Below are 56,105 nucleotides of genomic sequence, written 5' to 3' on the forward strand. Positions count from 1 at the left end.
CGGATGGCAAATGTCGGGAATCTATTTTTCCATAAGCTATGTGCTATTAGCTCATATCATCCTTCACCAGACTTAAAACAATATCCGTTATCATGTCCTCGACAACATTGTTTTCCACAGCCAAAGATCGCGCTGTCACGGAATATCCCTCGAAATAAGGAACTAAGAGGGCCTTCACTTTTTCACGATCAGCCGTGTCTAATTCGTCGCTAAGTGCATATTCCGCCATGAGATCTGCAAAGCGGCGATAGTAATCCATTAGGGAGTTATCAACGATTTCATTTCTGCTTGATATTGCCCAAATCTCGCGGAATGCGCGGCACATGTCGCTAATCTGCTGACCGTGCGATAGACCTGCGGTCACGAGAAACCGGACGCGTTCGCGTTCGCTCTCCGCTATGCTTTCTTCAGTCATTTTTTGCAGGCTTTTCGCACATTCGTCGAAGTATTGCGCGACCATTGCGATGAGAACATCGTCGCGAGACTTGAAGTAGTACTGCACGTTGCTCAATCGCATACCGGCGCAATCGGCGATCCGGCGCATCGTAAGACCTGCGTCCCCTATCTCGATCAAGAGTTTGAGCGCGCATTCCAGAATCTGCGCTTCTTTTGCTGATCTGTTTCTGGCTGTAATTATTTGATCCACCTTAGATTTTTAAGTCCCTCTTACGTATTTCTACAGTTCTTTTTCTCGCTCCACAAATTAAGGGATTGATCTAATTGGTCAAGTGACCTAGTACTTTTGGTCACTTGACCAAATTGAGAGAATCCCCATGATCGAAGCTTTGCGCACACCGGAAATCCATTTTGAAGGACTGTCGGAGTTTCCTTTCCGACCGCACTACGTTGATGACCTGCCAGGGTATGAAGGACTGCGCGGTCACTACATCGACGAAGGGAGCACTGATGCGCAGGAGGTGTTTCTTTGCCTGCATGGCGAGCCAAGCTGGAGCTACATCTATCGAAAGATGATCCCGGTCTTCGTCAGTGCTGGGGCACGTGTCATCGCGCCGGATTGGCTGGGATTTGGCAAGTCCGACAAGCCCGTTGATGATGAGATCTACTCCTTCCACTTCCATCGCGACTACATGCTGGCACTGATCGAGCGTCTCGATCTGCGCAACATTACACTCGTAGTGCAGGACTGGGGTGGTGTGCTTGGCCTTACGCTGCCTATGGAAATGCCAGAGCGGTTCAAGCGGCTTTTGATCATGAACACGGGGCTCATGGCAGGCCCTGTCGATATGCCGGCCTTCGACGCGTGGCAGGCGGACATCGACTCTGATCCGGACGTTCCTATAGAGTTCATCATGCAAAAGAATGAACCCAGCATCTCGGTGGCCGGAGCGGCTGCCTATGCCGCACCCTTCCCGGATGCAACCTACAAAGCCGGTGTTCGTCAGTTCCCCCATTTGATCGCACGCACCATGGATTCGCCCGGCGTGGATACTTCCCAGAAAGCGGCTCAATTCTGGTCGTCTGAATGGGACGGCGAGAGCTTCATGGCTATTGGCATGAAGGATGAAATGCTCGGCCCAAACGTGATGAACCACCTGCGCACGTTCATCAAGGGCTGTCCGGACCCTCTGGAAATTCCTGAAGGTGGGCACTTCGTGCAGGAAGCGGCAGGGCCTTTGATCGCTGAACGCGCCTTGACCCATTTTGGTCTAAACAAGACCTGACTTCGCACGTTGAACAAAAACCAAATTAAAAATGCTGGAGAGATCCATGAGCAATGAAATCCTCGTCATCGGTGCCACCGGCAAAACAGGGAAAAGGGTCGCGGAGCGGCTGGAGGCGCGAGGTTTGGCCGTAAGATACGGAACACGGCGAAGCGCTATTCCGTTTGATTGGGAAAACCCTGAAACATGGCAGGCATCTTTAGCGGGAATAAAGTCGGCTTACGTCGCCTATTCTCCAGACCTCGCTGTGCCCTCCGCCCACGGCGTAATTGCTGCCTTTGTCAAAGCCGCGGAAGAGGCCGGGCTTCACCGTGTCGTCATGCTGTCAGAGCGCAACGAGGCGCGCGCTCAGGCGTGCGAGCAATTGATCAAGGACTCTTCTCTTGAATGGACAATCCTTCAACCCAGTTGGTTCATGCAAAACTTCAGCGAAGGCGGGTTCCTTGAAAGCGTTCTTACTGGCGAGGTCTCGGCTCCCGACTCCGGCGAAAAGGAGCCGTGGGTTGATCTGGAAGATGTAGCGGACGTAGCTGTTGCAGCCCTATTGGAGGAGGGCCACGCCGGAAAAGTGTATGAAATCACCGGAGCTGACTTGCTCACTTGGGACGAAGCGGTGGCGGAAATTGCGGCCGTGACAGGGCGAGACATTACGTACAAAACAATCACACCCAAGGAGTTTGAAGCAACGCTGATCGCCGCTGGGTTTCCGAATGCGGATGCTGAATTTGTTGCCAAGCTTGTTGCGCAAATACTCGATGGGAAAAACGCTAGCACTTCAGATGGCCTTCAGCGCTCTTTGGGCCGTGAACCCAGAAGCTTCCGACAATTTGCGGAAGCCGCAAATGCGGTCGGGTGTTGGCCTTGATCACTATGACAGCGCTCAGACCTCTTGCGGCACAAGACGAATGTCCGCTCCGTCCCGCAGAGCGGACATTCATGCAAGCTGTAGCGAATGGCTGTTTTGAGCCCATTTTGACCGATGCTGCGCGATGCCCAAATGACAGCACCATGCAGCAAAGCCGACTTTGCAAAGTTGAGTGGACTGCTCACTGCTACATTTCGGTGCGATAGTAAAAATTGGGCTGGTCGAGCTCCCTTAGGAACACATTATCTCAGGATTGGTGGGCATTTAACCTGAGCTGTCTGATCAAAAACCCAACTGCAAAACTTCTCTGCGTCCGCTCGTTCTGTCGTCGCGTTGATCAAATAGAAGTAGTCTCGCTCAATCTCCAAAAAGCCATCCAACTTTAGTAAAGTCCCATCGGCAAGGTACGGATCGACCAATGGGTTTCCGGCCAACGCAATCCCTTGTCCGGCAATCGCGGCTTGCAACATGTTTATATAGGTATTCAACGCTACTCCACTGGACTCAGCTGGTAGCACCAAACCGTTGGCCTTGAACCAATGCGGCCAGCGGGCTCCGGGCCGATAGATCCCAGATAGATGAAGCAAGTTTTCGTTCATCAGATCAACGGGTTCTGACAGTGAGGTATTGGGAGAGTATTTTGGGCTCATCACTGGAAAAATGCGCTCGCGCAATAGCGGAGTTACGTTGTCTCCAGTTGGCTTGTCTTTGGAATACCGGATCGCGACATCGACGTTTTCGGCGGCAAGGTCGAGCTTACGATCAGTGACCACAAGGTTCAGTTCAACCTCCGGGAACTGATTGCTGAAATCCACCATCCGCGGCATGAGCCAGTAGGTAGCAAAGGCAGTCGTTGTGGTCACTGTAAGTGGGGTATCACCTGACGTCTTTGAGACATTCAGAACGGCGTTTGCAATCTGATGCAAAGCCGGAGCCACCTCAGCCTCCAGCATCCTGCCCGCTAGAGTCAAAGATACTTTTCTGTGGTCCCTGACAAACAGCGTCGTACCAAGCGCTTGTTCAAGCTCGGCAATCTGGCGACTAACCGACACGCGAGTGACGCCCAGCTCTTCCGCCGTACGTGTAAAGTTGGAATTTCTGCATGCCGCTTCAAAGGTAATCAAATGGGGAAGCTTTGTAAGAGTTTTGCGGAGGTTTGCCATAACGCAATGGTTAACATTGTGGAAGGTATTTTGGAACTTCACAACTGCATTCAGATGACAAAAATTAGCCCAAGAGAAGAAACCGGCCGAACAGGCCTTTGTAAATTTCAGGGAGGAAAACATGACAAACTTCTCCAATCTTGCGCGTACCGCCGCGATGACAACCGTGCTTGGACTTCCGGCGTTTGCGGCCGAACAACCTGGCGCAGGTGTTGATGTCTCGCCTATCAAAGGATCGCCCGCCAACGCATGGTTTCAGCACATGGTCGTGCAGCAGGGTTTGGAGGCTTTGGGGTACAACGTCGAAGAAACCTTGGAAGCAGATTTCCCGGCCGTTCATCTGGCGGTGGCGTCTGGCGACGCTGATTACACTTTCAATCACTGGAAGCCCTTGCATAACGACTTTTTCGACAAATCCGGCGGCGAAAGCACCATGACGCGCGTCAAGGCCGGAATAACCGGCGCTGGCCAAGGGTTCTTTATTGACAAGAAGACTGCCGAAGCGAACGGCATTACCAGCGTGCAGCAGTTTTCCGACCCTGCAGTTGCTGCCCTGTTTGATGCAGATGGTGATGGCCGCGCCAACCTGTCGGGTTGCAATCCGGGTTGGGGCTGCGAGATCGCGATCGAGGATCACCTGGACAATTTGAACCTGCGCGACACCGTTCAACACGATCAAGGTAGCTATTTTGCGATCATGGCGGACACCATTACACGGTACAACGAAGGCGGCGCCATTCTGTATTACACCTGGACGCCAAACTGGATCAGTGACGTTCTGGTGCCCGGAGAAGATGTGGTGCAGATCGGTGTTCAGCAGGACGGTGAAATGGATGCGGGTTTTGCTGTGAACGACGTCTATATCGTCGCGAACAACGAATTCCTTGAAGACAACCCTGCCGCCGCAAAGTTCTTTGAACTGGTCGACATCCCGATCAGCGCCGTCAACGCGGCGCAGGTGAAACTGCGAGACGGGGAAAACACGTTGGAAGACTTCCAGCGCCACGCTGCCGATTGGATAGCCGAAAACCAAGCGCAATTCGACGGTTGGGTGGCCGAGGCCGCAGCCGCCGCAAACTAACTCTCCCCGAAGACTTTGGGGCGGCTTTTCCGGCCGCTCCGGTTTTTTTTAAGGAACAAGACAATGGCTGATGCACAGATCGAATGTCGTGACCTCTGGAAAATCTACGGTAATCGCTCGGACGAAGCCATGAAGGCGGTTCTGGCCGAGGGTTTGTCCAAAGAGGACGTGCGCGACAGGTTTGACTGTGTTCTTGGCGTGCGGGATGCGAGTTTCAGCGTCAAGAAAGGCGAAATTTTCTGCATCATGGGATTGTCCGGGTCGGGTAAGTCCACCCTTGTGCGCCATGTCAACAGGTTGATCGAACCAACGTCGGGCCAAATTCATGTGGCCGAAAAACGTGTGGACACGATGGGCGAAGAAGAATTGCGCCAATTGCGGGCCGAAACGATTGGCATGGTTTTTCAGCATATGGCGCTGTGGCCTCATCGAACCTTGGGCGAAAATGTCGGTTTCGGGCTCGAAGTCCGCGGCATCGATCTGCAAACGCGCCGAGAAGCGGCGATCAAGGCGCTCGAAGCCATGGATCTTGGCGGATGGATTGACCACTACCCCGATCAGCTGTCGGGCGGCATGCAACAACGTGTTGGTCTCGCCCGCGCCTTGGCAGCCGACCCAGAAATCCTGTTGATGGACGAGCCATTCTCAGCGCTTGATCCTCTGATCCGCCGCCAATTGCAGGACCAGTTTCTGAACTTGTCAGCGCATATGCACAAAACCACGCTGTTCATCACCCATGATCTGGATGAAGCCATCCGGATGGGAGATCACATCGCCATCATGAACGACGGTGAGATCGTTCAAATCGGTACACCCGAAGAAATCGTGACCAGCCCGAAAGACGACTATGTCGCCGAATTCGTTAAAGGCATCAGCCGTGTAGCGCTGGTCAGGGCTGAAACCATCATGGAACCGCTGAACGGGAGGGAGGGTACCGAAAAAACTATACGCGTCGACGCTGAGCTGGGAGAGATCATTGATCTGTTCATGGAGGACCAGTCTCCGGTCACCGTCGTTAGTCCGGATCATGCCTCGGTTGGGCAGATCACCATCAAAGACGCGTTGACCGCGTTGCGCGGGTAAGGGGCGAAATCATGGATATCTGGAACATTTTTGACACTGAATGGGTTCCCGTCGGCACATGGGTTGAAACCTTTCTCCAATGGGTGGTGACCAATTTCCGCTTCATCTTTCAAGCGATCAAGGTGCCGTTTGAGATTGTTCTGACCGGATTGGAGGACGCTCTGACCCAGGCCCCTGATCTGCTGGTTCTGGCATTGATCATTTTGGTGGCCTGGCAGGCGGGCGGTCGCCGCCTGGGCCTGATCTCGGCGGTATGCATGCTTGCCATTGGTCTGATGGGTGCATGGGAAGAAAGCATGACCACCCTGTCCATCGTACTGACATGCGTTGTGTTCTGTTCACTGATCGGCATTCCGCTGGGTGTGTATTCAGCCAAGAACGATCGGTTCTGGACGGTTCTGCAGCCCATGCTCGATCTGATGCAGACGATCCCGTCCTTTGTCTACCTGGTGCCAATCGTGATGTTGTTCTCGATCGGCAATGTCTCAGGCGTAATCGTAACTTTCATCTATGCGCTGCCGCCAGTGGTGCGTCTGACCAATCTGGGCATCCGGCAAGTTCGTGGTGATATGGTCGAGGCTGCGCGCGCATTTGGTGCCTCGAACCGGCAAACGCTTTACAAGGTCGAATTGCCCTTGGCGATGCCGACGATCATGGCCGGCGTGAACCAGACCATCATGATGGCGCTGAGCATGGTTGTGGTGTCTTCGATGATTTCCGTGACCGGGTTGGGCCAGATGGTTCTGCGCGGCATCGGGCGTCTCGATATGGGTCTTGCGACTGTTGGCGGGTTGGGCATCGTGTTTCTGGCTATCGTCATTGACCGTGTATCGCAAAGCTTTGGCATTTCGTCGCGTGAGCGTGGTCATAAGAAATGGTACGAAACCGGCCCGGTGGGCTATGTCCGCAACCTGATGGGACGGGGGTGACATGACCGACTCTCGCCCGAATATCCTTTTCTTTCAGGTCGATCAGCTGACGGCCTCTGCCCTGCGCGCCTACGGAGACATAATCTGCCACTCCCCGACCATCGATGATCTGGCCGCGCGTGGCGTCGTGTTCGAGACCGCCTATTGTAACTATCCGCTTTGTGCACCATCCCGCTTTTCGATGGCAACAGGGCAGCTGGCGTCGAAAGTTGGCGCTTATGACAATGCAGCAGAGTTTTCGGCCGAAATCCCGACCTATGCGCATTACCTGCGCGCAGCGGGCTATCAAACGGCCCTGTCCGGCAAGATGCATTTCATCGGCCCTGATCAGTTCCACGGGTTTGAAAAGCGCCTGACAGCAGACCTGTATCCGGGTGATTTCGCCTGGGTTCCCAATTGGGAAAACGAGGGCAAGCGCGACACCAACGATCCCCGGGCCGTGCGCATCGCCGGGATCTGCGAGCGGTCGGTCCAGATCGACTATGATGAAGAGGTTACGTTCAAGGCGATACAACATATTTTCGACATTGCGCGCGGTGACGACAAACGTCCATTCTTTCTGCAGGTGTCTTACACCCATCCGCATGAACCCTATCTGTGCCGAAAGGAATTCTGGGACCTGTACGAAGGAAAAGACATTCCGATGCCCGCTGTCGGGGCTTTGTCAGAAAATGAGCACGATCCTCACTCTGTCCGTCTGCTTAAGGATTTTGGCATGTTGGGCATTCAGTTCAGTGACGAGGACGTGGCCCGCGCCATCCGCGCCTACTATGGATCGATCAGCTATATCGACAGCCTGATGACCCGGATCATGGATGCCTTGCGTGCAACCGGTGCGGATCAGAACACCGTGATCATTTTCACTTCGGATCATGGTGAGATGCTTGGTGAACGTGGCATGTGGTTTAAAAAGCATTTCTTTGAAAAGTCCTTGCGCATTCCTCTGATCATCGCCGGCCCCGGCATCGCGCCACAACGGGTTCAGGAGTTGACGTCTCTTGTCGATATCGTCCCGACCCTGAACACAATTGCCGAGGTTGAGAACGCTGTAGAACCGTTGGAAGGCGTGGATCTGTTGGCACTCGCAGACAGGGGCAATCCGCCGTCTGAACGCGCGGTCTATGCCGAGTATTTGGCCGAGGCGACTAAGGTTCCGATGTTCATGATCCGCCGAGGATACTTCAAGTTTATCTCCTCGTCCCATGACGGTATCATGCTTTTTGATCTTCTGAATGACCCGAACGAGAGGGCAAATCTCGTGGGCTCAGAAAGCCATCGCGAATTGGTCAATGTCTTCATCCGAGAAGTCGCTGAGAAATGGAATGAAGCCGAACTAATTCAAGACATTGTCCTTAGCCAAAAGCGGCGTGCTCTTGTCCGTAAGGCAATGGGCCAAGGCGTCAAACAGCGATGGAACCACGGAGAGTCTGAGGCTGACAAAGTACTTTGGTACAGGGGAGAGCAGGGCTACAACGAATGGGCGTTTGACCATATTTGACTTCAATTTGTTAAGTGACCTGCTCGCTGAGCCGTGCAAGGCGTTTTTGCAAAAGCGACCCAACAGCTGCTCACCCGAAAGGCGTCAAATGTCTATGCTGATCTCCTCAGGTACATTCTGGTAACAAACGGGTCGCAAAAAGCGACGAATCGATAGTGTTCCTACGCTGGTCGCTCCAAAATTTGTCGATGCCGGATAGGGGCCGCCATGCACCATGCTGTCTGCAACTTCGACCCCGGTGGGAAAACCATTGAACAAAACGCGCCCGGCCTTACGCTCGAGTATAGGCAGCAAGATCGACGCATGTGGGACGTCTGCGGAATCCATGTGCACGGTCGCGGTCAACTGACCCTCCAACGTCCGTGCGATAGTAGTGAAGGCGTCGGCATCCCTGGCGACGACGACAAGTCCCAGCGGCCCGAAAACCTCGTGCGATAAGTCCGGGTTGGCCTCAAAGGCTTCAGCCGAGACCTGATAGAGAAAGGCACTCGCGTCCCGGTTTTCGGCTGTTCCGGACACCAATGTCGTGACTTCGGGCGCTGACGCGATGCGATCACGACCATCGCGGAACGCTTGGGCAATACCGTCTGTCAGCATGGTCTGAGAGGCGGCAGCCTGTATCGCCTCGGCGGCCTCGGTGATAAAGGTTTGGGCGTCTGGGCCATCTGGCACTATGGCCAAGCCCGGATTGGTACAGAACTGGCCTGCGCCCATCGTCAGCGAGGCCGCCCAGCCTTGGGCAATTTCTGCCCCACGGGATTTTAGGGCAGCAGGCAGTAGAAACATAGGATTGACCGAGCCCAGCTCGCCGAAGAACGGGATTGGTTCTTCGCGGGCGGCGCAGAGGTCGAACAAAGCGCGTCCTCCGCGCAAGGACCCGGTGAAGCCGACAGCTTTGATGAAAGGGTTCTGTACCAGCGCGCCACCGACAGCAACGCCGCCATCTTGAACAAAACTGAACACTCCCGGATGTAAGCTAAGAGCCTCTCTGGCCGCGTCAATGGCTTCAGCCACGATCTCGCCCGTGCCGGGATGCGCCGGGTGACCTTTGACCACCACGGGGCATCCTGCCGCCAGCGCGGCTGCGGTGTCCCCGCCCGCAGTCGAAAAGGCCAACGGAAAATTTGACGCGCCGAAAACCGCCACCGGGCCAATAGGGCGCTGCACCATTTTCAGATCCGGGCGCGGCAATGGCTGGCGATCGGGCAAGGCCGCGTCGCGGCGATAATCCAGATACGCACCATCGCGGATATGGCTTGCAAACAGGCGCAACTGCCCAGTGGTCCGCCCCCGCTCACCTTCCATCCGAGGCGCTGGCAGACCGGTTTCCGCGCAGCCGATTTCGGTAATATCTGCTCCACGCTTTTCGATCTCGTCAGCGACCCGCTCCAGAAAAACAGCACGGTCTTCACGGGTTGAATACCCGTAGGACGAGAAGGCATCCTCGGCTGCAGCGCAGGCCCGCGCAACCAGTTCCGGCGTACCGGCTGAATAGGTCCTGGGCGTTCCGGTTGCGGGGGCAGACTGAAAGCTGCTGTTGCCTGCCATCCATTCTCCGGCAATCAGGCTGTGTCCGTTCATCTCAAATTCCTCAGATCAGGTTGCGTGCGGCAAGGTTATTCATCAGCGCGCTGGTGCCAAAGGTCCAGGGCGGGCATTCAGTGGACAGGCGCACCGTGTTGACCAACCTTCCGAGCGCCGGGTTCGATATTTCAACCAGATCACCCATCTTGTGGGTAAAGCCCCCGCCGGGCGTATCGCGGTCTTGTGTCGGTGCAAACAATGTACCCAACATAAGAAAGAAACCATCCGGGTATTGATGATGCGCGCCACGCGCCTGACCAACCAGATTTTCCGGGTCACGGCTGATTTCGGCCATCGAGCTGGTTCCGTGCATTTCGAACCCTTCTTCGCCGGTTACTTTCAGCGTCAGTTCGGCCTGTCGGACGTCATCCATCCCGAAGCTGTCGTCAAACAGCCGCAACATCGGACCTATGGCACAAGACGCGTTGTTGTCCTTGGCCTTTCCCAACAACAGCGCCGAGCGCCCCTCGACATCCCGCAGATTCACATCGTTGCCAAGTGTCGCGCCCTTGATACGAGCAGCACTATCGACGGCAAGAACGACCTCGGGTTCGGGGTTGTTCCATGTCGAGATCGGGTGCAACCCGACGCTCGCGCCGAAGCCTACCGCTGACATGGCTTGCGATTTGGTAAATACCTCAGCATCCGGGCCGATACCAACTTCAAGGTATTGCGACCAAACATCCTCGGCGATCAGTGCCTCTTTCAACGCCATTGCCTTGTCCGAGCCCGGCACCACATCCCGCAGGCTGTCGCCCAGAATCTCGGTACAGCGGGCGCGAATGGCGTCCGCCTTGGCCGGGTCACCCTTGGCTTTTTCCTCGATCACACGTTCCAACATCGATGATACGAAAGTCACGCCGCAGGCCTTGATCGGTTGCAGGTCGGATGGTGCAAGGAAATATGGTCTGGATGGATCGGGCGCTTCTGTTGAGTTGGCCGAGACTTCGTTGATACCGCCGATGTCCGTACCGTCCACTGCATTGGCCGCAGCAGCGGGATCGTCCAGTTCCAGAAGCGCCTGCATCGTTGGGGTCTGTGACGAGGTGATGTCGACCAGACGATCACCCCGCCGCGCCACCACTGCGGGGCCTCGAGCCTGCGGCAGCCAGATACGGCCGACGAACGTTCCGGTGTCAGGTAAGTTCAGTGTCATTTGGTGTTTCCCAAAGAATAAAGTTTGGACAAAAGCTGATCGGCCTGATCGCAGGCGGCCCAGGTCAGAGACATGTGGTCTGCGTCGGTGATCATGTGCCAATCCGCGTTTTCGGATTGCGACATCAGCGCGCCGCCCCGCAGATATTCGGAGGTTTCGGCGCTGCCATTGATGTAGAGGACAGGTGGTCGGTTTGCATGCGCGGACAGCGTGAATTCTGCCACCTCTTCCACAGTCAGCCCAAGTTCCGATTGCAGAAAAGACAGGCGCACGGGGGCCAGATCATAAACCCCGCTGAGCGATAGAACACCCAGCGTTCGCGCGGCCAGAGCATCGTCGGTCGTGGCCGATAGCGCCAGATGCGCACCGGCGGAATGGCCAATCAGGACGAACCGCACCCCAGGAAACACCTCGGCCAGTTTGTGCAAGGCTGTTTTGGTATCTGCCACGACATCGGCCAACCGAACCTCGGGCATCAGGCGGTATTCGATATTGGCCACACTGGCCCCCGCTGACAGAAACGCGGGAACCATGAAACGATGCGCCTCGGCCTCTAGCGCCCGCCAATAGCCACCGTGAATGATGACAGGCAAAACAGAGTTTGGACCTGTGCCTTCGGTCCATTCAACCCACTGGCGCGGATGGTCTCCGTAAGCCGTGCGTGTAAACAAGCACTGTTGAGCTACAGCGTCGCTGTCCCGCGCCATACGGTCCAACGCTTCGGCGAAACCGGGAATAACCTCAGAGAATTTGAGCTGGCTGTCCCAGAAGGCCTGCATGGCTAAACCTCTTTCTTCGCGATTTGTCCGTAAGCCTGGCGCAACGCACGGTTTTGCAAATCGGTAGCACCGCGTGTGGAATTCAGAACCAAGCCGACAACGGCAATGCTGCTGGCCGTGCTTTCGACTGGGATCAGGGCGACATTGGTGCGACGTGCGACGCGACCTTCGAACCAGCGCAAACTAGTTTCCGTGACCTGACCGATGTTGAATTCCGGAATGGTCTCGAACCCGTAAGAACGCTGCAAGGGCGTCGCGCGTGTCTCACGCCCGACCGAATGCGGACCCATATGCAGTTCCAGATCCTGTGCCATGGCCAGAAATGATGTCATCTGAGAACTTTGGCGCAATTGCAGCAGGATAGGCTGAACCAACGGTGCCAGACGACCGACGCCGAACCCTTGCAGACCAATCCGTATGGCAGACATGCCGGGCAGATAACAACCCTGTGCGTCCCGACGCAGCATCCCTTCTGCTTCAAGCGTCGCGGTGTGCCGGTAACCACTGCTGGCAGGCAACCCTGCCGCTCGGATCAACCCCGCCGGAGAGCCATGCGCCTCATGTCCGGGTGCGTTCAGTAGTGCCTGGAAGACGTCAATTGCACGTTCATAGGCGGATTGGGTCATGCTGTAGCGCTCCCTTTGATGGATCGTTTTTCCGGTCGCAAGGCTGGACCTTGCGAGAGGATGGCATCATCCGGCAAATCCCAGGCGACATGCAGTTCGGCCCAGCTATCGGCCTTGACCGAGGGTGTTTCCAATCCCCGCGGCAACACGATCTGAACGGGCTCTTCTACACGTTGCGGAACGGTGCTCCCGGCAAGAATATCCAGTGCCAGCCCCAGCGCCCGTGCGCCCATACTGGCCGGGTAGTCCAATGCAGCCATAGGCGCCTTGTGATGCAGGCATAGTTTGTACATCTCGTTCAGGTCGCCGCCGGTGTGGGCCGGGATATCAAAGTCGCCATCCAGGAAACGTTTGACTGAACCCACCCCTTGCAGACCACTGTCACACCAGACCCCGTCCGGTGGTCGGCGTGCCTCGGCCAGCACCTTGTCGATGGCATCATACCCACCTGCTTCGGTCCAGTCGGTATAGCTGACGTTTTCAACCCTGATGCCCGGAAATTCCGAGAACACTGCAAGCGCAGCCTGTTGTCGTCTCAGAGCCGGGCTGGCCCCGTCCAGCCCGCTCAGCATCCACACCCGACCCTGACCAGACAGAGTTTCGGCCATCCACAGGGCGCTTATACGTCCGATCCTGCTGTCCGATGCCGTGACAAATGAAACAAGCGAAGACCTGTCATTTGGGCGGCGGTCAATCGCAACAATCGGCAGGCCCTCAGCGGCAAGCTCTCCGAGACGATCGCTGAGCGCCTTGTCGTTGACCGAAGTGATGGATATCAGCAGCAGGTCAATCCCCTGCCCTACCAGCTCGTCAATCTGGGCAAGCTGCAAAGCGGGATCATCCTCCGCATCCAAAACGATCAGCGCTTCGATCTGCGATTGCGCAATCCGTTCCGCGTAAAACAAACTTTGCAGCATGGCGCGGCGCCAGGCGTTGCTTGTGGAGGCGTTGGAAAAACCGATGCGGTATGGTGCTGCGCGCTGATATTGGCTGGCATCGACAGTCCGCACCAGCGTCGGGTCCCACTCCAGATCAGGAATATTACCCTGCGCTCCGAATCCCTGACCACCCGGTCGCGCCGACAGCTTTTTCACTTCTGAGGGTTCAGGCACCTCCAGCGCGGCAAAAAGCATCTGCCGGGACTTTGGTCCCAACCTGAGAAACCCATGGTCGAAACGTTCCAGCCACCCTGTCGCCACCATCGCCCGTAGAAGACCAAAACCTGTGGAACGGGTAACGCCCAAGTCTTCGAGGATATCATGCGTGCGACGCGGGGTGTTTCGTGCGTCGAACCCTTTCAGGATCGCCGCGATGCGCTGCACGTTTGATTTGTCATCCTGAGACATGAGCGCCTTCCCGATCAGCCCTGCGACCGTTTCATGTAAACGGCTGCGGCGAGGATAATCAGAGTACCCTTGATCACCAACTGCAACTCGATCGACAGGCCGAGGATGACGACGATGTTGAACAAAGATACCAGGATCAGCGCTGCCAGTAACACGCCAGGCACCGAGCCTTTTCCACCAGACAGTGCCGCGCCGCCAATCACAGCTGCTGCGATACTGTCCAGCTCATACCCGCGCCCAGTCCAGTTATCGACGATGCCGACATAGCCAACAAGGAACAACCCCGCGATAGCAGCCAGCACGCCCGAGATGACAAAGGCCATAACAACCAACAGGCGGGTCGGCGCGCCGGTCATGTACGCGGCTTCCGGGCTGTCTCCATAGAGTTTCAAGCGACGGCCAAAGACGGTTCTTTCCAGCAGCCAGTGCATCCCGAAACCCACGATAGCCAAGGCAATCAGCGCGACAGGGACGCCGAAAATGTCGCCCGTTGCGAGCCAACGGAAAGTGTCCGGCAATGTCCCGCCCGGCGCGCCTTTGGTGTAGGCAAAGCGAACACCTTGAAGCACGATCATGGTGGCAAGGGTCGCGAGGAACGGGGTCACCTTTCGAAAGGCCACAAGATAACCGTTAATAGCACCTATGAACGCTCCCAACAGCAATGCCACGATAAAGATCACCGGCGTCGAATCGATTAATGAGGTCGATAGAACTGCAACCGTGGCCATAATCGAAGCGACCGACAGATCGAGCCCGCGGACGATAATGACGATCATCTGACCGATGACCACAAAGCCCAGCGGCGCGGCCTGGATCAGAATGTCTTTCAGGTTCGCCGGTGTCAGGAACCGAGGAGACAAAGCTGTTGTCACTGCCCAGATCACGGCGAGGAAACCCAGCAGGATCAACAGCTCTCGCCGTTGGGTCGCGCGCACCGTATTGCGGTTGGGTTTGGCTTTTTCAGGGTTGGTGGCGGTCGCGGTCATGACTTGCCCTTTCCTGCAAAGAATGAAACGGCGGCGATGATGATCAGACCTTCGGCAATCCACTGGTAGTAGCTGGAAATATTCATGAAATTCAGAACATTCGCCAGGAACGCAAGCAGGATCACCGCCAGCGCAGTTCCCAGAACGCCGCCCTTGCCTCCGGCCAGCAACGTCCCGCCAACAATCACCGGCGTGATCGAGCGCAGATCGAACCCGACGCCTGCGCGCGGGTCTCCGACGCCAAAACGCCCTGTCATATACATCGCGGCTACGGCGCAAAGCAGACCGGACAGAGCGTAGATCGCAACTTTGGTCTGTTTCACCGGCAGGCCAGATACAGCGGCAGCGGCCTCGTTATCGCCGATGGCAAATATGCGGGTGCCAAAGGTCGTGCGCCACAACATGAAACCGATCAGCAGATACAGCGCGATGACGAACATCATGCCATAGGGCACCACGCCAAGGCGGCCATAGGTAAAATCCTCAAAGAAAAGCGGAACGGAGCCCGAAGGCTGTCGGGTGATCAACAGCGCAGCGCCTGCCAGAATCGTCGAGGAACCTAGCGTGGTGATCAGAGGGTGCACCCCGACATAGGCTGTGATGCCTCCGTTGATCATGCCAATGAGGATGCCGAGTGCGACGACCGCGGCCATCGCCAGCAATAGGGTCCCCGTCGTATCTCCGGCAATGGCGGCAAACACCACGCAAAGGAAACTCAGTGCTCCGGCATAGCTGAGGTCGATGCCGCCGGATAGGATCACAATAGTTTGTGCCAAAGCGACAATCGCAAGGGCTACCATCTGGTCCTGTACATTAGCCATGTTAAGCGGGGTTGCGAAACGGTCCGAGGCCGAGATGCCAATCACGAAGACAATGGCAATCAGGGCAACTACTACCAAATGAACGGGCTGGGCGCGTGTAGCGCGGGCGATCGTGCTCATGCAGCTACTCCGTGATGGGTTTAGTTTCGGCAGCGGCCACGGTGATGATCGCCTCTTCAGTGATCTCGTCTCCGACCAGTTCTTTCGCCAGCTCTCCGTCGCGCATGACATGAACGCGGTCACACAGCCCCACGATCTCAATCAGTTCCGATGAGATCACCAACAGGGCCATGCCTTCATCCGCCAATTCACGCAGGGTCTTGTAGATCACGGATTTTGCGCCAACATCGACGCCCCGGGTTGGCTCGTCGAGGATCAACAGCTTCGGTCGGTTCTCGAGCAAGCGCGCGATCAGGACCTTTTGTTGATTGCCGCCCGACAGCGCCGAGATCGGCAGGCCCACGTGGTCAACCACCACGCCGCGGCGGTCTTTCAGAACGGCTGCGCGACGCTCTTCATGCCCCGGTGGAATGGCGTTGTGATGCACGCCAAAACCGGGCGTTGTCGCCGCAAAGTTCCGTGCGACCGAGGAATTCAGGAACAACCCGTCGTCCTTGCGGGATTCCGTCAGCATCAGAATACCCGCCTCGATACATCCCGCTGGGTCACGATGGGGCATCGGCTCGCCCATCAGGGTAACATCACCGGTCGAGGGGGCCGCACCGAACAAAGCCAGCGCCAGTTCAGTCCGACCCGAGCCGACCAGACCCGCGAGCCCGACGATCTCACCGGCGTGGACGTCCAGATTGGCGGGCGGAAGGTGCGGAGCCACAACTAGGTTGTCCACTTCCAGCACCTTCTCACCCGCCGCTGGGTTCACGGCCTTGTGCGGGAAGAGGTCACCAAGCTCGCGCCCCACCATGGCAGCAATCACACTGTCATGGGTGTAATCCGTGGTCGGCCCTTTCGAGGTCACGACCCCGTCCTTGATCACCGTGATATCGGTGCAAATCTCAAAAATTTCGTCCAGGCGGTGCGAAACATAAACCAATCCCATACCTCGTTCCCGCAAGTCATTGATAATGCGGAACAGGTGCTTGGTTTCATTCTGGCTCAGCACGGCCGTGGGTTCATCCAGGATCAGAACCTTGGCCTCGACCCTTAGCGCCTTTGCAATCTCGACCATCTGCTTGTCAGCAACCGACAGGGTTTCGACCAGATCGTCGGGGTTCAGAGAAATCCCCAGATCGTCCAGCAGAGCCTGCGCGTTGCGCTTCAATGCCTTGCGGTCGATTAGGCCAAATTTGGTGCGTGGCTCAGCCCCCAGATAAATGTTCTCGGCAATCGACAGCGCACCCAGAACCGAAAATTCCTGATGCACAACCGCGATCCCGGCATTAAGGCTCTGGCGCGGATCAGACCAACCCGCTTCACTGCCCTCGAATTCCACATGCCCGCCAGTCGGCGTATAAAGCCCGGTCAGCAGTTTGATCAGGGTCGATTTCCCGGCTCCATTCTCACCACATAGGGCGACTGAATGGTTGCCATGGACTTCGAACTCGATCCCTTTTAGCACTTCGTTGGGGCCAAATGACTTGCTGAGGCCGCGCGCGGCCAGATATGGCTGTGCCATTCTTCTCTCCTCCCGTGGTGGCGGGGCGATTCAGTGCCGCCCCTGCCTGTGATGATCCCGGTTACTTGGGATAAACCGCCGAGAAGGTGGCCGGATCATAGTCGGCCCCAACGCCCGAGGACATGATGACCGAGCCCGGCTTGTCCATCAGCGCATAGTCCGCAACAAACACGTCCGCCTGCACCGATGGCGTTTCATGACCTTCTGACACAACAACCTGCTGGTTCACTTCGATCCGTTTAGGGATGCCCTTGCCGTCAAGTACGTCGAACAGAACCTCGAAGGCCCGCGCACCCATGGCTGGCGGATAGTCGATGCCGATCATCGGCACGTCGTTGTTCACCGACAGCTGATACATCGCGTTGAAATCACCACCGGTATGCGGCGGGATTGAGCCTGCCTCGTACCCGGCGGCCAAGAAGGCTTCGATCGAGCCCGATCCTTGCAGACCCGAGTCGGCCCAGACGCCCGAAATCTCATCTCCGTATTTCTGGATCAAGGCGGACATGATGGTCTTGCCGTTGGCCGGCGACCAACTGGTGTATTGGGTCTCCAGTACCTCAAGCTCGGGGAACTGGTTGAACACTTCCATGGCCGCCTGAATTCGAGCCTCGGCAGGTGACGCGCCGGCCAGCCCGCCAAGCATCACGACTTTGCCTTTGCCGCCTAGCTTTTCAGCCAACCACTGCGCAGAGATGCGGCCAAGTGCTTGGTCAGATGCAGTTACGAAGCTGATGAAGTTTTCATCCGATGGTACCGAGCGGTCGACCAGAACTACTGGGATGCCCTGACGTTTGGCGCGGCGAATGACCGGGTCCATCGCCTCGGCCGTTGCAGGCGAGATTAGCAGGATATCGACGCCCTGCGCGATCAGATCCTGCACGTCGGCAGCCTGCTTGCTGGGATCGTCATTGGCGTCGGTAATGATGAAACGGCTCAGCTTGTCGGCGTTGCGTTCTGCCGCCGCTTCGATGCCGTGCAGCATCGCCACGCGCCACGGGTTCGAGATCGAGGCGTTCGAGAACCCAATCGTGTAGGGTCCCTCTTTCTTGTACTCGGCGGCGTCATAGATTTCTGACGCACCCGGGTTCCACAGAAAGGTGCGCGGCACACCCTGATAACCATCCGCCATTGCCGATCCGACAAACAGCCCCAGAGTCGCGGCAGCTGCCGCGGTTTTCAAAATACGCATGCGTTTCCTCCCTAACGTATTGATTTTATTCGGCAGCGCGGATCAAGCCGCCTGCACTGATACCGGTCCGGGGGTCTTTGAACATCACCCCATCCTTCATAATCATCGACAGATTGTCCTGATGCTGGACCAGGCTCACATCCTGGGTGACGTCGCCTTTGACCAGCAGCAGATCGGCCAAAAAGCCCTCTTTGACCTGACCGATCTGGTCCTCCATCTGCATCAATTGCGCGCCAACATGCGTGGCACAGCGCAACGCTTCGACGTGCGAATATCCGAAATAGCGCACGAAATGTTCGATGTCGCGGGCGTTTTGACCCATCGGAGTAACTGCGAAACCGTAGTCTCCACCGACCGCCACCCGCAGACCGCGCTTTCGGATTTCATGATAGGTGGCGCAGGTTGCGTCGAACTTACGAAATAGGTTCAGATCTTCAGCGACTTCTTTTGTGATACCCACTACTTCACCTTCGCGGGTGGCGTTGTGAACAAGACCAAAGGCAGGGCCAAGAATGACGCTATCCTTAGCTTCTTCCAGCATATCCAACGCTTCCTCATCGGCGAAATCGCAGTGATAGATGCAATCAACCCCGTGACGCACTGCCATTTTGACGGACTCTGAAGACCGGGCGTGTGCCGCAACCGTCTTCCCGTATTTCCGGGCTACAGCCATGAACGCGGCGAGTTCATCATCTTCTAAAGGCGTAATTTCAGCCCGTGCGAAAGAAACGAACTCATCACCCGAAATGTTGATCTTCATGTTGTCGACATTGTCGCGCACGCATTCCCGCGCAACTCGGCGCATCTCCAGGGGGCCGTCCGCAACCAACCCGAAGCTTTCCTGGTAGATGTGGCGCTTACGCTCGTCTCCCAAGCCGGCAGTCGTCGTGATCTCGGGGCTTGAGGCACGCATACGCGGACCGTCCAACATCCCCTCGTTGATCGCATCACGCGCTGTAACTCCGAGCATCGGTTTGGCTGAGGCCGCTTCGAAGATCGACGTAAACCCGTGACTCAAAAGCAACCTTAAGTTCTGGGCCGTCAACAACATATGCTGTTCGGGGCACAGCTGACCAAGTTCCCATGGCTCGCCCACGCCGGTAAAGCTGGGGTGACAGTGACCTTCGACCATGCCCGGCATTAGCGTGTGCCCAGTACCGTCAATCACCTCGCCTTGTACTTCTGCTGAGACGTCTTCGCCTTTGGTGACCGAGGTAATCTTGTTTCCGTCAATCGTGACAGTTCCAGGATAGCGCGTCTCGGATACGCCATCCCAAATCTGCGCACCTGTAATCGTGATTTGTGACATGTTTTCCTCCCTGCCCGCTTGAAATCAATCTTCGCGGTCGGGGAAAAACCTGCATCAAATCCTAATCTTTATTTAGGGCAGATAGATTACTAAAGCACCATATATTGGACTTTTCTAAAATATAGTACAACTTAGTTAATTAGATGAGAAATGAGAGTGATTGAAAATCATGCCTGTGCCTGAAGGCAGATCCTAAGACTATTGTTAGCCGAAACGGTATATTGCTGGTTTTGTGCAGAAATGTTTTCGCGAAGGTCCACGCCGAACGGATCAATCAGCCGCTATGTAACAGATACTGGACAATGCAAAGTTTAGCTCTGAGCGTCCGCTTCAGGCTATCTGCGGCCCTCCGGCGCTAGCGGGCCAATAGCGGAAAAGTCCGCGAAGCAGTGGTTTTGAAGGGTTGCGGCGAACGGTTGATCCGAGCCCATCCCTACTAAATGCTGCAACCTGTCTTAATGTCCGCTCTGGAGAGAGAGGAGTGTATCTGAAACCGCGTTCAGCACTCTAGCAAGATATCTGAAATGGAATAACAATTGCACCACACGACCCGCGCAACCGAAGAGTGATCTGCAATGGCTGACCGACAAAAACCGAATGTCATTCTCATTTTGGCTGACGACATGGGGTTTGCCGACCTCGGCGTGACCGGCTCTGAGATCAGAACGCCGAACATTGACGCACTTGCTAAACACGGTGTCCTGCTTTCGGCGATGTACAACTGCGCCCGCTGTTGCCCGACGCGAGCCTAACTGCTGACGGGGCTATATCCGCACAATGCAGGCGTTGGGCACATGGGGGCGAATTTGGGCACGCCCGCTTATCAAGGGTTTCTTCGCAACGACAGTGCCACTATTGCCGAACATCTGCGGGCGAATGGCTATCGAACGCTCATGTCCGGCAAATGGCACGTGGCTGGTGATTTTGAGGCCCGCAACTACGACAGTTGGCGCGTCGGCGACGTCGAGCGCCCCTCACCTCGGCAACGCGGATTTGATCATTTCTACGGGATCATGGACGGGGCCACGCATTTCTTTTCGCCCCACTACATGCTCGAAGACGACAGCCGCGTTGAAACGATCTCCGATAATTTCTACTTCACCGACGCAATCACGCATAAGGCCATCGGGATGATCGAAGGCGCGGTCGAAGATGAAAAGCCTTTCTTCCTCTATCTCGCACATACCGCACCGCATTGGCCGCTTCACGCGCATCCCGAAGACATCGCCAAATATGATGGCGAGTATGACAGGGGTTGGGACCATATCCGCACTGCACGCCACGAGGAAATGAACGGGCGAGGTGTCTTTCAGCGGGCTTGGGATATCTCGCCCCGCGACGATGACGTTCACCGCTGGGCCGACGAGAAGAACAAGGATTGGGAGGCCAGTAAGATGGCTACCTATGCTGCCATGGTGGATCGGATGGACCAATCGATTGGTACGCTGATTGCCGCGCTCAAGCAGCTGGGCCAGTTCGAAAACACGTTGATCCTGTTCTTGTCCGACAATGGTGGTTGCGCCGAATTTATGGCCGAGGATGGCTGGGCACAGTTCTATCCAGACCAAACCCATGACGGACGCAAGATCACGATGGGTAACGTGATCGACCTGCGCCCCGGAGATGCTCAGACCTTTCAAAGTTATGACAAGCCTTGGGCAAACGTGTCAAACGCACCGTTCCGACTGTTCAAACACTACGTGCATGAGGGCGGTATCTCGACGCCGCTTGTCGCCCATTGGCCCAAGGGGTTTGCGCCCCGCAGCACCGCGCAAGCACCCTGTCATGTGGTCGATATCCTGCCCACCATTCTGGAGGCTTGCGGGGCCAGCTATCAATCCGAGGTCGGCGGCCATGAGATTCAACCGCTTCAAGGCGAGTCACTTATGGACGTTTTCCGCGACAAAGACTGGGTGCGTGAACAACCCATTTTCTGGGAACATGAAGGCAATGCTGCCATCCGGTTGGGCCAGTTCAAACTCGTTCGCCTGCACGATCAGCCTTGGGAGCTTTATGACATGGAAGCAGACCGTACTGAACTTGCCAATCTTGCAGGGCGACATGCGCCGTTAGAGATGGAGCTGACAAAAAAATATCACGCCTGGGCAGAACAGGTCGACGTCATGGATTGGGACCGCGCCCTTCCGCTGCTGCTTGCAGCCTGGGATATGGAAACGGTTAATGGGTGAGCTTTGTAGAAACTGGGCATTCGGGTGTCGATCTTCGATAGCAGGTTTGTCCCGCAGAGCGGACGCTCATGCCGAGTTCAGCGAACGACCGCTCGGAGCCCATTGTACCCAATGCTGCGCGACGCATGAAGGTCAGCTTCAGAAATACTCTACCATCCAGAGGGCCGCAGCAATCATTCGTTGCAAACGATGTTACTGCGCAGCCTCGCTACGGGTGATAAACTGGTTAATGCGGCGCCACATTTCGGGCGGGTTCGCGTACATCGGAAAATGGCCGCAGTCCGGAATTTCAGCGAGTTCCACGCCTTGAGCAGCAATGTGGAGCAAATAGCTCAGAGAAGCATTCTGATCACCGTACATGAACATCTTCGGGCACGGCAGGCCGAGAAAACGTTCCATCAGCCCGGCTTTGTCCGACAGATCGACCATCGAGGTGAAGATACCTCGCACCGCCTCTGGGCGTACCTTATGCGCCAGACTGGCGGCATAGAGCGGGCTCGACCAAGCAGGTGCCCTGCTGGCGCGTTCGATGAAGTCATTCATAAAAGCTTCGGGGTTTTCAGCCGGGCATTCATGAATCTGACGGCTGAGGAAACAGTCCTCGGGCGCGATGTTGCCTTCTATGTCGCAAAAACTCAGGACACGTTCCGGATGGGCGCTCGCCAGCATCAAAGCCGTGAGGCCGCCCATTGAATGGCCCACGAGATGAAAGTGATCAATCCTCTCGACGTCCAGCATGGCAAGGGCGGTGTTGACAAGAAAGGGGATGTCAACACGGCCGGGGTCGTCACAGGTCGTCCGCCCGCATCCCGGAGCGTCATATGCCAAGATCCCGTGCTGATCGAAGTCCCGGTGGCGTTGAATATCTGCGTAATCCTCTTTGGTCGAGCCAAAGCCGTGCAGGAATAGTATAGGGGCTTTCTCGCCCTTTCGTCGGAGTGCGGAGACATTCACTTCAGTGCCATCAACGTAGAGCCTGCGCATGGTTTGCTGACACTCAGGACTCATCCGGTTTTCCTTTCCAAACGCGTGACCTCAGGTATGCCATAGATTTCTGCCAGCGTACCGCCGTTACCAAGCGCAGCCAACGCATGGGCTTCCTTCACTTTCAAAGATCGATATGCGTCAAGTACGATTTCGACACGGGACCAGGGAACGATTGTCACACCGTCCCCATCCGCCACCACTAGGTCACCGGGGCATACGGCCACGCCGCCGCAGGCGATTGGGCCGTCAATTTCGCCCCCGAAATTCTTGTGCGGGCCGGCGGGAACGGCCCCTCGGGCAAAACATGGAAATGCACTGGCCGTAATATCCGACCGGTCGCGCACAGCCCCGTCAATGACAAGTCCCGCGATGCCTTTCCGCCGCGCCGCTTCGGTCATCAACCCGCCCCAAACGGCGTTGCCCAGAAAACCTCCCGCATCCGCAACCAAGACTTCGCCTCGCTCCACCAGATCAAGCGCGGCATGCAGCGCACTGTTGTCACCCACTGTGCAACGGACTGTGCGGGCCTGACCAACCAAGCGCATGTTCTGGGCCAGTGGCTGGATGCCCCCATCCATCGCCTGCGCCCGATCAAGACAATCAGAGACAGCGGCGGCCTCCGCCCCCGCCCAAGCGGCCATTTCCTCGGCGGAAAGCCGAGGGAAATCGACCTTGTGCTGCGTAACCGGCACGGCTCAGCCTGCTCCAAACCTGGAACCAGACTTGCGATATTCATTGCGCGGCGGCGCAAAGATATCCAGAACGCGACATCCATCGGCGCCTGCGCGCATCGTGTGCGGCACGCCACCCGGAGTTCGCCAGAAATCGCCCTTTGAAAACGGGATTTCCTGGTCACCCTGAACCCGGACACCAGACCCTTCAAGACACATGCCCCATTGTTCTTCCGGGTGCTGATGCAGGTTTCCCGATGCGCCCGGCTGGACCGTGACGACGGAAATCATCGCCTGATCGCCTGGGTAGATATGCGCTGACAATCCGTCTGCCAGTTGCCGTATGATCGCGTCACTGCAATCATCAATATTGTGAAATTCCGGGTGTTTGGTCATGGCTCATTTTCCTTGCCTGACACATTGCAGGCTGATTGCGGACGCAGGTCAACGCCTGACGTTTCAAAGGATCTGCCCGCGATTTTGCCACATCGTGGCTAAACTGGAAAATCCTGTTAAAGTATTTCTGTGATAGCTTTTGCGAATGAAAGAGCATGGCGAAAATGCAGGTTGATTTTCGGCTTAACCGTCAATTGTGGATGTTTTTGGCCGTTGCCGAAGAGGGACATTTCGGGCGTGCCGCCGAGCGGCTTGGAATGACGCAACCTCCTTTGTCTGAACATATCAAAACGCTTGAGGCTGCGCTTGGTGTGACTTTGTTCGACAGATCCAGACGCGGCACAAAACTCACGGCTGCGGGAGTGGCGCTTTTGCCAGCCGCGCGGAAATTCATGGATCAGGTTGCGGATCTGGAGCGCACAGTCAGAGAGGTTGCCGCTGGTCAAACCGGGATTCTGAATGTCGGGGCCATAACGTCGGCCATGACCGATATCATACCGCATTGGATGCGCAGCCTTCGCGAGGCCCTTCCGCATCTGACAGTTTCAATCCATGAAATCGACAGTGTCGAGGCTGCACCGGGTTTGCTCAGCGGCGCTTTAGACTTGGCATTCTATCGTTTGGATGGCGCACCGGGCGACGGTCTTAATGGGTTTCCGGTAACCTTCGACATGCTATGGGTCGCGATGCCTGCCGATCACCCTGACGCTGATGCGGAGCAAGTAACTTTGTCCGATCTCGCTGATAGCCCCCTTGTCATGTCGTCACGAAAGGTGAGCCCCGTCTATTTCGACAGTATCATATCGGCGTGCCGACAGCATGGGTTGAGCCCGAGGATACTGCACGAGGTGCGTTCGATTTCCTCGCAACTCGCGTATGTCAGTTGCGGACAGGGATTGGCACTTGTACCGGGGTCAATGAGGCGTTTGGCGCCTGAAAACGTTCGGGTCGTGCCGTTGGTTGAGGACATCTCAATCGTCACAACCGCGGTTGCCTGGCCCGCAAACAGGCACGCGCCCATGACAGATCAGGCTGTGGACGTGTTGCGGAATTTGATGTCGGAAGAATATCAGGCGTCGGAGCACGAAAGTTGAACGGTGAAATTGAAATGATTTGATAACGGTCTGGGCAAGGTAAGCCTCAAGCTTTCAAGAGCCGTTCTTTCAGGCAAATCTGACTCTCGTGTCGACGTCGCGAATAGCCCTACGCGCCGACATGAAAGTCGTCAATAGGATCACCGAGGGAGCCAAGATGCATGGCTGATGCCGTGCCGCTTCGTGATGGACATTCAAGCACGACCGGTTCCCGGCTTGCATTGCTCAAGGAACCAGCGCCCGATCAAGCGCGGTTTGGCAGTGAAGCAAAGTTGTATCGAAGACTGGAACTGTGACGTTGCTTTGGTTCAGCAGCATCCCTACCTCGGTGCATCCAAGGATCAGAGAGTCCGCTCCTGCCTTCACCAGCCGTGACGCGATCTCAACGTAGGCCACCCGACTGGTTTCGGTCGTGATATCTTTGCAAAGCTCGTCATAGATGATCCGGTGCGTCTCAGCGCGGTCATCATCGTTTGGGACAAGCGGTTCCAACCCAGACGCTCTCAGACGATCCGTGTAAAACGCTTGCTCCATGGTGAACGCTGTGGCCATCAGTCCAGGGCGTTGAAGTCCAGCACACTGAATTGCTACTGCTGTGGCATCAGCAATATGGATCAAAGGAATGCCGACATCTTCCATCATTTGATCGGCCAGCTTGTGCATGGTGTTTGTGGCCAGGATCAGAAGGTCCGAACCACCTCGCTCCAGAGCGAGGGCCTCCCGGTTTAGGATGTCACCGGCCTCACGCCAAGACCCCTTGGCCTGGAGCACTTCGATCTCCGCGAAATCCAACGACCTGATCAACAATTGAGGGGAATGCAGTCCGCCCAGTCTTTCGCGGGTGAGATCACAAAGCTCACGATAGTAGAGTTGCGTCGATGCCGCCGACATGCCGCCCAAAATGCCAATCGTTTTCATCGTCGTTCTTCCCCTGTCGCTTGGATTTCTAATCTCAGGAAGCTGGGTTGACCTCAAACACAGCCTCAACTTCGACTGGTGCGTTGAAAGGTAGGCTGGACACCCCAACGGCGGAACGGGAGTGTCGGCCAATTTCTCCAAGCACCTCAACGATCAGGTCCGAGGCCCCGTTGGCAACCTTTGGGTGCTCTTCGAAGTCGGGAGTTGCAGCGACAAAGACCGTAAGCTTTCGGCAAGAGACGATCCGGTCCATGTCTCCGCCCAATGCGGCTGATACCTGGGCGAGGACATTGATCGCACAGGTGCGGGCAGATTGATAAGCGTCCTCTACAGATATGGAATTGCCAAGTGTTCCCCGATCCGCCAACGTCCCATCTACGAATGCAATTTGTCCAGACACATGGAGAGTGCCGTCCGGGCTCATGTGAATTGGAACATAGTTGGCCACAGCGGCTACAGCGTCGGGCAGTTGAATGCCAAGGTCTTTCAAACGTTGGTTAGTGGACATGGGATATCGAGCAGATGCTCGCCTCTAATGGAATACGGATTTCAGGGTTTCGGATAGTCGGTCGAGGTCATCTTCGTTGACATGCAAGTATGGGGCGAACCGCAAGGAGCTGCCGCGACGGCTGAGATAGACATTGCGCTCGGCCAAGCTGGGGAGGAGCGTCTCTGGAATGCCGCCTTCGAGCCCCGCTCCGAGGATGTTAGGGCTCCGGACCTCTTTAGGTACTGGCACAAAGCCGAACGGCTCCAGGATCGCCGCGATGCTGTCATTGATGGCTTCAAGGGTCTCAGCGATGTTGGCCACACCCCAATCAGCAATCTGCTCCAATGCCACAACGCCACCGGGCAGGATCGAGGGGATGTTCTTTTGCCCCATCTCGAACCGGCGGGCCCCGACTTGGTATTGGTCGTTGTACTGAACGAGGTTCTCAAACACTTCGGCATCGGCCCGGCTGAGCCATGTCTCTTCCAAAGGCCGTGCATCGTGCCACTCGGGATCGGCGTAGAAGAGGCTGAGGCCATAGGGGCAAAGCAACCATTTGTATCCGGCGGAGATTAGGAAGTCCGGCTTCAGTGAAGCGATGTCGATTGGTTTGGCCCCTAACGACTGCGTGACCTCAAGGATGAAGTAAGACCCCACTGAACGGGCCGCTTCAGCGATCTTGTCGAGGTCAAGCAGAGCGCCATTGGTCCAATGGCAGTTGGGAATGGCAACCAGCTTGGTCCTGGGCGTGATGCGGTCCAGGACGGCTTGGGTCCATCCGAGGTCCTCTGGCGTCGGCACGACGACAAACTCGGCTCCGGTTTCTTGACCCAGGCGCTGCCACGGTAGGTAATTGGATGGGAATGCCTCGTCCAAAACGATGATCTCGTCCTGATCGGTCAGATGCTCTTCCAAGATACGAGCCGCCGTTGACGACCCATAGCTGGCCGACGGTGTAACAGCGAAATTGTCGGCGCTGACGCCAAACGCTCTGGACGCGGCAGTCCGGAAAGCCTCAGCGTCTTCGAAGAAGTTGTTGGGCTTGCGTTCCCAGGGGCGACATTTGGAAAGGGCGCCCTCAACCAGAGCCTCTCCAGCCTTCTTCAGCAGGGGCGCATTATACGAACAGTTGAAATACGCCAAGTCTGACGGGATATCGAACAGGTGCCTTTGTGACGGGATCGTCGCCATCTCTCGTCGCCTCTATGGATCAATAATATAGAACAAATATCTGATTGTATCACATCGAAGGGTCAATAATTTCATTGTATATAAGACAATGATTTTCCCTTCATATCTGAAGCGTCCTTGCGAAACCTTAGCTATGCAATACAATCTCTACATTGTTCAAAAAGCGGTTCGCCCAATGCGTGCAAAGTACAAAGACGTAGCTGCCGACCTTGCCCGAGATATCCGCAGCGGGACGCTGAAGCCGGGTGACCGCTTGCCAACACACAGGGAACTTGCGCACCGACACGGGCTGTCTTTGGGCACCGCAACGAAGGTGTTCTCCGAGATGGAAGCAATGGGCCTTACAATTGGCGAAGTCGGACGTGGAACCTTCGTCCGCATGAATGCTGACGCCCGCGCGATGGAGTTTTCCTACGAGACCCCGGGTGAAGCGGTGGTGGACTTCAGCAAGAACCACCTGGTTCTGCCCGAGCAGGATGGCATCTTCCAAAATGCGATTGCAAAAGTACTGGCCGATCCTGGCTGTGATGTACTCGATTACCGGAACAATCCGGGGTCCGAGTATGACCGTCTAACGGCTTGGAGATGGCTGAACGAAGATCGCAACATACCAATCGACAGCCATGAGGCGATCACCATTTGCAGCGGCGGGCAGCACGCCTTGATGTTGGCATTGATGGCAAGCTGCCGTCCGGGGCAAGTCGTAGCCGTTGAGCGCCTGACCTATCCGATGGTGCGTTTGGCTTGTGAGATGCTCCGCTTGGACGTTGTAGAAGTGGACGCCGACGATGAAGGAATAATCCCTGAAAGCTTTGATCGGATTTGTCGAAAGCACGATGTCTCAGCACTTTTCAGTATCCCCAACGTACAAAACCCGACTTCGACCACGCTGCCGATAGAACGCCGTTCAGAAATCGTGAGAATCGCCAAGACGAATGATGTCATGGTTATCGAAGACGACGCCTATGGCTTCCTGCTCGAACAGCCGCCAACGTCATTCGCTGAACTTGCCCCAGATCGTACGCTCTACATCCGAACACTCTCCAAGAGTTGGGCTCCTGGCCTGCGGGTGTGCTTCCTCGTTTCGCCAGACAGCTATAAAGATGCCGTGGACCGTGCCCAACGCGCTTCCGTCTGGATGAACGCACCACTTATGGCTTCGGTTGCGTCTGAGATCATTGCATCCGGTCAATACAAGGCGGTCGTGCATGCCAAGCGCAAAGAGGTTTTCAAACGCCAAGCGATTGTCCGTCGTGTTCTTGATGGCATGGAGGTCGTAACAGGACCGCAAAGCATGCATGTACTGCTACCTCTCCCGTCCAACGCTCGGCAAGACTGGGTGGTAGAAGCGCTTGCAGAGGCAAATGTGCTAGTGTCCCCCGCTTCTCTGTTTGCAGCAAAAGGCGAACGCTCCGGACTGCAAAATGGGCTTAGGCTGTGTATCGGCGCGCCTCGGGATCGAGCGACCACGGAAAGCGCACTGATAACTCTTCGAACAGTGGTACAGGCTTCACAGAACAAACGGGCTTGGCGTTGAGCTGACATTGCGTCTTGGACTCGAAAGGGGGGAATGTCCGCTAAGCGGACATTCATGCAAGCCGTAGCGAATGGCTGTTTCGAGCCCAAAGCGGTCAGTCAAAAAAGCAAGAATGACGGGCATTCTACTAAGTATTTGGTGAATACCAGATCGGCGACGTATATGCGCGCTCTTGTCCGATCAATGTCGCTTCTTCGGGAATGTCAGCGCCTAGACGCACTTTGTCGTAAACGACCCAGCGCGGCGTCGGGATTTCAATGACGCGAGCGTAGTAAAACGCGTGCTCGGACGAATCAAAATCTGGGTCTGTCCAGACCGTTCCTAGCTCTGAAGCGCCGATGGTGTTGATATAGTTTGCTGCTTCCAGATCGACCGTATTACCTACAGCCGGCAGTTTACCGTTAGCGTCCAGTTCACGTTCATCCGACCATGCCACATCATAGACTTTTTCGGACAAGTTCCCGTCGCTGTCCATCCAGCCTTTAATGATCTGGATGCGATCAAGATTGGCTCCGATGGGATCGCGCAATGCATAGACCATGAAGGTTGGCGCATCGGACGTTGCCGGGCGCAGATCACCACCCATAGGAACACCCTTTTCGTATCCAACAAAGGCTGGAGCGCGAGACCTCATGTCATCCTCGTCGAACTCCCATCCACCAAAGAACCGCACGGCCATGCGCGGACCTGTTGTGGCATAAACCTCACGGCGCACCATGGCATCCCACAGACTGGTCCGCGTGTTCTCTTCGGCCCAGACACCTGTGTAGCCTGACGCCACCAATGACCAACCTGGGAAAACGCCATTTTCTGTTTCGGTGAACGGATGCGACGCGCGGGTCAACGATGGCTCGGCATTTGTCGCTTTACCAAAGTAATTGTCGCTGTCAGCCGTTGCCAGCGATGTATGGCTGTCCGTCGCCCCGGACAAGCCAAATTTGTATGGGTTTACGCCCGTGCGCGCCTCGATGGCGAACCCCTGCTTAAATGCCTCACGCGCATATTCGCCTGCAAGCATATCTGGCGTCTTAGCTTCAGTTAGATCGAGGTTGCCCGCATCCCATGTTTCGTAATTCGCAAACTCGTCATCGGGACTAAGTGCGGGGTGCGCCTCGCCGTCTCCCTTGATCTGGGTGATTTCGTAGAGCGGTTCCCATCTCATCCGCGCCATTGCATAGGCTTCGTCCACGGGTTCGCCATTGTAACGTGTTTCAGATGGGAACATGATGCCGTTTGACAGGTTTCCGTTGTGCGCGAGTGCAAAAGCTTGTCCACCCGTATCGGCCTCATAGGCCTGCAACCATTTGTACAAGTCCATCGGGTCTGTAGAGCCGATGGGCGTCTGCGTGGTCATAGGTTGGACTTGTTTGACCCTGTCTGCATTGTCACGAAAAATGATATTGCGGTGCATGTTGTTGCCCCGGATCAGCGATGTCCACTCAAAGCCGTGGAAAGCCGTGAAGTCTCCCGGATCGTTGAACGATTCCACAGTAGCGATCATGTCTTCCCAGACAGAGGCATAGATGGGCGATCCGGGAGAATAATCTGCGATCAAGTCCGGATCCATGTTCCCTTGAGAGAACGTAGTGATCAGGTCCAGAGCTGCTGCAGCAGACGCCTCACCGCCTTCTTGCAGACCTTTTGCCCAGCGGGAGCCCTGTTCTGATTCCATAATGTTGGGAGAACCTTTAGCCAGATCGGTGATCATGCCCATTCCATCCGAGTGTTCCGTTGTCACGATCCAGTCTAGCGGTCGCGCCAGCCTAACAGGCTGCCCTGTGGCCGAGACGACCTCTTCGCCGCGCGCAAACCGAAGCATTGTGTCAAGATCGGTCGTGTTCCCGAAAAGACCTGCATCCATTGAAAGACCGGTGTGAATATGAGTGTCGCCCCAAAATACGCGCGATGGAAAGCTGCGTTGAGCATTGGGTGAATAGGCTTTGCCGGGGTAAAGGTCTTGAAGGGACTGTTCAGAGGGTAAGAACTGCGCGTTGGCTGCGCTCGAAACTACAAATATGGAAGAGAACAAAGCGGAATTTAGGAACCTGAGCATAATAAACCTCCCAAGACTTGCTGAAATCAAAACGCGTTTCTTCACGAAAGCCGCACATTCAGACCTGATGATAATACGTCATTATTACCATGTCTTCGAAATTCCGCGTTGTCCGCACAGCGGTCATTGGCACAAAGCGCAGCGAATGCCTGCTTTCCGCCCGAACTCGCGGATCCGGAAACCAAACCGCCGGGGCCAGATCGGAGTCAGAGATTTATTCGAGAACTGTTGAAGTATGAAGACGGTAGTAAACTACTGTTCCAAAAAAGCTATTCTATCTCATAGACTGCATGATCTTCCGCGGTCCCGCGTGGACCGGCAAATTGTGCGCGGATTGCCTCCATTCGATGGAGTAGATCAGCCAGTTTGCGCGCAACAGCGACGACAGCGCGGCGGCGGCACATTCCAGACCTGTTTCGGCGAGGCCACGAAGAACGTTTCAACATGGAAAGTCTTGCGTGTCAGGACGCCTGCGATCGCCACAATAGCAAGCACAGGCAATCCCCATTTCAGGATGGTCCACAGCATCACATAAACCTATCAAACCATCCCATCAGGTCTTCGGGATGGGTGCCGACATAGTCGTAGGCCGCAAACCGGCTTTTCTCGAGATCAAGCAGTTTCAGCTCTTTTTCGACAGTAAGGGCGTCGCAATAGTCTTTGACCATGCCCATCTTCGTCCAAGGGTCATTGCTGTTCTGTACCACCAGCGTCGGTACGTTAATCTTGTAAGCCTCTTCGACAAAGTTGGGGGCGCCTATGTCGAACCCCAAGCGCCGTTCGCTGACTTTTTCGCCCGCCCGCGTCATGAAACCGGGCATCCCAAGCGCCTCAACAAAGCAAGTGTAAAGCAGTGGTTGAACGGCAACGATTGCCTTGATGTTTGCCCGTTTGCTTAACCCATTGTCGCGACCGTAGGCATAGGTGGTTGAAGCGGCACCCATGCAGATACTCAAAAGTCCGATGGAAGCATCCGGGAAACGCTCAGTCGCAAAGTCCACTGCGGCGATCACATCCTTGGCTTCCTCGGGTCCCCAACTTACCCAAGGGACGGGTCCAAGATCGCTTTCGCCGTGCCCCCGCATATCATACATCAGCACGGAGTACCCCTTATCCACCAGGTACTTGGCTTGCCGTAGGAATTGAATGTCTTGCTTCCAGGGCGTGATTGGACCGTGCCCTTTGGGCGTCCAGCCACCTCGGTTGCACTGCACCCCGAAGTGCGTTTGCACAATGACTTTGTCGCTACCGCCCTTGATCAACCAGCCGCGCAGAGTGACCCCATCCTCGGCCTTGAACTCGACGTTTTCACAGTCCAGCCCGTGTGCCTCAGGGCTATCGAACAACGGAGACTGGCCTGGCTTGACCATCATGTTAGAGATCATGGTACCAAACATTTCTTTGGTCCTTATTCTGGGATTGGGTCGACTATTTTGGGGTTCAGGCTGATGAAGCGTGGCAACCCCTCGCGGTGAGAAAACCGGCACGTTCCATCTACGAACTCGAAGCTGGAGCGGTACTCGGCAACGCCTCTGACGCCAAACTCGTGGGTTATATCTTCGCCGATCGGATGGATGATGAACTGCACATAGCTGGTACCCTTTGCAGTTGTATCCGAAGTTGGGATGATCCTCTGATTGGACAGCATGTGCAAAAACCGGAACGAGTCGCGTCCTTGCTTGTAGCGGGCCGCGATTTCTTCATGGCCCTGGTGTTCCACAAGTTGCATTTGCATGTTGGCCAGCTTCAGAGTGGCGTCCTCAGTGAACAATTGCGCGAACTTGGCTGCGGTAACATTCAGATCCTGATCCGGATGGTCGAGATACCACGCATAATCGTTAGCCGTCTGCGTGCATGCAACGACCATGTCCGCCTGAGATGCCGCGCTGGATGTGCTTGTCAGTGCCAGTGCGGCGAGGCCAAAGAGAAACTGTTTCATGGCTTATTCACCCTTTACATGTGTGCGTCGTACCAAGCGATCATTTCCGCCGGGTTTTGGCTGAAGTAGCGATAGCCCTCGTAGCGAACCGGCGTGCCTTCGATCCAATGCAGTTTCTTGTCGCGGTTCGGTAGTTTGGCATAAATGCCCTCGGCGTCTGACGGCTTGGTTGTCGCGTCGTCTTTCACCTGCACCAGCATCGTCGGACATTTCACTTTGTCGGCGCGGGCAATGGCATTGGAGTCTGTGTGGCGAAAGCTTGAGTAATAACTGTAGCGCTCGTTGAAGCGTTTCACCGCATTTTCGACCCCATTGTCGATTAGTGCTCGTTCGATGAACGGTGCGGCGGATAGCGGTTGCACTCCAATCATGCAAACGATGTCCTCAAACTCCTCGGGGTGTTTTTCCATCGCTAGGAAGGTGGAATTGCAGCCCATGCACTGGCTATGCAGAGCAATCCTTGCGTCAGGCATCTTTTCCCGAGCGAAGCGGACAGATCCGATCACGTCGCGCCACTCGATCGCTCCGACGCCGGTGATGTTACCGGCCCCGTCGGCCGAGTGCCCATGTCCCCGCAGGTCATAGGCCAGGACGTTGTAGCCTGCATCGTGGAGCGCCTTGTAGGCTTCGAGAAAGTTCACTTCGAAACCGCCCTGCGAGGTCCACGGCTCTAGATGGCCGGGGTATCCATATCGGTTGGCCCCGATGAAGTGGTTCACGATCACCAGTTTGTTGCTACCCTCGGCCGGAATAAACCACCCGTCCAGCATGACACCGTCTATTGCCGGGAAGAAGGCATCTTCGTAGGCCATACCGTAGTCCGAAGGCCGCTTCAAAATTGGCGTGCGAAACGAATAGCTGACCCCTTTCGCGATCTGGTCGATCAGCGTGTCTTCTTGAGCCTTGTCCATTGTTTTCCCTTTCAATGTCGCCGCCGAGGTCGCCCAAGGCAGAATGCTTGCGACCACGGCCGTCGCGCTGGTTGTCAGGAATTGCCTTCTCGTCTGTTTCATTGGCAAACCTTGCTTTACAAATGTATCATTGTTGTCGAGTTGTATTTTACATCAAGACACCTCTTGTCAAGTGGTAAGGTTGGATTTATTTGATCCACATGAACGAGATCACGACCAAACCGTTGTCAGAAACCGAAGAAAAAACGATCGCAGCGGCGATCCGCTGCTTTGTCCGCTTCGGTGCACGTAAGACGTCCATGAATGACATTGCGGCCGAAGCCGGAGTGTCGCGCCAAACGCTGTATGATCTCTTTGGTGGCAAGGATGAGATGATCCGGGCGTCGATCCGAAGCATCACCGATCAAAACTTGGCGCTGGTCGGGCAGCGGTTGGCGGAATGTGCCACTTTGTCGGAGAAGCTCGACGCCTACTTCGAAGAGACGGTGATCAAGAGTTTTGAGATGTTGCAGAACGCAGGGGATGCAGAAGACCTGATCACTGGTCATAACGCAGCCGGCAAAGACGAAATCGCACGGTCACATGACCGTCACGAAGCGCTGATTGCAGAAATCTTGGAGCCCTATGCTGACGCAATGGAACAACATGGACTATCCGTCCCAGAGCAAGCCCATTTCTTTGTCACTGTGGTGATGGGGCTAAAATATGGCGCCCGGGACAGGTCGGACCTTGAAAGCCTCATAGCTGTTCTAAAAACAAACTGCCTTCTCTCCGTGGAGCACTGAGCAGCGATCAAACATCCATAAAGAAGCTCCGCTTCCGCGTTGACACTCTACGGCTTTCAGGAGGCTGGCTGTTCCAGTCGCCAGGTTAGGTTCGCTTTTACGGTTGGCCACTCCGATTGGATGATCGAATAAACCGCTGTATCTCGAACGGTTCCGTTTGCCATGATCATATTGGACCTCAATACACCATCGAGTTTCGCCCCCAGACGTTCAATCGCGCGGCGACTTTGCGTGTTTATGAAATGGCTTCTGAATTCGACACAGATGCTTTCGAGCTCTTCAAACGCGTGCTGTAGAAGCAACAGCTTGCACTCTGTGTTCAATGGAGTCCTTTGAACCGATTTTCGATACCAAGTCGATCCGATTTCAAGGCGGCGATTTGAGGCGCTGATGTTCATATAGGTGGTCATGCCAACTGCATGACCCGTTGACTTCTGGATAACCGCGAATGGAAACATTGTACCCGCTTCGCGCAAGCTCAGGCGGCGCTCGATCTCTTCCGGTACACCCTCTGGTGTTGGAACCATTGTATACCAGAGACGATGCAGATCCCCATCGGCGGCGGCCCGGGTGAGGTCATCACTGTGCTTTCTTTCAAGCGGTTCAACTGCAACATGTTGCCCATCAAGTGAAAAGGGCTCGATCCAAGCGTTCATTTTTGCCTAACCTGTTCGCGACTGGAGCCAATTTGAGAAGCGCAAGCGCAGATGCGACCTATGCAGCATTTCGCTCATTCAGAAACTTCATTGTGTTTTTCAAGCCTTGCCGCATGTGATCTTCGAGGTGAGCGAGCATGTCATCCAAACTCTCACCATTGGCGAGCTCAATGTATTTGTCATGGGATTCCCGAAGTGGCCCGCCCCGCCCATGCGCCTTCTGATGCATGGCAAAGTAAAACTGGAGGTTGGGTTTCAGGCGCTCCCAGCTTTGGAGCAGAAGGGTGTGTCCCGAAAGTTCATAGCACCACGAGTGGAGGTGCATTTCTGCCATGATCGCGCCGTAGGGATCATTATCCGAGATGCAATCGCATAGCCTATCGTTGCGCATTTGCAGGTCGGCGAGGCTAATCAGGTCGCGTTTGTCCCAGCAGAACTGAAACGCCATCTTCTCGAGCCCTGTTCGGAACGAATAGATTTCGTCCAGATCAATAGGATCCAGTGTGCGAAGGAAGGTTCCGCGGAACGGGATGTAAACAAGAAGGCCGATCTCGCTCAATTGAACCATCGCTTCGCGCAATGTGGCACGGCTGACATCCAGCTGAGCAGCAACCTGAGTTTCAAGCAGTTTTGCCCCAGGCTCCAGATCCCCGGTCAAGATAAGCTTCTGGAGTCGCTCCAGCGTTCTGTCTTTCAATGTGTCGCCGGATTTTTCCGATGAGGATGCTTGCTTTGTCATTTCGATCCTGTTGATGGAACACCCATTGGATGGAAGGCGAGATTACGTTGTTAGGCCAAGATAGCCAGAAAAATGATTGCAGCTGAACTTCCAATTTCGGTCCAATGGTCGACTGCTGCAGACCAGTCTCAAGGTAGCCGGTCACTTCAGGATTGTCGACAATATATTAAATTGTCGACAATCTTGAAATCCTGCTGTACCGTTATGACAGGTGGGGATTCGAAAAGCTCCGAACCTTGGCTGCGATTGCCCACTCCATCGGCAAGAAATGATCACCCGGTCCGGAACCGGGATGACGCAACAGGTGAAAAGGGAGTTATTCATGTTGTCGAACGACATCCTCAAAAAGAGACTACATACTGGGCTTGCAGCGTTTGGCGCGGCCGCGCTGCTGGCTGGTGCACCGGCGAAAGCGGAAGAGTTTTTGACTATCGGCACTGGCGGTGTAACCGGAATCTACTACGCCGTAGGCGGTGGCATCTGTCGTCTGGTCAATCAGAAACGCAAGGAACATGGCATTCGATGCTCGGTCGAAAGTACGGGCGGTTCAGTTTACAACCTGCGCACCATGCGCGAGGGCGAGCTGGAAATGGGTATTGTTCAGTCCGACTGGCAGTTCCACGCTCTGAACGGGACCAGCCTTTTCGAAGAGGATGGCCCGGATGGTGAACTCCGCAGTCTTTTCTCGCTGCACCCTGATACGGTCATCATCGCCGCACGCAAAGACACCGGCATTGAGTCTCTGGACGACCTGGGCGGTCGGACCATCAATTTGGGTAATCCTGGTTCCGGAACGCGTGGCACAGCTGAAGTCCTCGTAGACGCGATGGGCTGGGACATGGATCACTTTGGTTTGGTGACCGAGCTCAAGTCGGCCGAACAATCGGCAGCGCTATGCGACAACACCATCGAGGCCTTTCTGATGGTTGCTGGCAATCCAGTTGCCAATGTGCTGGAAGCAGCCACAACGTGCGACATCAACATCATTCCTGTCGAAGGTGATGCCGTTCAGGCGCTGGTCGAAAGCAAGCCCTACTACGGAAATGTGACCATCCCGGGCGGTCTGTATCGCGGTGTGGATGGTGACGTTCCATCCTTTGGCCTTCCGTCCACATTCGTGACATCCTCGAATGTACCGGAAGAAACCGTCTATGTGATGGTGAAGGCAGTCTTTGACAACTTTGATGCCTTCAAATCGTTCCACCCGGCCTTCGCCAACCTCAAGAAAGAGGAAATGGTGGTGAACGGGTTGTCCGCACCAATGCATCCGGGCGCCGAGCGTTATTTCCGCGAAGCCGGATTGATCAATTAAATGCAAAGCAGAGGCGGTGGTCGCCGCCTCTGCGCCTCTTCAACGCAACGCCTACGCGAGAGTCATGACATGAGCGAGCAAACTCTAAGCCATTCCACACATGATGCGCAGGAAGACGCGCGCAATCGAGACATCAAGATCTTTCTTAACGGCAAGATCGTCCCGCGCAGCGAAGCGATGGTGTCTGTATACGACTCCGGTTTCATGCTGGGCGATGGAATGTGGGAGGGGTTGCGCCTCTACAACGGTACTTGGGCGTTTTTTGACGAACACATGGATCGGTTCTTCAACAGCTGCAAAGCCGTCTCCATTGACGTTGGCATGACGAAGGACGAAGTCCTGCAAGCACTGAATGACACGGCCAAAGCCAATGGCATGACAACGGACGCGCATTGCCGGTTCATGGTGACTCGCGGGCCAAAGGACAAGCCGTTTCAGCACCCGGGATTGTCTCGATCTGGGCCCACGGTGGTTGCGATTGTGGAACACTCGAAGCCAGTGGACAGCCTGATGAGCCAGGGTATTCGCCTGGCCACTGTGCCCCAGGTGCGCGGTCTGCCGATGAGTCAGGACGCCAAGTACAACAGTCATTCAAAGCTGAACTGCGTCATCGCATGTTTGCAGGCGGAACAGGCTGGCGCTGATGAAGCCCTGATGCTGGACCCACATGGATTTGTGAACACGACGAATGCGTGCAATTTCTTCATCGTTCGCCGTGGTGAAGTTTGGACCTCTACTGGTGACTACTGCATGAACGGGGTGACCCGTCAGAAGGTCATAGACCTGTGCCGAGCAAACGACATCCCGGTATTCGAGAAGAACTATTCGCTTTATGAAGCATACGGAGCTGACGAAGCCTTTCTGACGGGCACTTTCGGAGCGCAAACGCCCGTTGCGTCCATAGATGGAAAACAGATCGGGGAGCATGAAGGTGCTGGTCCGATAACCCGCCGATTGCGCGAGCTCTACAAAGAACTTGTGCAACGAAGCACCCTTAAGGTTGCGAGCTGATTGTATGGAACAGGTCGTGGGCCCAGAAGGTCAGAGCCGATTAGAGGTCGGTGATCGTGGCTTGTTGCTATTGGGATGCGGCAAGATGGGCTCCGCATTGTTGAACGGCTGGCTCAATGCCGGGTTGGAGCCCGAACAGATCATCGTCCTGGACCCGCGTCCATCAGACTGGCTGCAGCGCCTTACGCGGCGTGGCCTGCGACTAAACCAACAACCAAAAGAGCCGCCTGCTGTTGCGGTAATTGCGACAAAGCCCCAGGTCATGACCTCTGCTTTGTCGGATCTGAATTCATTAGGGTCCGGGCAAACTCTTTTCGTATCGGTCGCCGCTGGCACTTTGATTTCGACCTATGAAGCGTTGCTGGGTTCGCAGACGCCAATTGTGCGCACAATGCCAAACACACCTGCATCGGTCGGTTCTGGCATCACCGCGCTTGTCGGCAATGTCTGCACGAAAGCCAGTCATATGGAACTTGCAATACAACTGATGCAGGCAGTTGGAGAGACCGTGATCCTCGATGATGAGGAAATGCTTCATGCCGTGACAGCCATTTCTGGAAGCGGCCCGGCCTATGTGTTCGCGATGACAGAAGCGTTGACAGAAGCAGGAAGAGAATTGGGTTTGGCACCAGAAGTTGCAGCAAAATTGGCAAGTGGAATGATCTCTGGGAGTGGCGATCTTCTGCGATCCAGTCCGCTTTCTCCCGCCGACCTTCGAAAGGAGGTTACGTCCCCAAATGGAACAACTGAAGCCGGCCTGCAGGAGTTAATGTCACTTGATAAAGGGGTGTTCCCGCTCCTTCTAAGGACTGCGCAGGCTGCTCATAGTCGCAGTGTTGAGCTGTCTCAAAGCAAAGAAGCGACGTGATGTCCAAAACGTTTCGCCATGTTTGTTGACAGCTCGATGGAAACAAACCCAGGCACCTTTAATTTTAACGTAAGTTTCGTCCATTCTCCGAGAACGATCGCATGACGCTTTTTGACGACGCGTTACTTCTGCAATGGCACTAGAGTAAAGATCCGTGTCCGGGACATGTCCGACTTCAACAAACTCCACGGCCGACAGCTCATCGCCCTACCGGGTGTGCGCCAGACAAGGACCTTTTTCGTCATGAAAGAAGTAAAGGACAGTGCTCCCCTGCCTTTCTAAAGATGTGACGCGGAAAACTGTGAAATCGGTCAAAGCTGACGCGCGAATTTGGCCACCCGGTTCAAGTTTATTAAACTAGCAACTGCCAGCATCAGAACCATGAAAACGCTGATGGTCCAACTAAGGTGGACCAAAGCGAAACGCTTTGGTCGCATGCACCTCTTGATGAAACGGTGGTCCTGTTCGACGCTATTGTTCAGGTACCTCCGCTTCACCATCTCTATTGGTATCCGGCACCCAAGGCTCTTCAGCATTTTGTTGACGGCCTTTAGGCCTTCGGTGTTAGCAACGCCTTTGTCGATGACGGTTTTTCTCGGAAGGCCATTGACCTCCAGCATCCTGACGAAGAGTATTTTGACTACAGGCTTGTTTCGACGCCTTAGTGGCACGAAATCAAGCGTCTCGCCGTTTTCGTCAAATAAGCCCAACGTGTGCTTCATCAGCCAAACGCGCGTTTTAAGGTCCTGCAGCCAATAAACAAAGTTGACGGATCGTATGAAGTTGCCGGAGCAGGTGCTTTCGATCCCGTGCATAGCCTTTGGCGGCGCGAGCGGACTGCTGGACAAACTCGGCCAAAACCTCTGGTGGGATTCCAGATGCGTTCAACGCGTCGGCATAGGGTGCAAGAATCTCTACGATCACCGCCTGAAATCGCCGCGCGGTGATTTCCAACTCTGCCTTTGCGGCCTCATTCACGCCGTCGATGACGTCCTGAGCATTGGGAGAGGCGCGCACCATGTCGAATCCGGCCACAACCATCTTCTCCAGGATCAGGTCGATTCGTGGCCCCAGCCCCTCGGTTTTGGCCAGACCCGCCTCGATTTCGGCGATGGCGTTGTCCGTATAGGCGTGGATATGGGTGCGCAGGATGTCGTCCTTGCTGCGGAACGCTTTGTAGAGCGTTTGCCGGGAAATTCCAGCCTCCTCAGCCACATCACTCATGCTGGCGCGTTTGACGCCGAAGCGGGAGAATACCCGCTCGGCGGCGGCAAGGATATTTTTTTCTCTCTCGTTCATGGGTGACATATTGACAACAAGGGACATAGTGTCAATATTTACACTTATACAACAATTGTCACCTCGTCACGGCAGGGGTGCCCCGCCAAAAGGAAGACGACGATGTTCTCGAGATTTTTCGCAAATCTGGTTACCAAGACCCGCGCACCCCTGTTCGACACCCCTGCAAACTGGGGTCTTGCCTATGAAGATGTGGAATTCAAAACCGCCGATGGCGTGACCCTTCGCGGTTGGCTGGTCAATCCCGGACAGGACAAGGTAATCATCCAAAGCCACTTTGGTCTGTTTTCCAGTCGCGCGGGCTATACCAACGAGGGCAAACCCATCGGCATGCGCGCCTGGCCGACCGATATTCCCTTCCTCAAACACATCCAGAAATTCGCTGAAGAAGGGTACACTACGCTGGCCTATGACCTACGCAACTGTGGGGACAGCGACAAGGACAGTTTGGGGTTTTCCAGCGACGGGCAAGCCGAATACCAGGATGTTCTGGCGGCAGTTAGCTTCATCACCTCGCATCCCGACTACAAGGATGCCCCGATTGGAATGTTGAACATCTGCATGGGATCAAGCTCTATGACGCTGGCCCACGGGGTCGAAGGCGGGTTGGAACAGGTGGACAACATCAAGGCCCATGTGGTGGTTCAGCCGCTAAACAGCGGCATGTGGCTGGAACAGATGAGGGTTCCCGGGTTCATGATCCGCGGCGCGGTGAAATACAACATGCGCAGGGGTGGCGTCGACTTCACCAAAAAGCCGATTGTTAAAGCACATCTGATCAACAAGCCCACCATTGTTATTCAGAACAAGAACGATCCATTTGCGGACATGGACTATGTGCAGTCCTACTACAACACGCTGAAGGTCGAAAAAGAGATGGTCTGGACCGACAAGGGCAAGACCCGGATCGACGGCTACGCCGACCTGACCGAACGGCCTGAAAAGGTCATCGAGTGGTTTGGCAAATACGTGCACGCTGATCAGCCCGCGACACCCGCCTGACCCCGCCCGCATATTCAGGAGAAACCAAATGAAACGGACCCTCATCTCTGCAGCCCTTGCGCTGACCAGCACCACCGCTTTTGCCGAGACCACCGACATGATCGTTGCTTGCCAGCAGACGGGCTATGACTATGCTTGGTATCTGGATCACCCCGATGAAGACCAAGGCAAGACCGCTGCCAGATTTGCTGATCTCTTCACCGAAGACGCGACCTGGACGGTGAGCGGGATGGATCTGAAGCTGGCGACCCATACCGGCCCCAAGGAAATCGCCGCGCGGTATCTGCAAGGGCGCGACCAATTCCGCTTCATGCACCTGATCGCCAATCACCGCGTAACTTCGATCTCCGACACCACCGCCACCGGCACCAGCTATGTGGAGTTCTACATCCATCCGATCGGCGCCGATATGACCCATGAGTTCGGAGTTACGGGCGTGGCCGAATACCGCGACAGCTATGAATACAAGGATGGTGTGTGCCGCATCACCGCCCGCGAAGGGGTGCCGCGCTTTATCAGCCTGGAAAACAAGATTCACGATCCGGTCCCCGAATGAACCCGACCCAGGCCAGACCAGGCATTTGAGGACAAGACATGATCCTGACCATCCTGAAATGGGCCGTGCCAGTGATCCTCATGATCCTGTTGGCGGCAGCCGCGTTGACCAAGAAGACCTTCCATGTAGAAACCGTCATCCCGGTTTCGCCCGCGGCGGTCTGGGCGGTGCTGATCGATACGCAAAGCTATCCCGAATGGAATCCGGTCTTTGTTGCCGTCGAGGGCGAGCTGCGATCCGGTGCCACGGTCAAGAACTTGGTTCGTTTTCCGGATGGTTCGACCGTCGACATGTCCGCAACGATCAAGGGGTTCGAAGAGGGCCGAGAGCTGCGCCAATACGGCGGTACATGGGGCCTGATGACCTTTGACCACCAGTGGCTGTTGGAACCGGTGGAGGGCGGCACCCGTGTCATCCAGCACGAGGTGGACCGTGGACTGATCCTCTGGACCTGGAACTCGGACTGGATCGAGCCCGCCTATCAATCCGTCTTGGATGCCCTTGCCAAACGCGTTGCGGAAACGCAGGACGGTTGACCCTTTTTCCCTGAAAGGAAAACTCGATGACCCAAGAGATGAGCGAACAATCCAAACAAGCCATGCAGATGATGCTCCACACGATGGGCGAGGCTTCGCGAACGCCTTTGATGAAACGGCCGAGCGACTATGGTTTGGACTATGAGGACGTGTTCTTCCCTGCCATGGATGGCACCGTAATCGAGGCCTGGTTTATCCCGGCCGAGAGCGACAAAATCATCGTTTTCAACCACTTAAAGGGTGCCAACCGCTATGGGTTCCCCGGCCATTTGGAACCGTGGATATCCCAAGGCCCTGGCTTCGAGGTCGACTTCAACCCGCTTTACAAGGCGCTGCACGAGGCGGGCTATAACGTCCTGACCTATGATCTGCGCGGCAATGGGTTAAGCGCGCCGGGGCCCTATCCGCTGATCGGATCGGGGCTGATCGAGTATCGCGACGCCATCGGCGCGATGCGCTATGTCCGCACGCGTGAAGACACCAAAGACATGAAGATCGCGATCTATACCCAGTGCTTTGGCGCCAACTCGACCTTCAACGCGATCGAGAAACACCCTGAAGAGTTCGAAGACGTTGTTTGCATGATGGCGCTGCAGCCGCTTTCATCCTGTGCCTTCATTGACGGCGGCGTGACCGCGGCGGGTATTCCGGCAGAGGTCTGGGAAGCGGAATACGAAAAGCTCACCAGCTTGCGCACCAGCGACATCGACATGCCCAAATGCGCCAAGGCGATCACCTTCCCAACCTTTGTGGTCCAGGTGCATGATGATTTCGTGACCAAGCCGTATGACATCCAGGCGGTCTATGACGCGATCCCAGTTGAGGACAAAAAGCTCTTCTGGATCGAGGGCACCAACATCCGCACCGAATGCTACCGCTACTTCCCGAACGATCCCACCATGGTGATCGAATGGTTCGACGGGCAAATGAAATAACCACCACAAACGACGGCAAATTCCGGCGGGAAGGGTTATTCTGCCCGTCGGAGGCAGATGTCTGCAACAATGGCCGTTGCACTTGCGAAATAGGAGGCTTTGATGCCTATCGAGACAAAGCATTTTGACGGTTGGCTGAACGAAGTTCCCAATGCGCCGGACGCCGTCATGGCGATCACCGGGGCAACCTCCGGTGTTGGCTATTGGGCGTCGGTCTTTGCAATCCGAAAGAACGTAAAAGCCTTGCTGCTTCTGAACAGGGTATCTCCCAGGGTTCAGGACGCCTTCGCGAAGCTGGAAGAGGAAAAGCGCGCCTGCGGCAGCCAAACCGAGATTCATACCATCGCCTGTGATCTGAAGGATGTGGGTTCGGTGAAACAAGCCGCCGAACGGGTCAATGCGCTATGCAAAGACCTTGGCGGTTTGAACGTTCTGGCCAACAATGCCGGGTTTGGTCCTGTGGCAGACACGCGTTCAAGCGCCGGATACGACATCCAGATGCAGGTGAATTTCTTCTCACACTACCTGCTGACCAAATGCGTTTTCCCATCTTTCGATCTTGCACTAAAAAATGGGCAAGAGGTTCGGATTTGCCAGCAGTCCTCCGGCATCCGCTATCAATCATCCAAGCTATTTCTCGAGGAGAAGTACTTTGCACAGTCTGCCGCGGGTACACTTGGTGGCAGCGGTGTGAACGGCAGCATGGAACGCTATCGCCAGAGCAAGATTGCCTGCGTCGCCTTTGCTTTGAAACTCAGCCAGATGCTTGACGTAAAAGGTTACGATACCACCAAAATCAAGAGCGTCTGTGCGGAACCCGGATTTGCCGAGACCAATCTCGTGTCCAACTCAGTCGCAGGGAACACGTTCTTCATTGGTCAGCTGTCCAAGGTTGTTATCCGGGTCATGGCCCTGTTGATGAAGCGCCAATCAGCTGCGGATGGTGCTCTGCCTTTAGCCCATGCCTGCCTCGCCGAGGATGTTTCTAGCGGTGATTTCTTCATGCCACGAGATGAAAACGTGGGGACGCCGATAAAATCGCTTTCTAACGGAAGGTTGGATCACGGTAACCCAGAGCACGAAAAATACGGACTGGATGCGGCAAGTCAGCACCTTTGCTGGAAGAAGTCCGAACAAGCGTTTGGTTCATTTTTTGAGTTTGCTCAGCGAGAAGCCGCGATTTGATACCCGACCGTCTTGCTGGCCAAAATGCGGCCTGCCGCAGGCGTCAATGCAAGATAGTCTGGTCGACCGAGTCACATTGGAGGGGAACAACTTCAATCACGCTGGTCCTTGCTTAGAACAAGAAGCAAAACTGCATCGATCCGCAAAAATAACGCTTTCAGAAGAACTAGGAAACCCGCGTCAAGAAAAAGGAAACGACCAAATGTCACTGCTCAGTTTTAAAGTAAACGGAAAGGCGAAGAGCCTGGACAACCTTTCCACGGCTCTACCTCTGCGGCGGTGGCGCGGATCGAGCTGGCGAAAGATGGCAAGTTGAAGGTTCTGCAGATAGATATCGGCGTTGACGTCGGCACGATCCTCAATCCCGACGCGGTGCGCAGCCAGATCCAGGGCGGCACGCTCTTTGGTCTCAACATGGCTCTGAACGAGGAAGTTGAGATCCAAAATGGGCGGGTCATATCGGACAATTTCGATACCTACCCAATCCTGCGAATGGAGGACATCCCAACCAATATCCGCGTGCATCTCGACGCCACCTCGGACCATGAGCGCATGGGTGCCATCGGTGAAACTCCTGTCGGCCCCATCGCTCCAGCAATCGCAAACGCGATCCGCCAAGTCACAGGGCGGCGCATCAGATCAATGCCGTTTCGAAACGAGGATCTGAGCTGGGGCTGAATCGTTGTAGATATCGCTCCGGGTCCTTCTTACGTCCTTTTACTTTCCACGGGGGGCGCTGAGCACGGCATTCGACAGTTTTTCTTGGAGCGCATGGGACACCCGTTGCAAGTCGCTTCTCAACTCGTATCTGGACTTTTTTCCCGGCACCCCTGCCCCATTCCAAGGCAAATCCCAGAGCGGTTTGCCGGGCGACGTCCGCCGAAATGAGTGGATAGCGCCCAATTAAAACCCGTCGGGTTTGCCCTCCAACATCTTTCTGGAAGTACCAGGTTTTGGACTCCTTACCTACGAAGAGAACGAGGCCCTTGATCTCGCTGTCCCAGTGCTTGGCAGTACCGCTATTTGTCTGCAGAACCTTGCGTGCGAACGTCTCTGTGAGCTTAGGCATTTTGTCAGCTTTTTGTCGGTATCAATTAGAAAACTCCGGCAATCATGGGAATATGAAAGAAACAATAAAGTCAACAAAATGAACGGTCTGGTATGAATTTGAAAGAAAAGGAAAACTGTATCATTTGCTTGGAAGGCAGGGGCTTTACCATTAAGCTATACCCGCAAATGGTTTGCGTTGGTTAAGTCATGCACAGGTGCGCGTCAAGCAGGAAGTGGCAAATTTTGTGCCACCGTTTTTGCACCAAAGCGCTTAATCAGATTCGATCGTTCAATCCTGATTGCGGAATAGCCGGGTTGACGAAAAAAACTGCTCCAGTTCCTCGATCCGTTCCTTACTTTCCTCCCACCGGGCCTCTTGCACTTCTGCAATCAAAGTTTCTGAAATCAGCTGCAGCGCTATCGTCGAATCCCAACTTGAAGGGGCCTCGACCAACGCGTGGAAGGTGTAATTTGCGGTCTTTCCGATGGGTGAACCCCATTGGTCGGTAAACAGCACAACTGTTACGCCCCGGCTCGAGGCAACCTGGGCCAGCTTTTCCAGATGCGCCTCGTATCGCCGAATGTCGAAGATCACCAGGACCGAGGACGCGTCCATGTCCAAAAGGTACTGCGGCCAAACATTGGCTGAATTGCCCAGCATGGTCACGTTGGGACGGATGATTTGCATGTGATTGAACAGATAATCCGCGTTGGATCGGGTGATGCGGCCACCCACCACATAAAGATGCCGGTCCGTTTCAGCCAATAACTGGGCGACAGTGTCAAACATCTCTTTGTCCAGACGCTCCAGCGTGTGGCGCATGTTTGTCCAGACGGCCTGCGCAAAGCGCGTTGTCGGGTGTTCGGCATCGTCATCGACAACCCAGGCATCTCGTTTCGAGATCGGTTTCTTGATCTGCGCTGCCACTTCTTCGCGCAGGGCATCCTGCAGGTCCGGAAACCCATCGAACCCAAGCTTGCGGGCCATACGGATAACGGTCGGGGTCGAGACCTGCGCAGCAGCTGCCAGCTTGGTGATCGATTGCAGCCCTGCCATCGGATAATCCTGCAACAGGATAGACGCCAACTGGCGCTCTGATCGGGTCAGGTCGTCCAGTTCATCCTGAATCCGCTGTTTGACAAGTTTCACAACGGTGGCCATCGGCACCCTCGTTTCTTATGTTTGTTACAGAATATTCTCACCTGTAATTTTGTCTACAGTAATTTTCTTGACAGTTGGGAAACTGCTGTAACAAATGCTACCTATGCATCACGATTCCGAGTCATCCTTATTACAAACCGTCGAGGCACCGGCTGCACGTCTGCTCAATGCACGCGGCAGCGCCAATGCGGTTTTGGTGTGCGAACACGCCAGTCGCTTTATTCCCGCCGCTTTGCACGGCCTGGGTTTGGATGAGGAGGCGGCCCGGTCCCATGCTGCATGGGATATTGGCGCAATGGAGCTTTCGGTTGAGTTGATGGGTGCGCTGGACGCGCCATTGGTCCATTCTCGGGTCAGTCGCCTTGTCTATGATTGCAACCGCCCGCCGGAACGTGAAGACGCCATGCCGCAACTCAGCGAAGTGTTTTCAGTACCCGGAAACACGAATCTGACGGCGGCACAGCGCACCCAGCGCGTGCGGGATGTGTATGACCCATTCCGACACCTTTTGTCGTCCACCTTGAACGCAAGAAACGAGCCGCCCGTGGTCATCACGATCCACAGCTTCACCCCGATCTACAAGGGACAGACGCGCTCGGTTGAGCTGGGTATATTGCATGACAAAGACGACCGCGCGGCCCGGATCATGTTGCAACAGGCGCAAGGCACCGGGCTGAAGGTCGCGCTGAACGAACCCTACTCAGCCTCTGACGGCGTCACGCATACGTTGCAGGAACACGCGATCAAACGCGGGTTGCCCAATGTCATGATCGAGGTGCGCAATGACCTGATCGACACTCCTGCGGGTGTGAACCGAATGGCAGGGCAGCTCGCGCCGATCCTGCAATCCGTCATTTCTGCCTTTTCGAACACCGAGGCCACAGCATGACAGAGACAGTATCTCAATGAAATTCATGCGGAGATATGTGGCGGTCATTGATCGCGCGAACCGCTGGATCGGGCGTGTGGTCATGTATGGCATCTTCGTCATGATGGGCATTCTGCTCTGGTCCTCGATCTCGAAGACGTTCTTTTTGCCTTCTCTGTGGACCCTTGAAATGGCCCAATTTGCGATGGTGGCCTATTATGTGCTCGGCGGCCCCTATTCCATTCAGATGGGTTCAAATGTTCGCATGGACCTGCTGTACAGTGAATGGTCGAATCGTCGGCGGGCCTGGACCGATGCGATCACGGTGTTCTTCCTGATCGTCTATCTGGGTGTGATGATCTATGGCGGCTACGACTCGCTGAGTTATTCGCTGCAATATGGCGAGCGCAGTCCCACCGCGTGGCGTCCTTACCTGTGGCCAATCAAGGTGATCATGGTTGTTGGGCTGTTCCTGATGTTACTTCAGGCCATCTCGGAACTCTTCAAAGATATACTACGCCTCAAGGGCGATGACATCCCGCGCGAGGTGATCTGATGTCATACGAGATGATCGCCATCCTGATGTTTTCGACCATGATGCTGATGTTGCTGACGGGGCAGCGCGTTTTTGGAGCCATCGGCTTTGTCGCCGTTATGGCAGCGCTGTTTCTTTGGGGGGACCGTGGCGGGTACGACATTGGCTTTTCCGCCGCCATGAAGCTGATGAAATGGTACCCGCTGCTGACGCTGCCGATGTTCATCTTCATGGGCTATGTGCTGGCCGAATCCAAAATCGCAGACGACTTGTACAAGATGTTCCACGTCTGGATGGGCGGGCTGAACGGCGGTCTGGCCATTGGCACAATTGGTCTGATGGTTCTGATCTCGGCCATGAACGGTCTAAGCGTTGCAGGTATGGCCATCGGCGCAACGATTGCGCTGCCTGAATTGCTGAAACGTGGGTACGACAAGAAGATGGTGACGGGGGTGATACAAGCCGGATCGTCTCTGGGCATCCTTGTGCCGCCCTCGGTGGTCTTGGTTCTTTACGCAATGATCGCCCGTCAACCGGTTGGTCAGCTTTGGCTGGCGGGGCTTCTGCCCGGGCTGATGATGGCTGCGATGTTCATCCTTTACATCGTGATCCGCTGCCGGATTAACCCAGCTTTGGGTCCTGCTTTATCAGCGGAAGAACGTGATGCTCCCATGGCAGAGAAACTGCGTCTCTTGCGTGCCGGTCTGCTGCCGTTGGGTATTTTTGCCGCGATGATGGTGCCATTTGTGAACGGCTGGACCTCGCTGGTTGAAAGCTCGGCCATCGGCGCTTTGACGGCGTTTGTCGCTGCGGTGCTGAAGGGCCGGATGACCCGCGAGGTTTTCGAAACCTCGGTGCGGTCAACACTGGGCATCACCTGTATGTTCATGTGGATCATCCTTGCAGCACTGGCCTTTGGCGCTGTGTTCGATGGGCTGGGCGCTGTGCGCGCGATCGAGAATCTGTTTACCGAACGTCTGGGCCTGAACCCCTGGGTGATCCTGATCTTCATGCAGCTCAGCTTTATCCTGATGGGTACGTTCCTGGACGACACCGCCATGCTGGTCATCGTTGCCCCCCTATACGTGCCGCTGGTGGGGGCATTGGGTTTCGACCTGATCTGGTATGGCGTGCTGTACACGATCACGACCCAGATCGCGTATATGACACCGCCCTTCGGCTATAATCTGTTCTTGATGCGCGCGATGGCGCCACCGGAGATTTCACTGCGTGACATTTACGGGTCGATCCTGCCCTTCGTGATGGTGATGACGCTTGCACTGGCCATTATCATGACCTTCCCGCAGATCGCGCTGTGGTTGCCAGAATACGTTTACAACAAATGATCCCGGACCAAACCGGGGCATCGCGGGTATCCCCCGCATTGCTGAAACTGACCAACGGAGAGAGAGAATGACAAACAGACGTACATTTCTGAAAGGCGCAGCAGCCGCGCCCGCAGCAGCGCTGGCGACACCTGCACTGGCGCAATCAACGATCAGATGGCGGATGCAGACCTATGCAGGCCCGGCGCTGGCTGAACACGTGATCGATCCGGCCATCAAGATGTTCAACACCATCGCCGGTGATCGGATGCAGATTGAGCTGTTCTATGCAGACCAGCTCGTCCCGACGGGCGAGCTGTTCCGCGCCATGCAGCGCGGCACGATCGACGCAGTGCAGTCGGATGACGACTCGATGGCGTCGCCGACCGAAGTCACCGTGTTCGGCGGTTACTTCCCGTTTGCCTCGCGCTACTCGCTGGACGTGCCGGTTCTGTTCAATCAATACGGGCTGAACGAAATCTGGGACGCCGAGTATTCTAAAGTTGGCGTCAAGCACATCTCGGCAGGTGCATGGGACCCGTGCCATTTCGCGACCAAAGACCCGATCAACAGCCTCGCTGACCTGCAGGGCAAGCGTGTCTTTACCTTCCCGACAGCGGGCCGCTTCCTGAGCCAGTTTGGCGTCGTGCCGGTGACACTGCCATGGGAAGACATCGAAGTTGCGGTTCAAACCGGCGAGCTGGACGGTATCGCGTGGTCAGGGATCACCGAAGACTACACCGTGGGTTGGGCGGATGTGACCAACTACTTCCTGACCAACAACATCTCGGGCGCATGGGCGGGCTCATTCTTCGCCAATATGGATCGCTGGAATGAGCTGCCGGAAGACCTGCAGACCTTGTTCCGCGTCTGCACCGATCAGTCGCACTATTACCGCCAGTGGTGGTATTGGGGTGGCGAGGCCAGCCTGCGCGTCAACGGCGACAAGATGCAGCTGACGTCAATTCCGGACGAAGAATGGGCAACTGTCGAAGCGGCGGCCGTTGCATTCTGGGACGAGATCGCAGCCGAGTCAGAGACGAAAGCGAAGGTTGTTGAAATCTTCAAGCAATACAACGCCGACATGCTCAAGGCTGGACGGCCTTATCGCTACGGCTAACTTGCTGCAAACCTGACCTGCCCCTTAAGGGGCGGGTCAATCACGACGAATGGCCGAAAGTTAAACTCGGCAAAGAAAAAGGTGGCACATGCTCACGTTCGAACATCTGAAGACGCAAGTCTCTGAAGGTACGGTGGATACGGTATTGGTCTGCATGGTCGACATGCAAGGACGATTGATGGGCAAACGCTTTCATGCGGGTCACTTTGTGGCGAGCGCGTGGGAAGAGACGCATTGCTGCAACTACCTTTTGGCCACTGATCTGGAAATGGCCACGCCGGACGGCTATGCGTCGACCAGTTGGGAACGTGGCTATGGCGACTATGTCATGAAGCCCGATCTGAGCACGCTGCGCCCGGTTCCGTGGCTTGCGGGCACTGTCATGGTGATGTGCGATGTGCTGGACCACCACACACATGAAGAAGTGCCGCACGCTCCGCGCTCGATCCTGAAACGTCAGGTCAATCGCCTGAAGGCCATGGGTTATGACGCGATGTGTGCCACCGAGCTGGAGTTTTTCCTGTTCGAAAAAAGCTTTGACCAGATCCGCAAGGAAGGTTTCCGCGATCTGGAGCCAATCTCGGGCTACAACGAAGATTATCACATTCTTCAAACCACCAAAGAAGAACACGTGATGCGCCCGATCCGCAATCACTTGTGGGACGCGGGCATTCCGGTCGAAAACACCAAGGGCGAAGCCGAGACCGGACAGGAAGAGTTGAACATCAAATACGCGCCTGCGATGGACACGGCCGAGTATCATTCGATCGCCAAGAATGCCGTGAAAGAAATCGCCTGGCAGCATGGCCATGCCGCGACATTCCTGCCGAAATGGCACCATGAGAAAGTCGGCAGTTCCAGCCACGTCCATCAATCGCTTTGGTCAGATGGAACGCCTGCGTTTTATGACGCAGCAGATGACTTGGGTATGTCCGCTCTGATGAAGAGCTACATGGCAGGTTTGTTGAAATATGCTGCCGACTACACCTATTTCATGGCCCCTTACATTAACAGCTACAAGCGCTTTATGAAGGGCACCTTCGCACCAACGCGGATCATTTGGTCAGTGGACAATCGCACTGCCGGTTTCCGACTGTGCGGGGACGGTACCAAGGCAGTGCGGGTGGAATGCCGGATCCCGGGTTCGGACATGAACCCTTACCTGGCAATGGCCGGGATGCTGGCCGCCGGGATCGCAGGCATTGAGGAAGGGTTGGAATTGCAAGCGCCCACCACGGGCGACGTGTATCAGGGTGAAACCGGTATGATCCCAGGCAACTTGCGTGCCGCACGGGATGCGTTGCACGGCTCGGGCATGTTGCGGGCGGCTATGGGAGATGATGTGGTCGACCACTATACACGTGCCGCTGAAGTCGAGATCGAGGAATTCGAGCGCGTGGTAACTGACTGGGAAGTCGCACGCGGTTTCGAGCGCGCTTAGGGGGCTGGCTGGGGGCTCTGCCCCCAGACCCCCGAGGTATTTTGGCCAGATGAAGCAGGGATCCTGCATTCTTTCTATACGGAGTGAACATGGGGCAGATGTTGAAATGTGTCTCGCCGATTGATGGATCGGTTTTTGCGGAACGAGACGTGTTGTCTCGGGATGCGGCATTTGAGGTTGCAGGCCGGGCGCGCGCCGCTCAGGCAAATTGGGCGGCGCGTCCGCTGCAGGAACGGATTGATCTTGTCATGGCAGGGGTGGCCGCTGTTGGCGCGATGAATGATGAGATCGTGCCAGAACTGGCGCATATGATGGGCCGCCCGGTGCGTTATGGTGGTGAGTTCGGCGGCTTCAACGAACGTGCCGGCCATATGGCAGAGATTGCAGAAACATCTCTGGCTGATATCGCGGTAGGCGAGGACGAAACGTTCCGGCGTTACATCAAGCGCATTCCGCACGGGGTCGTGTTTGTTGTGGCCCCCTGGAACTATCCCTACATGACAGCGATCAACACTGTCGCCCCTGCACTGATCGCGGGCAATACGGTGATCCTGAAACACGCCACGCAGACCCTGCTAGTGGGCGCGCGTATGGCGCAAGCCTTCCACGCAGCCGGTGTGCCTGAAGATGTGTTCCAGAACGTGTTCCTCAGCCATGACGTCACCAATGACCTGATCGCGGGCAATGCGTTTGACTTCGTAAACTTCACCGGCTCGGTCGGCGGCGGCCAGGCGATGGAGCGCGCGGCGGCGGGCACCTTTACCGGCGTCGGCACCGAACTGGGCGGCAAGGATCCGGGCTATGTCATGGAAGATGCCGATCTGGATGCCGCCGTCGATACACTGATTGATGGCGCGATGTTCAACTCGGGCCAGTGCTGCTGTGGGATCGAGCGGATCTACGTGCATGAAAGCCTTTATGACGATTTTGTCGCCAAGGCGGTGGAGATCGTGAAGGGATACAAACTGGGCAACCCGCTGGACGCTGAGACGACCATCGGCCCCATGGCCAACGTGCGTTTCGCTGATGAAGTACGCGCTCAAATTGCCGAGGCCATTGAGGCAGGCGCGGTTGCGCATATCGAAACCTTCCCTGAGGATGATGGCGGCGCTTATCTGACCCCTCAGATATTGACCAATGTAACCCACGACATGCGCGTTATGCGGGATGAGAGCTTTGGACCAGTTGTGGGCATCATGAAGGTCTCGTCGGATGACGAAGCAATCTCGCTGATGAATGACAGTGAATTTGGCCTGACCGCCAGCCTCTGGACGCGTGATGTAGATCGCGCAGCGCGAGTGGGCGACCAGATCGAGACCGGCACGGTGTTCATGAACCGTGCGGATTATCTGGACCCTGGCCTGTGCTGGACCGGATGCAAGAATACCGGGCGCGGCGGCGGTCTGTCGGTCATTGGGTACCACAATCTCACCCGTCCCAAATCCTACCACCTTAAGAAGGTCACGGGCTAAAGACGACGGCCTGCTCGGGTCTTACCCCCTCGCCCGGGCAGGTTGCACATTACAAAGGAAACCTGACATGTCACTTGTTGGAAACTGGTCTTATCCGACCGCAATCAAATTTGGTGCCGGACGCATCAAGGAATTGCCCGAAGCCTGTGCTGCAGCCGGTATGAAAAAACCTCTGCTGGTCACAGATAAGGGCTTGGCCGATCTGCCGATCACCTCGGCAACGCTGGATATTATGGAAGCTGCCGGTTTGGGCCGTGGGCTGTTCAGCGACGTAGATCCCAACCCGAACGAAAAGAACCTTGAGGCAGGTGTCGCAGCGTATAACGCGGGCGGCCATGACGGGGTGATCGCCTTTGGCGGGGGGTCTGGTCTGGACCTTGGCAAAATGGTTGCCTTTATGGCGGGCCAAACCCGCCCAGTTTGGGATTTTGAAGATATCGGCGACTGGTGGACCCGAGCAGACGCGGACGTGATCGCGCCAATCATTGCGGTTCCGACCACCGCCGGGACCGGATCAGAAGTGGGGCGTGCCAGCGTCATCACCAACTCGGAAACCCACGCCAAGAAAATCATCTTCCATCCCAAAGTGCTTCCGGCTGTGGTGATCTGCGACCCCGAGCTTACTGTGGGGATGCCGAAATTCATCACCTCAGGGACCGGTCTGGATGCATTTGCGCACTGCGTTGAAGCCTTTTCCAGCCCGCATTATCACCCGATGAGTCAGGGCATTGCGTTGGAAGGCATGCGCCTGGTGAAAGAGTACCTGCCGCGCGCCTATGCCGACGGCACCGACATCGAAGCCCGCGCCCAGATGATGAGCGCAGCAGCCATGGGGGCAACTGCCTTCCAGAAAGGTCTGGGTGCCATCCACGCGATGAGCCACCCGATCGGTGCGGTGTTCAACACTCATCACGGCACGACCAACGCGGTGTGTATGCCGGCTGTGTTGGAGTTCAACGCTCCCGCCATCGCCGACAGGTTCCAGCAGGCAGCGGCTTATCTGGGCATTGATGGTGGCTTTGATGGCTTCCGCGCTTTTGTGCAGGAATTCAACGACAGCCTCGGCATCCCGCGCACCCTTTCCGATCTGGGCGTCACCGAAGCGTCGATCCCCGAGCTGGTAGAAGGCGCGATCATTGACCCCTCTTGCGGGGGCAACCCGATTGAGTTGACGAAAGAAAACCTGACACAGCTGTTCAAAGCAGCGCTTTAAAATCAAAGGGCCCGGCAAAACTGCCGGGCCCTTTGCGTTTGGGGTGCCTAAACCGGATCAATGCCCGGTCAGAACCAGAGTATTCACCGGCATCAGGATCAGACGCAAACGCAGACCGGCCGCGTGAACGACACCGATCGTGTCCACCACATGCAAAAATGCGGCCTCCCAAAAACCGAGATCCTCATGCTCCAACCGCTCATGGTTGTCGGTGTAAACATTGGCCAGACAGTTGCTGCCCGGAGGGATGTCATCGGCCATACCTTTATAAAGCGGTTCCATATACACCAGAATCGAGCCGGGATTGTTGTTGGCCTGCACATCCCTGAGTTCGTCCGAGGGACGGATCTGGCCGGAAGGAATGACATCCTGCACTTCGACTACGACCGTAGGGATAACAGTGAACGGCTTGGTCATACAGCCCAACTCACCGATCATGCCCGGCTTGATGACCTGAGCAGATAGCTGGTTGAACGCGGCCTGGAAACGGTCATGCCCGGTATGGGACGGCACCAGAATACCAGCCGGGCGCAGCAACGGGCTGACATAGTCGCCGACTTGCAAGCTAAACTGTTCCACCCGTCCGGTGACACCGGCGAGTATCACTGTTTTGTCCAGTTCGGTCTGTGCGGCGTCCAGTTGCGCGATGGCACTGGCCAGTTGCGCCGGGATCAACTCTTCGATTTGCTGTTCGACCGCTGCGCGTTTGGCTTCTGCGGCAACAACCTGGGACTCACGCTCGGCGGCAAGGTTTTCCAGGCGCTCGATCTCGGCCAGCCGTACCGCACTTGATCCTTCGTCCCGCAAGGTTGTGTTGCGCTCCAAATCCTCAAGCGCCTGCGCCAGAGCCGCCGTGGACCCGGCAATACCTGCGTCAGCCTCGGCCAGTTCAGTTTCTGCAACCTTAAGCGAGGCTTGAACCTGCG

At 55.7% G+C, this 56,105-nt stretch carries 54 protein-coding genes and 3 pseudogenes (1 of these 57 only partly in view); 27 read left to right on the top strand and 30 right to left on the bottom strand.

Annotated elements, in window-relative coordinates:
• Nucleotides 1-46: 46 nt before the first annotated feature.
• A complete protein-coding gene (locus GS636_RS06205; protein WP_171668812.1) occupies nt 47-646 on the bottom strand; it encodes a TetR/AcrR family transcriptional regulator in 600 nt (199 codons plus the stop codon).
• A gap of 127 nt (nt 647-773) precedes the next feature.
• Here GS636_RS06205 and GS636_RS06210 point away from each other — a divergent pair, with 127 nt between their 5' ends.
• Nucleotides 774-1,682 carry a haloalkane dehalogenase gene (locus tag GS636_RS06210; RefSeq protein ID WP_171668813.1) on the top strand — a complete coding sequence of 303 codons (909 nt, stop codon included), beginning with the start codon at nt 774-776 and terminating at the stop codon, nt 1,680-1,682.
• Nucleotides 1,683-1,728: 46 nt separating this feature from the next.
• A complete protein-coding gene (locus GS636_RS06215) occupies nt 1,729-2,547 on the top strand; it encodes an NAD(P)H-binding protein (RefSeq protein ID WP_216602836.1) in 819 nt (272 codons plus the stop codon).
• 242 nt (nt 2,548-2,789) lie between these two features.
• Here GS636_RS06215 and GS636_RS06220 read toward each other — a convergent pair whose 3' ends face one another.
• Entirely contained in the window at nt 2,790-3,833 is a 1,044-nt protein-coding gene (locus GS636_RS06220) for a LysR substrate-binding domain-containing protein (protein ID WP_216602837.1), read from the bottom strand.
• On the opposite strand from GS636_RS06220, the gene proX reads away from it, so the two are divergent.
• The 4 genes from proX (at nt 3,832) to betC (ending at nt 8,301) form a co-directional block, all read left to right on the top strand.
• Entirely contained in the window at nt 3,832-4,791 is a 960-nt protein-coding gene (gene proX, locus GS636_RS06225; RefSeq protein WP_171668815.1) for a glycine betaine/L-proline ABC transporter substrate-binding protein ProX, read from the top strand. The genes GS636_RS06220 and proX overlap by 2 nt on opposite strands.
• 63 nt (nt 4,792-4,854) lie before the next feature.
• On the top strand, nt 4,855-5,874 hold the full coding sequence (locus GS636_RS06230) for a glycine betaine/L-proline ABC transporter ATP-binding protein (protein WP_171668816.1): 1,020 nt from the start codon (nt 4,855-4,857) through the stop codon (nt 5,872-5,874).
• Nucleotides 5,875-5,885: 11 nt separating this feature from the next.
• Entirely contained in the window at nt 5,886-6,803 is a 918-nt protein-coding gene (locus tag GS636_RS06235) for a proline/glycine betaine ABC transporter permease (protein ID WP_171668817.1), read from the top strand.
• A gap of 1 nt (nt 6,804) precedes the next feature.
• Nucleotides 6,805-8,301, top strand: coding sequence for a choline-sulfatase (gene betC, locus GS636_RS06240; RefSeq protein WP_171668818.1), 1,497 nt, complete (start codon nt 6,805-6,807; stop codon nt 8,299-8,301).
• Nucleotides 8,302-8,385: 84 nt separating this feature from the next.
• Here the strand turns inward: betC and GS636_RS06245 are convergent, their stop codons facing one another.
• From GS636_RS06245 to GS636_RS06290, 10 genes are all read right to left on the bottom strand, one after another.
• Nucleotides 8,386-9,882 carry an aldehyde dehydrogenase (NADP(+)) gene (locus GS636_RS06245; protein WP_171668819.1) on the bottom strand — a complete coding sequence of 499 codons (1,497 nt, stop codon included), beginning with the start codon at nt 9,880-9,882 and terminating at the stop codon, nt 8,386-8,388.
• A gap of 10 nt (nt 9,883-9,892) precedes the next feature.
• A complete protein-coding gene (locus GS636_RS06250) occupies nt 9,893-11,041 on the bottom strand; it encodes a fumarylacetoacetate hydrolase family protein (protein WP_171668820.1) in 1,149 nt (382 codons plus the stop codon).
• Nucleotides 11,038-11,820, bottom strand: coding sequence for an alpha/beta hydrolase (locus GS636_RS06255; RefSeq protein WP_171668821.1), 783 nt, complete (start codon nt 11,818-11,820; stop codon nt 11,038-11,040). Before GS636_RS06255 ends, GS636_RS06250 begins: the two co-directional genes overlap by 4 nt.
• Nucleotides 11,821-11,822: 2 nt before the next feature.
• Complete coding sequence (locus GS636_RS06260; RefSeq protein ID WP_171668822.1) at nt 11,823-12,446, bottom strand: helix-turn-helix domain-containing protein; 624 nt, start codon at nt 12,444-12,446, stop codon at nt 11,823-11,825.
• Nucleotides 12,443-13,792 carry a substrate-binding domain-containing protein gene (locus GS636_RS06265; RefSeq protein ID WP_171668823.1) on the bottom strand — a complete coding sequence of 450 codons (1,350 nt, stop codon included), beginning with the start codon at nt 13,790-13,792 and terminating at the stop codon, nt 12,443-12,445. The genes GS636_RS06260 and GS636_RS06265 overlap by 4 nt, the downstream gene beginning before the upstream one ends.
• A 14-nt stretch (nt 13,793-13,806) precedes the next feature.
• Nucleotides 13,807-14,778: an ABC transporter permease gene (locus tag GS636_RS06270; protein WP_171668824.1), complete on the bottom strand. Its 972-nt coding sequence runs from the start codon at nt 14,776-14,778 to the stop codon at nt 13,807-13,809.
• Complete coding sequence (locus GS636_RS06275; RefSeq protein ID WP_171668825.1) at nt 14,775-15,719, bottom strand: ABC transporter permease; 945 nt, start codon at nt 15,717-15,719, stop codon at nt 14,775-14,777. Before GS636_RS06275 ends, GS636_RS06270 begins: the two co-directional genes overlap by 4 nt.
• A 4-nt stretch (nt 15,720-15,723) precedes the next feature.
• On the bottom strand, nt 15,724-17,232 hold the full coding sequence (locus tag GS636_RS06280; RefSeq protein WP_171668826.1) for a sugar ABC transporter ATP-binding protein: 1,509 nt from the start codon (nt 17,230-17,232) through the stop codon (nt 15,724-15,726).
• A 61-nt stretch (nt 17,233-17,293) separates the two neighbouring features.
• Nucleotides 17,294-18,424: a substrate-binding domain-containing protein gene (locus tag GS636_RS06285; protein WP_171668827.1), complete on the bottom strand. Its 1,131-nt coding sequence runs from the start codon at nt 18,422-18,424 to the stop codon at nt 17,294-17,296.
• 25 nt (nt 18,425-18,449) lie between these two features.
• Entirely contained in the window at nt 18,450-19,733 is a 1,284-nt protein-coding gene (locus tag GS636_RS06290; protein WP_171668828.1) for an amidohydrolase family protein, read from the bottom strand.
• A gap of 623 nt (nt 19,734-20,356) precedes the next feature.
• Here GS636_RS06290 and GS636_RS06295 point away from each other — a divergent pair.
• Nucleotides 20,357-21,922 (top strand): annotated as a pseudogene (locus GS636_RS06295) (arylsulfatase).
• A gap of 192 nt (nt 21,923-22,114) precedes the next feature.
• Here GS636_RS06295 and GS636_RS06300 read toward each other — a convergent pair.
• Genes GS636_RS06300 through GS636_RS06310 form a run of 3 tightly spaced genes read right to left on the bottom strand, consistent with a single transcriptional unit; the run spans nt 22,115 to nt 23,976 of the window.
• Nucleotides 22,115-22,930, bottom strand: a complete 816-nt coding sequence (locus GS636_RS06300; protein WP_171668829.1) for an alpha/beta fold hydrolase — start codon at nt 22,928-22,930, stop codon at nt 22,115-22,117.
• Nucleotides 22,927-23,601 carry an RraA family protein gene (locus GS636_RS06305; protein ID WP_171668830.1) on the bottom strand — a complete coding sequence of 225 codons (675 nt, stop codon included), beginning with the start codon at nt 23,599-23,601 and terminating at the stop codon, nt 22,927-22,929. The genes GS636_RS06300 and GS636_RS06305 overlap by 4 nt, the downstream gene beginning before the upstream one ends.
• 3 nt (nt 23,602-23,604) lie before the next feature.
• Complete coding sequence (locus tag GS636_RS06310; RefSeq protein WP_171668831.1) at nt 23,605-23,976, bottom strand: cupin domain-containing protein; 372 nt, start codon at nt 23,974-23,976, stop codon at nt 23,605-23,607.
• A 164-nt stretch (nt 23,977-24,140) separates the two neighbouring features.
• On the opposite strand from GS636_RS06310, the gene GS636_RS06315 reads away from it, so the two are divergent.
• Nucleotides 24,141-25,070 carry a LysR family transcriptional regulator gene (locus tag GS636_RS06315; protein WP_171668832.1) on the top strand — a complete coding sequence of 310 codons (930 nt, stop codon included), beginning with the start codon at nt 24,141-24,143 and terminating at the stop codon, nt 25,068-25,070.
• A 225-nt stretch (nt 25,071-25,295) separates the two neighbouring features.
• On the opposite strand, the gene GS636_RS06320 is transcribed toward GS636_RS06315, so the two are convergent.
• From GS636_RS06320 to GS636_RS06330, 3 genes are read right to left on the bottom strand one after another with little or no spacing between them, the layout of a single operon-like run.
• Nucleotides 25,296-25,988, bottom strand: a complete 693-nt coding sequence (locus tag GS636_RS06320) for an aspartate/glutamate racemase family protein (RefSeq protein WP_171668833.1) — start codon at nt 25,986-25,988, stop codon at nt 25,296-25,298.
• 34 nt (nt 25,989-26,022) lie between these two features.
• The gene (locus GS636_RS06325; RefSeq protein WP_171668834.1) at nt 26,023-26,496 is read right to left on the bottom strand and encodes a RidA family protein; all 474 of its coding nucleotides are present in this window, start codon (nt 26,494-26,496) and stop codon (nt 26,023-26,025) included.
• 24 nt (nt 26,497-26,520) lie between these two features.
• Entirely contained in the window at nt 26,521-27,669 is a 1,149-nt protein-coding gene (locus GS636_RS06330; RefSeq protein WP_171668835.1) for an aminotransferase class V-fold PLP-dependent enzyme, read from the bottom strand.
• A 175-nt stretch (nt 27,670-27,844) separates the two neighbouring features.
• On the opposite strand from GS636_RS06330, the gene GS636_RS06335 reads away from it, so the two are divergent.
• A complete protein-coding gene (locus tag GS636_RS06335; RefSeq protein ID WP_171668836.1) occupies nt 27,845-29,206 on the top strand; it encodes a PLP-dependent aminotransferase family protein in 1,362 nt (453 codons plus the stop codon).
• Nucleotides 29,207-29,333: 127 nt separating this feature from the next.
• Here the strand turns inward: GS636_RS06335 and GS636_RS06340 are convergent, their stop codons facing one another.
• From GS636_RS06340 to GS636_RS06355, 4 genes are all read right to left on the bottom strand, one after another.
• Entirely contained in the window at nt 29,334-31,259 is a 1,926-nt protein-coding gene (locus GS636_RS06340; protein ID WP_171185332.1) for a DUF3604 domain-containing protein, read from the bottom strand.
• 527 nt (nt 31,260-31,786) lie between these two features.
• Complete coding sequence (locus tag GS636_RS06345; protein ID WP_171668837.1) at nt 31,787-32,656, bottom strand: S9 family peptidase; 870 nt, start codon at nt 32,654-32,656, stop codon at nt 31,787-31,789.
• A gap of 11 nt (nt 32,657-32,667) precedes the next feature.
• Nucleotides 32,668-33,198: a nuclear transport factor 2 family protein gene (locus tag GS636_RS06350; RefSeq protein WP_171668838.1), complete on the bottom strand. Its 531-nt coding sequence runs from the start codon at nt 33,196-33,198 to the stop codon at nt 32,668-32,670.
• Between the two features lie 14 nt (nt 33,199-33,212).
• Complete coding sequence (locus tag GS636_RS06355) at nt 33,213-34,211, bottom strand: S9 family peptidase (protein ID WP_216602838.1); 999 nt, start codon at nt 34,209-34,211, stop codon at nt 33,213-33,215.
• 98 nt (nt 34,212-34,309) lie between these two features.
• Here GS636_RS06355 and GS636_RS06360 point away from each other — a divergent pair, with 98 nt between their 5' ends.
• Nucleotides 34,310-34,894: a TetR/AcrR family transcriptional regulator gene (locus tag GS636_RS06360; protein WP_171668839.1), complete on the top strand. Its 585-nt coding sequence runs from the start codon at nt 34,310-34,312 to the stop codon at nt 34,892-34,894.
• 56 nt (nt 34,895-34,950) lie between these two features.
• Here GS636_RS06360 and GS636_RS06365 read toward each other — a convergent pair whose 3' ends face one another.
• Complete coding sequence (locus GS636_RS06365) at nt 34,951-35,550, bottom strand: GNAT family N-acetyltransferase (protein ID WP_171668840.1); 600 nt, start codon at nt 35,548-35,550, stop codon at nt 34,951-34,953.
• A gap of 58 nt (nt 35,551-35,608) precedes the next feature.
• A complete protein-coding gene (locus GS636_RS06370; protein WP_171668841.1) occupies nt 35,609-36,289 on the bottom strand; it encodes a GntR family transcriptional regulator in 681 nt (226 codons plus the stop codon).
• A gap of 322 nt (nt 36,290-36,611) precedes the next feature.
• Here GS636_RS06370 and GS636_RS06375 point away from each other — a divergent pair, with 322 nt between their 5' ends.
• The 3 genes from GS636_RS06375 to proC all read left to right on the top strand — a co-directional run bounded on the left by GS636_RS06375 (nt 36,612) and on the right by proC (nt 39,480).
• On the top strand, nt 36,612-37,601 hold the full coding sequence (locus GS636_RS06375) for a TAXI family TRAP transporter solute-binding subunit (RefSeq protein ID WP_171668842.1): 990 nt from the start codon (nt 36,612-36,614) through the stop codon (nt 37,599-37,601).
• 69 nt (nt 37,602-37,670) lie between these two features.
• Nucleotides 37,671-38,612 (top strand): D-amino acid aminotransferase, encoded by a 942-nt coding sequence (locus GS636_RS06380; protein ID WP_171668843.1) that lies wholly within the window; start codon nt 37,671-37,673, stop codon nt 38,610-38,612.
• A gap of 4 nt (nt 38,613-38,616) precedes the next feature.
• On the top strand, nt 38,617-39,480 hold the full coding sequence (gene proC / locus GS636_RS06385; protein ID WP_171668844.1) for a pyrroline-5-carboxylate reductase: 864 nt from the start codon (nt 38,617-38,619) through the stop codon (nt 39,478-39,480).
• On the opposite strand, the gene GS636_RS06390 is transcribed toward proC, so the two are convergent.
• Nucleotides 39,415-39,564 (bottom strand): DDE-type integrase/transposase/recombinase, encoded by a 150-nt coding sequence (locus GS636_RS06390; protein ID WP_171668845.1) that lies wholly within the window; start codon nt 39,562-39,564, stop codon nt 39,415-39,417. The two genes, proC and GS636_RS06390, sit on opposite strands and share 66 nt — an antisense overlap.
• Before the next feature lie 81 nt (nt 39,565-39,645).
• On the opposite strand from GS636_RS06390, the gene GS636_RS06395 reads away from it, so the two are divergent.
• Nucleotides 39,646-39,762, top strand: a complete 117-nt coding sequence (locus tag GS636_RS06395; protein WP_253762660.1) for a hypothetical protein — start codon at nt 39,646-39,648, stop codon at nt 39,760-39,762.
• 29 nt (nt 39,763-39,791) lie between these two features.
• Here the strand turns inward: GS636_RS06395 and GS636_RS06400 are convergent, their stop codons facing one another.
• On the bottom strand, nt 39,792-40,295 hold the full coding sequence (locus GS636_RS06400; protein ID WP_371808696.1) for a DDE-type integrase/transposase/recombinase: 504 nt from the start codon (nt 40,293-40,295) through the stop codon (nt 39,792-39,794).
• Entirely contained in the window at nt 40,219-40,779 is a 561-nt protein-coding gene (locus GS636_RS06405; protein WP_171668846.1) for a TetR/AcrR family transcriptional regulator, read from the bottom strand. Before GS636_RS06405 ends, GS636_RS06400 begins: the two co-directional genes overlap by 77 nt.
• 102 nt (nt 40,780-40,881) lie before the next feature.
• On the opposite strand from GS636_RS06405, the gene GS636_RS06410 reads away from it, so the two are divergent.
• The 6 genes and pseudogenes from GS636_RS06410 to GS636_RS06435 form a co-directional block, all read left to right on the top strand.
• Nucleotides 40,882-41,781, top strand: a complete 900-nt coding sequence (locus GS636_RS06410; RefSeq protein WP_171668847.1) for an alpha/beta hydrolase — start codon at nt 40,882-40,884, stop codon at nt 41,779-41,781.
• A gap of 28 nt (nt 41,782-41,809) precedes the next feature.
• Nucleotides 41,810-42,337, top strand: coding sequence for a nuclear transport factor 2 family protein (locus tag GS636_RS06415; protein ID WP_171668848.1), 528 nt, complete (start codon nt 41,810-41,812; stop codon nt 42,335-42,337).
• Between the two features lie 38 nt (nt 42,338-42,375).
• Nucleotides 42,376-42,873, top strand: a complete 498-nt coding sequence (locus GS636_RS06420) for an SRPBCC domain-containing protein (RefSeq protein ID WP_171668849.1) — start codon at nt 42,376-42,378, stop codon at nt 42,871-42,873.
• A 26-nt stretch (nt 42,874-42,899) separates the two neighbouring features.
• The gene (locus tag GS636_RS06425) at nt 42,900-43,808 is read left to right on the top strand and encodes an alpha/beta hydrolase (RefSeq protein WP_216602839.1); all 909 of its coding nucleotides are present in this window, start codon (nt 42,900-42,902) and stop codon (nt 43,806-43,808) included.
• Nucleotides 43,809-43,910: 102 nt separating this feature from the next.
• Nucleotides 43,911-44,993, top strand: a complete 1,083-nt coding sequence (locus GS636_RS06430) for an SDR family NAD(P)-dependent oxidoreductase (RefSeq protein ID WP_171668850.1) — start codon at nt 43,911-43,913, stop codon at nt 44,991-44,993.
• Nucleotides 44,994-45,245: 252 nt separating this feature from the next.
• A pseudogene (locus tag GS636_RS06435) lies at nt 45,246-45,671 on the top strand (molybdopterin cofactor-binding domain-containing protein); the annotation flags it as partial.
• Nucleotides 45,672-45,798: 127 nt separating this feature from the next.
• Here the strand turns inward: GS636_RS06435 and GS636_RS22640 are convergent.
• A pseudogene (locus GS636_RS22640) lies at nt 45,799-46,062 on the bottom strand (Arm DNA-binding domain-containing protein); the annotation flags it as partial.
• 270 nt (nt 46,063-46,332) lie between these two features.
• Nucleotides 46,333-47,205: a MurR/RpiR family transcriptional regulator gene (locus tag GS636_RS06440; RefSeq protein WP_171185160.1), complete on the bottom strand. Its 873-nt coding sequence runs from the start codon at nt 47,203-47,205 to the stop codon at nt 46,333-46,335.
• 103 nt (nt 47,206-47,308) lie between these two features.
• Here GS636_RS06440 and GS636_RS06445 point away from each other — a divergent pair, with 103 nt between their 5' ends.
• The 7 genes from GS636_RS06445 (at nt 47,309) to GS636_RS06475 (ending at nt 55,179) form a co-directional block, all read left to right on the top strand.
• A complete protein-coding gene (locus GS636_RS06445; protein ID WP_171185162.1) occupies nt 47,309-48,094 on the top strand; it encodes an N-formylglutamate amidohydrolase in 786 nt (261 codons plus the stop codon).
• 16 nt (nt 48,095-48,110) lie between these two features.
• Nucleotides 48,111-48,629 carry a TRAP transporter small permease subunit gene (locus GS636_RS06450; RefSeq protein WP_171185164.1) on the top strand — a complete coding sequence of 173 codons (519 nt, stop codon included), beginning with the start codon at nt 48,111-48,113 and terminating at the stop codon, nt 48,627-48,629.
• Nucleotides 48,629-49,954, top strand: a complete 1,326-nt coding sequence (locus GS636_RS06455; RefSeq protein WP_171668852.1) for a TRAP transporter large permease subunit — start codon at nt 48,629-48,631, stop codon at nt 49,952-49,954. Before GS636_RS06450 ends, GS636_RS06455 begins: the two co-directional genes overlap by 1 nt.
• A 67-nt stretch (nt 49,955-50,021) precedes the next feature.
• Complete coding sequence (locus GS636_RS06460; RefSeq protein WP_171092576.1) at nt 50,022-51,053, top strand: TRAP transporter substrate-binding protein; 1,032 nt, start codon at nt 50,022-50,024, stop codon at nt 51,051-51,053.
• Nucleotides 51,054-51,141: 88 nt separating this feature from the next.
• Complete coding sequence (locus GS636_RS06465; protein WP_171668853.1) at nt 51,142-52,494, top strand: glutamine synthetase family protein; 1,353 nt, start codon at nt 51,142-51,144, stop codon at nt 52,492-52,494.
• Between the two features lie 89 nt (nt 52,495-52,583).
• Nucleotides 52,584-53,966 (top strand): aldehyde dehydrogenase family protein, encoded by a 1,383-nt coding sequence (locus GS636_RS06470; RefSeq protein WP_171668854.1) that lies wholly within the window; start codon nt 52,584-52,586, stop codon nt 53,964-53,966.
• A gap of 67 nt (nt 53,967-54,033) precedes the next feature.
• Nucleotides 54,034-55,179, top strand: coding sequence for an iron-containing alcohol dehydrogenase (locus tag GS636_RS06475; RefSeq protein ID WP_171668855.1), 1,146 nt, complete (start codon nt 54,034-54,036; stop codon nt 55,177-55,179).
• 57 nt (nt 55,180-55,236) lie between these two features.
• On the opposite strand, the gene GS636_RS06480 is transcribed toward GS636_RS06475, so the two are convergent.
• A protein-coding gene (locus tag GS636_RS06480) for an HlyD family secretion protein (RefSeq protein WP_171668856.1) crosses the window boundary here: on the bottom strand, nt 55,237-56,105 show its 3' portion. It continues 364 nt past the right edge of the window; only the last 869 of its 1,233 coding nucleotides appear in the window; its start codon lies off the right edge, out of view; it ends in the stop codon at nt 55,237-55,239.

This window comes from Ruegeria sp. HKCCD4884, assembly GCF_013110855.1.
In the GTDB taxonomy this organism is placed as follows: Bacteria; Pseudomonadota; Alphaproteobacteria; order Rhodobacterales; family Rhodobacteraceae; genus Ruegeria.

Excerpts from the sequence above, each read along its gene's own strand:
- GS636_RS06460 (WP_171092576.1), top strand. The coding sequence starts at position 50,022 with ATGACAAACAGACGTACATTTCTGAAAGGCGCAGCAGCCGCGCCCGCA.
- GS636_RS06265 (WP_171668823.1), bottom strand. The coding sequence starts at position 13,792 with ATGTCTCAGGATGACAAATCAAACGTGCAGCGCATCGCGGCGATCCTG.
- GS636_RS06245 (WP_171668819.1), bottom strand. The coding sequence starts at position 9,882 with ATGAACGGACACAGCCTGATTGCCGGAGAATGGATGGCAGGCAACAGC.
- GS636_RS06470 (WP_171668854.1), top strand. The coding sequence starts at position 52,584 with ATGGGGCAGATGTTGAAATGTGTCTCGCCGATTGATGGATCGGTTTTT.
- GS636_RS06405 (WP_171668846.1), bottom strand. The coding sequence starts at position 40,779 with ATGAACGAGAGAGAAAAAAATATCCTTGCCGCCGCCGAGCGGGTATTC.
- GS636_RS06425 (WP_216602839.1), top strand. The coding sequence starts at position 42,900 with ATGACCCAAGAGATGAGCGAACAATCCAAACAAGCCATGCAGATGATG.
- GS636_RS06455 (WP_171668852.1), top strand. The coding sequence starts at position 48,629 with ATGTCATACGAGATGATCGCCATCCTGATGTTTTCGACCATGATGCTG.
- GS636_RS06335 (WP_171668836.1), top strand. The coding sequence starts at position 27,845 with ATGCGTGCAAAGTACAAAGACGTAGCTGCCGACCTTGCCCGAGATATC.
- GS636_RS06285 (WP_171668827.1), bottom strand. The coding sequence starts at position 18,424 with ATGCGTATTTTGAAAACCGCGGCAGCTGCCGCGACTCTGGGGCTGTTT.
- GS636_RS06250 (WP_171668820.1), bottom strand. The coding sequence starts at position 11,041 with ATGACACTGAACTTACCTGACACCGGAACGTTCGTCGGCCGTATCTGG.
- GS636_RS06375 (WP_171668842.1), top strand. The coding sequence starts at position 36,612 with ATGTTGTCGAACGACATCCTCAAAAAGAGACTACATACTGGGCTTGCA.
- GS636_RS06400 (WP_371808696.1), bottom strand. The coding sequence starts at position 40,295 with ATGCACGGGATCGAAAGCACCTGCTCCGGCAACTTCATACGATCCGTC.
- GS636_RS06280 (WP_171668826.1), bottom strand. The coding sequence starts at position 17,232 with ATGGCACAGCCATATCTGGCCGCGCGCGGCCTCAGCAAGTCATTTGGC.
- GS636_RS06220 (WP_216602837.1), bottom strand. The coding sequence starts at position 3,833 with ATGTTTTCCTCCCTGAAATTTACAAAGGCCTGTTCGGCCGGTTTCTTC.
- GS636_RS06325 (WP_171668834.1), bottom strand. The coding sequence starts at position 26,496 with ATGTCCACTAACCAACGTTTGAAAGACCTTGGCATTCAACTGCCCGAC.
- GS636_RS06210 (WP_171668813.1), top strand. The coding sequence starts at position 774 with ATGATCGAAGCTTTGCGCACACCGGAAATCCATTTTGAAGGACTGTCG.
- GS636_RS06350 (WP_171668838.1), bottom strand. The coding sequence starts at position 33,198 with ATGAAACAGTTTCTCTTTGGCCTCGCCGCACTGGCACTGACAAGCACA.
- GS636_RS06260 (WP_171668822.1), bottom strand. The coding sequence starts at position 12,446 with ATGACCCAATCCGCCTATGAACGTGCAATTGACGTCTTCCAGGCACTA.
- GS636_RS06330 (WP_171668835.1), bottom strand. The coding sequence starts at position 27,669 with ATGGCGACGATCCCGTCACAAAGGCACCTGTTCGATATCCCGTCAGAC.
- GS636_RS06315 (WP_171668832.1), top strand. The coding sequence starts at position 24,141 with ATGCAGGTTGATTTTCGGCTTAACCGTCAATTGTGGATGTTTTTGGCC.
- GS636_RS06275 (WP_171668825.1), bottom strand. The coding sequence starts at position 15,719 with ATGAGCACGATCGCCCGCGCTACACGCGCCCAGCCCGTTCATTTGGTA.
- GS636_RS06345 (WP_171668837.1), bottom strand. The coding sequence starts at position 32,656 with ATGTTTGGTACCATGATCTCTAACATGATGGTCAAGCCAGGCCAGTCT.
- GS636_RS06310 (WP_171668831.1), bottom strand. The coding sequence starts at position 23,976 with ATGACCAAACACCCGGAATTTCACAATATTGATGATTGCAGTGACGCG.
- GS636_RS06440 (WP_171185160.1), bottom strand. The coding sequence starts at position 47,205 with ATGGCCACCGTTGTGAAACTTGTCAAACAGCGGATTCAGGATGAACTG.
- GS636_RS06255 (WP_171668821.1), bottom strand. The coding sequence starts at position 11,820 with ATGCAGGCCTTCTGGGACAGCCAGCTCAAATTCTCTGAGGTTATTCCC.
- GS636_RS06410 (WP_171668847.1), top strand. The coding sequence starts at position 40,882 with ATGTTCTCGAGATTTTTCGCAAATCTGGTTACCAAGACCCGCGCACCC.
- GS636_RS06355 (WP_216602838.1), bottom strand. The coding sequence starts at position 34,211 with ATGAAACAGACGAGAAGGCAATTCCTGACAACCAGCGCGACGGCCGTG.
- GS636_RS06420 (WP_171668849.1), top strand. The coding sequence starts at position 42,376 with ATGATCCTGACCATCCTGAAATGGGCCGTGCCAGTGATCCTCATGATC.
- GS636_RS06230 (WP_171668816.1), top strand. The coding sequence starts at position 4,855 with ATGGCTGATGCACAGATCGAATGTCGTGACCTCTGGAAAATCTACGGT.
- GS636_RS06390 (WP_171668845.1), bottom strand. The coding sequence starts at position 39,564 with ATGGACGAAACTTACGTTAAAATTAAAGGTGCCTGGGTTTGTTTCCAT.
- GS636_RS06465 (WP_171668853.1), top strand. The coding sequence starts at position 51,142 with ATGCTCACGTTCGAACATCTGAAGACGCAAGTCTCTGAAGGTACGGTG.
- GS636_RS06395 (WP_253762660.1), top strand. The coding sequence starts at position 39,646 with ATGTCCGACTTCAACAAACTCCACGGCCGACAGCTCATCGCCCTACCG.
- GS636_RS06340 (WP_171185332.1), bottom strand. The coding sequence starts at position 31,259 with ATGCTCAGGTTCCTAAATTCCGCTTTGTTCTCTTCCATATTTGTAGTT.
- proX (WP_171668815.1), top strand. The coding sequence starts at position 3,832 with ATGACAAACTTCTCCAATCTTGCGCGTACCGCCGCGATGACAACCGTG.
- GS636_RS06270 (WP_171668824.1), bottom strand. The coding sequence starts at position 14,778 with ATGACCGCGACCGCCACCAACCCTGAAAAAGCCAAACCCAACCGCAAT.
- GS636_RS06370 (WP_171668841.1), bottom strand. The coding sequence starts at position 36,289 with ATGACAAAGCAAGCATCCTCATCGGAAAAATCCGGCGACACATTGAAA.
- GS636_RS06415 (WP_171668848.1), top strand. The coding sequence starts at position 41,810 with ATGAAACGGACCCTCATCTCTGCAGCCCTTGCGCTGACCAGCACCACC.
- GS636_RS06320 (WP_171668833.1), bottom strand. The coding sequence starts at position 25,988 with ATGAAAACGATTGGCATTTTGGGCGGCATGTCGGCGGCATCGACGCAA.
- GS636_RS06475 (WP_171668855.1), top strand. The coding sequence starts at position 54,034 with ATGTCACTTGTTGGAAACTGGTCTTATCCGACCGCAATCAAATTTGGT.
- GS636_RS06380 (WP_171668843.1), top strand. The coding sequence starts at position 37,671 with ATGAGCGAGCAAACTCTAAGCCATTCCACACATGATGCGCAGGAAGAC.
- GS636_RS06290 (WP_171668828.1), bottom strand. The coding sequence starts at position 19,733 with ATGTCACAAATCACGATTACAGGTGCGCAGATTTGGGATGGCGTATCC.
- GS636_RS06215 (WP_216602836.1), top strand. The coding sequence starts at position 1,729 with ATGAGCAATGAAATCCTCGTCATCGGTGCCACCGGCAAAACAGGGAAA.
- GS636_RS06235 (WP_171668817.1), top strand. The coding sequence starts at position 5,886 with ATGGATATCTGGAACATTTTTGACACTGAATGGGTTCCCGTCGGCACA.
- proC (WP_171668844.1), top strand. The coding sequence starts at position 38,617 with ATGGAACAGGTCGTGGGCCCAGAAGGTCAGAGCCGATTAGAGGTCGGT.
- GS636_RS06445 (WP_171185162.1), top strand. The coding sequence starts at position 47,309 with ATGCATCACGATTCCGAGTCATCCTTATTACAAACCGTCGAGGCACCG.
- GS636_RS06360 (WP_171668839.1), top strand. The coding sequence starts at position 34,310 with ATGAACGAGATCACGACCAAACCGTTGTCAGAAACCGAAGAAAAAACG.
- betC (WP_171668818.1), top strand. The coding sequence starts at position 6,805 with ATGACCGACTCTCGCCCGAATATCCTTTTCTTTCAGGTCGATCAGCTG.
- GS636_RS06430 (WP_171668850.1), top strand. The coding sequence starts at position 43,911 with ATGCCTATCGAGACAAAGCATTTTGACGGTTGGCTGAACGAAGTTCCC.
- GS636_RS06450 (WP_171185164.1), top strand. The coding sequence starts at position 48,111 with ATGAAATTCATGCGGAGATATGTGGCGGTCATTGATCGCGCGAACCGC.
- GS636_RS06300 (WP_171668829.1), bottom strand. The coding sequence starts at position 22,930 with ATGAGTCCTGAGTGTCAGCAAACCATGCGCAGGCTCTACGTTGATGGC.
- GS636_RS06365 (WP_171668840.1), bottom strand. The coding sequence starts at position 35,550 with ATGAACGCTTGGATCGAGCCCTTTTCACTTGATGGGCAACATGTTGCA.